The following is a 57,671-nucleotide window of genomic DNA, read 5'->3' on the forward strand; positions in this document are numbered from 1 at the left end:
CACGACCGAGATGTACCTGCGCACCATCCTCGAGCTCGAGGAGGAGGGGGTGCCGCCGCTGCGCGCCCGGATCGCCGAACGGCTGCGGCAGAGCGGCCCGACCGTCAGCCAGACCGTCGCCCGGATGGAGCGCGACGGCCTGCTCACGGTCGAGGGCGACCGGCACCTGGCGCTCACCGCACAGGGCCGGGCCACCGCGGTCTCGGTGATGCGCAAGCACCGGCTGGCCGAGCTGCTGCTGGTCAACGTGATCGGGATGCCCTACGAGGAGGCCCACGACGAGGCCTGCCGGTGGGAGCACGTGATGAGCGACGCGGTCGAGAAGCGGGTCTACGACCTGCTCAACCGGCCCACCCGCTCGCCCTACGGCAACCCCATCCCGGGGCTGGAGGAGCTGGGCTCCCCCGAGCCGCAGGCCACCGAGCCGGCCGAGGGTGAGCGCAACCTGGCGTTCCCCGGCCTGACCGGGCCGGTGGTGGTGCGGCGGATCTGCGAGAGCGTGCAGACCAACGCCGACGTGCTGCGCCAGCTGCACGCCGCCGGCGTCGACCCGGGCGCCACGGTGACCGTGGCGCAGGAACGCGACGGGGTCTCCATCGACCGCGACGGCGGCCGGATCCGGCTGCCCCGCGAGGTCGCCTCGCGGGTCTTCGTCGCGGCCGGCTGACGGGCCCACTCCCCGGCCGTTGCCGGCGGGTGCGCCCTGGGCCGCCGGGCTTCGCCCGCCCGTGGCGGCGGCACCGCCGTCGGTCACAGGGCCCGGGTGTCGACCTTTTTGGCAAGCGCGACCAGCCCGTCGACGAGGTCGTCGACCGCACCCCGGTCGGTGCCCCTCGGGCTGGTCCAGCGCAGGGTGGCCAGCCGCCCCCCGCCGGCCAGCCAGCCCACCTCCGCCACCGGGCCGTGACCGTCGGCGGCGGCGCTGGTCCGCCGGTACGCCTTCTGGCCGAGCCCGGAGACCTTGGCCGCCTTCTCCGGCACCACATCCTCGGTGAACGTGGCCGCGTCGATCGACGTCTTGCTGACGGTGAGCGTCAACTCGGGCAGGCTCGCCGTTCCGGAACGCACCACGCAGGTGTGACTGTCGCCGCGCGCACTGGCCGCCGCCACGTCGAAGCGGACCTGCGCGTGCTCCTCGATCACCGCGAAGTCGAGCAGCCGGCACGCCCCGCCGGACGAGGCCGCCGGCACGTCGATCGAGATCGGCGCCGGGGGCGGCACCGCCACCGGTTCCGCCTCGGCGGCGCAGCCCGCCACCAGCAGCACGGCCACGCCGGCGACCACGCTCCGCCCGTGCACGATTACTCCTCCGATGTCCGACCCGACGTGCCCGCCGGACACCGTACGGGCTCGCCCGTCCGGGCGGAAGCCCTCAATCGTCCAGGTACGGGCAGTGCCGGCAGCCGCGGCCGCAGCAGGTGCCACGGCGGGCCAGGAAACCGGCGCTGAGCACGAAGAGACCGGTGGCCGGGTCGAGGTAGCCGGCCTCACCGGCGGCCAGCGCGGCGGCGTGCGCGGCGAGGATCCGGTCCCGGTCGGGGTGCTCGGGCGGCAACCGGGACGGGTGCGGCTCGGTCAGCGGCCGGGCCGCCAACGGTCGTCGCTCTCCGGTCACCGGGGCAGTCTAGAGACGCCGTCAGCCGTGCCGGGCCAGGGCGGCGGCGATGGTGTCCCGGCCCGCACCCGCCGCGAGCAGCAGCCGGAGCAGCACCTTCGCCTTGTACGGGTCGAGCAGCCCGCCGTCCAGCAGCCCGCGCCGCCGCAGGTCGGTCTCCGAACCGACCGCCCCGTAGGTGTTCCGGAGCACCGAACCGGCCCCGGAGCGCGAGGTGAGCACCACCGGGATCCGCTCGGCCAGGGCGCCGAGCGCCGGGGCGAGCGTGGCGGGGACGTGCCCGACGCCGAAGCCCGCGACGACCAGCCCGTGGTGGGTGCCGGCGACACCGTCGAGGAGCAGCCCGTCGTCGTCCAGGGCCACCGTGTGCAGGGCGACCCGGGTGGCGTCCAGCCGGGCCGGGTCGACCGGTGGCAGCGGCGCCGGCCGCTCCGGTCGGACCAGCAGGCGTACCCGCCCCTCGATCACGTGCCCGAGCGGGCCGGTGTTCGGCGAGGCGAAGGTGGCCGTGCTGGTGCTGTGCGTCTTGCGTACCCAGCGGGCGGCGTGCACCTCGTCGTTGACGGCGACCAGCACGCCCAGGCCCCGGGCCGCCGGCGCGGCCGCCACCCGGGCCGCGGCCAGCAGGTTCGCTGGCCCGTCCGGGCCGGCCAGGGTCGGGTTGCGCATGGCGCCGGTGAAGACCAGCGGCGCGTCGTGCGGCCAGACCAGGTCGGCCAGGAACGCCGTCTCCTCCAGCGTGTCGGTGCCCTGGGTGACCACCACGCCGGTGGCGCCGGCGGTCACCGCTCGGCCGGCGGCGTCGACCACGTCGAGCAGCTGGCGGTACGTCAGGTGGGCGCTGGGCACCGCGAGGGCGTCCCGCACGTCCAGCGGCGGGTCGAGGTCGGCGAGCCCGGGCACGGCGGCGGTGAGATCCGCTCCGGTCAGCCGGGCGACCACCCCGGGCCGGCCGGGGTCCACCCCGCCCATCGCGATCGTGCCGCCGAGGGTGAACAGGGCGATGGACACGTGCGGACCTCCCGTCAGCGCCGCGGCTCTGCGGCCCACCGACCGTACCGGCCCGGCCGGAAATGGCTGGCACGGGCCGGGGCGGGCGGGCAGGCTGGCGCGATGCCCGACAGCGAGGACAGCACGTGACGCAGCAACTGGTGCCGCCTGCCGAGGCGGCCACCGCCGCACCGCTCTGGCGCAGCCGGGACTTCGGTCTGCTGTGGGGCGGCCAGACGGTCGCCGAACTCGGCACCCGGATCTCCGGCGTGGCGGTGCCGCTGCTCGCCGCGGGCACTCTCGGCGCCAGCGTCTTCCAGGTCTCCCTGCTGACCTTCCTCGCCTGGCTGCCGTACCTGCTCTTCTCGCTGCCGGCGGGGATCCTCGCCGACCGGGTCGACCAGCGCCGGCTGATGATCGCCTGCGACCTGGGCCGGGCGGCGCTGCTGCTATCGGTGCCGGTGGTCGCCCTGGTCGGGCAGCTCACCCTGGCCTTCCTGTACGCCGTGGTCGGCCTCTCCGGCGTGCTCACCGTGTTCTTCACGGTGGCGTACAAGAGCCTGCTGCCGCAGCTGGTGCCGGCCGAGCAGTTGCTGGACGGCAACGCGAAGCTCACCATCAGCCAGGACTCCGCCGAACTGGTCGGCCCGACGATCGGCGGCGTCCTGGTCGGGCTGGTCGGCGCCGCGAAGACCTTCCTGGCCACCGGCTCGACCTTCCTGCTCAGCGCGGTGACGCTGCTGCTGGTCCGGCACCGCCCCGCGGCCCGTCCGCCGGGCGAGCGGCGTCCGCTGCGCGCGGAACTCACCGGCGGCCTCGGCTTCATCCGCCGCCAGCGGATCCTGGTGGCGATCCTGGCCTGCACCACCACGTCGAACTTCTTCGTGATGGCGTCCGGCTCCATCGAGGTGGTCTTCATGCTGCGAGAGCTGCACGCCTCGCCGACGCTGGTCGGGCTGGTCTTCTCGGTCAGCGCGGTGGGCGGGCTGGTGGTCGGCGCGCTCGCCGCCCGGCTGACCGCCTGGCTCGGGTCCGCCCGGGTGATCTGGGTGGCGATGGCGGCCCCCGGCCCGCTCTACCTGCTCATGCCGCTCGCGCAGCCGGGCTGGGGGGTGCTGCTCTACGGGGTGGGCCTGGCCGCGTTCTCCGCCAACGCGGTGCTGTTCAACGTGGCGGCGATGACCTACCGGCAGCGGATCACCCCGCCCGAGCTGCTCGGCCGGGTCAACGCGGCGTTCCTCTGGATCTGCTTTCGGGGTAATCCCGCTCGGCGCGCTGGTCGGCGGCACCCTGGGCAGCCAGCTCGGGCTGCGGCCGGCGCTGTGGATCTGCGTCCTCGGCACCTGGAGCGCGTCGCTGTTCGTGGTCTGCTCGCCGCTGCGCCGGATGCGCGACGTGCCGGCGGCTGTCGCACCGGTCGGGAATGCTGTGAGCTGACCGGCAGCCGATCGCGAAGGAGCACCGACGATGCGGAAGATCATCGTGCACATGAGCGTGTCGCTGGACGGGTTCTTCGAGGGCCCGGACGGCGACCTCAGCTGGCACATGGTCGACGACGAGCTGCACCGCCACTTCAACGCCGAACTGCGCACCATGGGCGCGTTCCTCGACGGGCGGCGGACCTACGAGCTGATGGCCGCGTTCTGGCCGACCGCCGACCAGGATCCGGCGAGCAGCGAGCCGATGAAGGAGTTCGCCGGCATCTGGCGCGACATCCCGAAAATCGTCTACTCGCGCACGCTGGAGCGCGCCGAGTGGAACACCACGGTGGTCCGGGAGGTCGTCCCGGAGGAGGTGCGACGGCTCCAGGCCGAGCCGGGCGGCGACCTGACGCTCGGCGGGGCGGACCTCATCGCCACCTTCCTGCGGCACGACCTGATCGACGAGTGGCGGATCTACGTCCACCCGGTCATCCTCGGCGGGGGCCGGCAGCTCTTCCCGGCCTCGGGCGACCGGCGCCCGTTGCGGCTGGTCGGCACCCGCACCTTCGGCAACGGCGTGGTGCTGCTCTGCCACGAGCGGGCACGGGACTGAGCCGCCGGTCGGATCGTCGCGCGCCCCTTCCCCCGGTCAGACGCCGGGGCCGCCGGTCTCGGTGAGGACCCGGGTGAGCAGGTCGACGAACGGGCCGGGACGCTCGAACAGCGACCGGTGCCCGACGCCGTCGAGCACCACCCGCTCCTTGCGGGGCGCCTGGAGCTGGGCGTACCACTCCTCGAGCAGGGCGAGCCGGCCGGGCACCTCGTGGGCGCCGTCGACCAGCCAGACCGGCACCTGGAGCTGGCGCACGTCCCGACGCAGGTCGACGCCCTGCACCTTCGGGTAGAGCACGTCCCAGCCGTCGAACATCCCGCTGAGCGCGTGCGCCTGCTCCAGCAGGGTGTACTCCGGCACGTCGAGGTTCTCCACGGTCCCGCCGCGACCCTCGCCGGCACCGGTGCGGTCGTAATCGAAGGCGCCCACCTCGTTGGCGAGCAGCGGCTCGTAGTCGTACATGCCGGCGTACGGCGGCGGGCCGAGGTCGGTCAGCCGCTTCGCCAGGTCGGCGCGCCCGGTGCGGCGGGCCCAGGCCAGCGTGTCGTCGTACTGGCTGCGGTCGGCGGCGCGCAGGTCGACCGCCTGGCCGACCCCGACGTACGCCTGGAACAGCTCGGGGCGGCGCTGCACGGCGGTGACCCCGACCAGCGAGCCGCCGGAGTGTGCCATCAGGTAGACCTTGCCCTTGCCGAAGCGCAGCCGCAGGTGCTCGGTGACGGCGAGCGCGTCGGCCACCTCGCTCTCCAGCGTGAGCGACGACGAGGGCGCGAAGGCGCCCCACGACTTCGCCCCGCCCCGCCGGTCCAGGGTGGCCACCACGAACCGCTGTTCCAGGCCGGCGAGGTGCCGGCGCACCGACCCGATCTCCGAGCTGCCTGGCGCCCCGGGCAGGAAGAGCAGGACCGGCGCGGCAGGGTTGGCGCCGCGCAGCATCAACCCGAGGGTCCGCTCGCCGGTGTCCACGGTGGTCAGCTCGGCGATGCCACCGTCGATCCGGTCTGTCCGGGCCGGCACCGCGACGGCCGCCGCGACCAGCAGGAGCAGCACGGACAGCAGGCCGGCGGCGCCCCGCCCCAGCCACGTCCAGACCGGCCGCCGGGCGGCGGCGGGCCGCGCGCGTCGCGCGAAGCCGGCCCCGTACGCCGCGCCGACCAGCAGCGGCAGCACGGTCAGCAGGCCGTGCAGGCCCCGACCGAGGAGCAGGGCGGCGAGCCCGAAGCCGCTGGCGTGCGGGGCGTCCACGGTGAGCCCGCGCAGGTCGAGGCGGACCAGCTCCACCGCCACCGCGAAGAGCACCGGCGCGCCGAGCATCGCCCAGCGCGACCGGCTCAGCCAGCCGGCCGCCAACCCCACCGCGAGGCTGACGACGATCGACGTCAGGGCTTCCGCGTTCGTGCCCGGCCCGCGGGGTGTCCACCAGCCGACCGCCAGCCCCCACACCACCGGGAGCAGGACCGCGCCGGCCAGGCGCGGGCTGGGACGCGGGATCGAGGGCTTCGGCATGGCACCTCACCGGAGTCGTCGGGCCCTCAGCGTAGTGAAGATCGATCTCACCCGCTGCCCCATCCGGGTCACGGACGGCAACGCTCCACCCTGGATCCGATCACCCGAACCAGGTCATCACCTGCCCGTGCGAGCGGGTCCAGGCGAGCGGCTTCCGATCGAGCGACAGCACGTTGTACAGCGCCTCGTCCGGCGGCTCCGGCAACGCGTCGTAGGGCAGCACGTCCGGGGCCTCGTTCGCGATCCAGTGGCCGGGCAGCCCGCGTACCACCTCGGCGAAGGCCGCCCGGCGCGGCGCCGGCACCTGGTAGAGCACGGAGGTGTGGAAGACCACCAGTGTCGCGCCGGCCGGCGCCCGCGCGGCCAGTGCGGGCAGGTCGTCCACCAGGTCGCCGCGGGCGAGCAGCGGCGGGTCGGCCGCCGCGACGGCCGCGGCGGCCCGCAGCCGGGCGCGGCGATGCGTCTGCTCCGGCCAGATGAGGGCGTCGAGCCAGGCGACGTCGGCCGAATCGGTCACCCGCAGCGGGTTCAGATCCAGGCCGCCCCGCCACACCACCTCGGGTAGCCGGTCCGGCGGCACCGTGCCGGTGAGCGCGCAGTCGAGGACCGGATCGCCCGTGCCGAGCCGGTGGTCGCCATAGCGGTAGGCGTACCGGTCGGGGTAGAGGCAGAGCCCGGCGGAGGCACCGACCTCCAGCAGCGCGAGCGGCTGCGGCAGCGCGGCAAGCACCGGCAGCAGGACGGCGCACCGCCCGGGCTCGTTCGTCTGGACGGCCCGGGTGCGCAGCTCCGCCTCGATCGCCGGCCAGTTCGCCAGCGTGAAGTCGCGGAACGCGGCCGGGTCGTCGACCGGTCCGCCGAGCAGCCGGACGACGCCGAAGAGCAGGTTCGGCTGCCGCTTGCCGGGCGGGAGCGTGTCGACGAGGGCGAGCAGCTCGTCGTCCCGGGAGACGGCGAGGGACAGGCGCTCGTACGTGGGCGAGACGCCGCGCGCCTCGCGGGTGCCGAACTCGACGTAGCTCTCGGCGATCGTCATCTCCCGATGATCGCGCGCCTTTGACCGGACGGACAGCCGGCACCAGATGCGGGATGTGGGGCTGTCCCGTGACGCTGATGCCGCCACATTCCGCATCCTGCGGACAGCGATGAGCCCCGGGCGTGGGAACGCCCGGGGCTCATCACGGTCGTACGTCAGCTGCAGCCGCTGGTGGAGCCGCAGCCCTCGCAGACGTAGCAGCTACCGGCGGGGCGCATCTTCGTACCGCAGGTGAAGCAAAGCGGCGCGTCGGCGGCCTTGCCGATCACGGCCTCCAGCAGTTCGGTGCTGGAACCCACCGACGGCGCCGGCTTGGCGGCGGCGACCTCGGCGGTCTCCTTGGCCGGCTGGGCGACCGGGCCGGTCTTCGGCTCCTCCGGCCTGGTCTCGACCGGGGCGGAGGCGGCCATCGCGGTGAGGTCCGCACCGTTCGCCTCCGCCTCCGCCTCGGCCCGCAGCTGGGCGGCCCGCTCCTTGGCGGTGAAGATGCCCAGCTCCGCGCGTCGCTCGTACGGCAGGAAGTCCAGCGCCAGCCGACGGAAGATGTAGTCCATCACCGAGGCGGCCATCCGCACGTCCGGGTCGTCGGTCATGCCGGCCGGCTCGAAGCGCATGTTGGTGAACTTGCTGACGTACGTCTCCAGCGGCACGCCGTACTGAAGACCGATGGAGATGGCCACCGAGAAGGCGTCCATCACGCCGGCGAGGGTCGAGCCCTGCTTCGACATCTTGAGGAAGACCTCGCCGAGGCCGTCGTCCGGGTAGGACGACGCGGTGAGGTAGCCCTCGGCGCCGCCGACGGAGAAGCTGACCGTCTCCGACGGGCGCTTCTTCGGCAGCCGCTTGCGCACCGGGCGGTACTCGACGACCTTCTCGACCACCTTCTCGACCTCGGCGGGGGCGACCTCGGTGGCCTTGTTGGACTTGGCCACCGAGAGCGGCTGGCCGACCTTGCAGTTGTCCCGGTAGATCGCCAGCGCCTTGAGGCCGAGCTTCCAGCCCTCGAAGTAGATCTTCTCGACGTCCTCGACGGTGGCCGCCTCCGGCATGTTGACCGTCTTGGAGATGGCGCCGGAGACGAACGGCTGGATGGCCGCCATCATCCGCACGTGACCCATCGGGGCGATCGTCCGCTCACCCATGGCGCAGTCGAAGACCGCGTAGTGCTCCGGCTTGAGGCCGGGGGCGTCCACCACGTGGCCGTGGTCGGCGATGTGCTCGACGATCGCCTCGACCTGCTCCTCGGGGTAGCCGAGGCTGCGCAGGGCGCGCGGCACGGTCTGGTTGACGATCTGCATCGAGCCGCCGCCGACCAGCTTCTTGAACTTGACCAGCGCCAGGTCCGGCTCCACACCGGTGGTGTCGCAGTCCATCATGAAGCCGATGGTGCCGGTCGGCGCGAGCACACTCGCCTGCGAGTTGCGCCAGCCGTTCTTGTCGCCGACCTTGTTGCCCAGGGTCCACTGCTTCGTGGCCTCCCGCTGGATCGCGGTGGCCACGGTACCGGCCGGCTTGATCTCGTCGTTGGCCGCGGCGTGCTTGCGCATGACCCGCTTGTGCGGCTCGGCGTTGCGGGCGTAGCCGTCGTACGGGCCGACGACGCCGGCCAGCTCCGCCGAGCGGCGGTAGGCGGTGCCGGTCATCAGCGAGGTGATCGCGGCGGCGACCGAGCGGCCCTGGTCCGAGTCGTACGGCAGGCCGGAGGCCATCAGCAGGGCGCCGAGGTTGGCGTAGCCGATGCCGAGCTGCCGGTAGGCGCGGCTGGTCTCGCCGATCTTCTCGGTGGGGAAGTCGGCGAAGCAGATCGAGATGTCCATCGCGGTGATGACCAGCTCGACCGACTTGACGAACTTCTCCACCTCGAAGCCGCCGTCGGCGCGGAGGAACTTCATCAGGTTGAGTGAGGCCAGGTTGCACGAGGAGTTGTCCAGGTGCAGGTACTCCGAGCACGGGTTCGACGCGGTGATCCGCCCGGTCTCCGGGCAGGTGTGCCAGTCGTTGATGGTGTCGTCGTACTGCAGGCCGGGGTCGGCGCACTCCCAGGCGGCCTGGGAGATGGTGCGGAACAGCTTCTTGGCGTCGATGGTGTTGATCACCGAGCCGTCCAGCCGGCCGCGCAGGTCGAAGCTGCCGCCGTTCTCCACCGCGGCCATGAACTCGTCGGAGACCCGGACCGAGTTGTTGGCGTTCTGGTACTGCACGCTGACGATGTCGGCGCCGCCGAGGTCCATGTCGAACCCGGCGTCGCGCAGCGCGCGGATCTTGTCCTCCTCGCGCGCCTTGGTGACCACGAACTCCTCGATGTCCGGGTGGTCCACGTCGAGGATGACCATCTTGGCGGCGCGCCGGGTGGCGCCGCCGGACTTGATGGTGCCGGCGGAGGCGTCGGCGCCGCGCATGAAGCTCACCGGGCCGGAGGCGGTGCCGCCGGAGGAGAGCAGCTCCTTGGAGGAGCGGATCCGGGAGAGGTTCACCCCGGAGCCGGAGCCGCCCTTGAAGATCAGCCCCTCCTCCTTGTACCAGTCGAGGATCGAGTCCATCGAGTCGTCGACTGCCAGGATGAAGCAGGCGCTGACCTGCTGCGGCGACGGCGTGCCGACGTTGAACCAGACCGGCGAGTTGAAGCTGAACACCTGGTGCAGCAGCATCCAGGTCAGCTCGTGGGCGAACACCTCGGCGTCGGCCGGGCTGGCGAAGTAGCCGTACTCCTCACCGGCGGTGCGGTAGGTGGTCACCACCCGGTCGATCAGCTGCTTGAGCGACCACTCGCGCTCCGGGGTCCCCACCGCGCCCCGGAAGTACTTGGTGGTCACGATGTTGGCCGCGTTGACGCTCCAGCTCTCCGGGAACTCCACCCCGCGCTGCTCGAAGTTGATCGAGCCGTCCCGCCAGTTCGTCATGACGACGTCCCGGCGCTCCCAGGTGACCTCGTCGTACGGGTGGACCCCCTCCGTCGTCCAGACCCGCTCGACCTTCAGTCCCGTGCCCGCCTTGCTTCGTGAACGGCTCGTTGTCACGCCGTCGCCCCCCTCGTCTGCGCGGTCACCCACCGCGCGTCCAATCTCTTTGAAAACTGTGAAGAATCAGCTGGTACGGCCGGCGGCCTCGACCGCGTCGGCCCCGCCGCTCTCCCGGGCGCGGGCCGCGGCCCGCAACGTCTCGATCTCGCGCTCGAAGTCGGCGAGCGAGTCGAAGGACCGGTAGACGCTGGCGAACCGGAGGTAGGCGATCTCGTCCAGGTCCCGCAGCGGGCCCAGGATGGCCAGCCCCACCTCGTGGCTGGGGATCTCGGCGGCCCCCTTGGCCCGGACGGTCTCCTCGACCCGCTGCGCCAGCAGCGCGAGCGAGTCGTCGTCGACCGGCCGGCCCTGGCACGCCTTGCGCACCCCGCCGATGATCTTCGTGCGACTGAACGGCTCGGTCACCCCGCTGCGCTTGACGACCGCGAGGACCGCCTCCTCCACCGTGGTGAACCGCTTGCCGCACTCCGGGCAGGACCGCCGCCGGCGGATCAACTGACCGTCGTCGGCCTCCCGCGAGTCGACCACCCGGGAGTCGGCGTGCCGGCAGTACGGACAGCGCATCGCCCGACCTCCTTCGTCGATCGCGGGTCACCGGCGCACTCCGGGCACGCCGGACCACGGCGGAGCCATCGTCCGATGGCCGTCGCCGTGCCGACGGTACGGGAGTGCGGTCGGTAGTTGAACCCAACCTATAGGCAACTTACGCCCGTGTGACTACTACATCTAGGGGTCGACCGTATGCCGCCGAGGAACGGAGGTCAAGTTGAGCGGCGTGTCCGGCGCGTCACCGGCAAACCGCACAGAACCACCTTCCCGAGGCCCACCGGAAGCCCAACCGAGCGGGGCCGGCGGCGGTTACCGCCCGGCCGGACGGTACCGCACCGACGATCCGGCAGGATCGAACACCCGTTCGACCCGACGTACCATTTATCAGAACGGGCGTACGAGCGTCCGGCTTTTCCGCGCCGACACGCCGAGGCGAGGTCGTACAGATGTTTGAAAATGACCGATCTCACCTATACGGTCAGGAACAACCGGTCGCGGCATCCGCCGTACCGGCCGGCACAGAGACACCGCACGCACCACGAGCCGCCAAGGCACCCAGCGCCGACCAGGGAGGACGGACGTGACCGAGGACCGGGCCAGCCGGCCCAAGAGCCCGCAACAGATCACCGAGGCGGGCCCGCCGGCCACCCGACGCCGGGCCGCCACGCGCGCTCGGGCCGCCGGGCAGCCCGCCGTGCGCCCGGTCGCCCCGGTGGTCAGCGCATTCCCCGACCCGACGACGGTCGACCTGACCGCGCGGCAGCGCCGCATCCTGGAGTTCATCCGCACCTGGGTGGACCGGCACGGCTACCCGCCCAGCGTGCGCGAGATCGGCGAGGCGGTCGGCCTGGTCTCCCCGTCCAGCGTCGCCTACCAGCTCAAGGAGCTGGAGAAGAAGGGCTTCCTGCGCCGCGACCCGAACCGTCCGCGCGCGGTGGACGTCCGGGCACCCGGCGACGCCGTCGACGACGAGCTGACCCGCTCGCAGCGTCCCACCCCGGCGTACGTGCCGATGCTGGGCCGGATCGCCGCCGGTGGGCCGATCCTGGCCGAGCAGGCGGTGGAGGACGTCTTCCCGCTCCCCCGCGAGTTGGTGGGTGAGGGCGAGGTCTTCATGCTCCAGGTCAAGGGCGACTCGATGCTCGACGCGGCGATCTGCGACGGCGACTGGGTGGTCGTGCGGCAGCAGCCGAACGCCGAATCCGGTGACATCGTCGCGGCCATGCTCGACGGCGAGGCGACCGTCAAGACCTACCGGCGGCGCGACGGCCACGTCTGGCTGATGCCGCAGAACCCGGCCTTCGACCCGATCCCGGGCGACGACGCGACCATCATGGGCCGGGTCGTCGCGGTGCTGCGCCGGATCTGACCCGCGTCCCTCCGGGTGGCCGCCGACCAGCGGTCACCCGGGACGGGTGTCAGTACCGGTCGCCCCGGTAGCTCCGGCCGGGCGCCTGGCCGTACGACCCACGGCCGTCGTCGAAGCCGCCGTCCCGGCGACGCCCCGCTCGCGGCCCCCGGGGATCCGGGTCCGGCCCGCCACGGCGCGGCGGCTCGGCCCGGCCGCCGCCGTACACGCCACCACCGGCGGGCTGACCGCCGTACACGCCGCCACCGGCCGGGCGGCCACCGTTGGGGCGGCCGCCGCCGTAGACGCCGCCACCGCCGTCGGCCGGGCGGCCACCGCCGTAGACGCCACCGCCACCGCCACCGCCGGCCGGACGGCCACCGCCGTAGACGCCGCCACCGGCCGGCGCACCGCCCCGGCCACCGCCGTAGACCCCGCCATCGGCCGCTCCCCCGTAGCCGCCGCCGCGCGGGGCGTCGGGCTCGGGGAAACCGTCGTCCGGCCGGACCCGCCGGTCGTCGAGGAGGTCGTCGTCGGAGTCCCGGCCGTCCGCGTCGTCACCGGGTCGCCCGGCGGAGCGCCGCCGGGCCCGGAGGATGCCGACGATGCCGGCGCCGACCAGCAGCGCGCCGACCGCGCCCACCGCCGCGATGAGGTAGGTGATGTCCTGCAGCGAGAGCGCGTCGAACCAGGACTGCCCAGCCTTCTTCTGCTCGCCGCCGCCCTCGCCGGACACCGGCTTCGCGCCCTCGGTGGAGGGGGTGTAGGCGAGGATCTCGAGCGGCTCGCCCTCCTCCATCTGTCCGCCGTCGGAGACGGTGAGGAAGGTCTTGCCGTCCGGGGTGTAGGCGATCGCCTCGCCGAACGGGTCGGCCAGCGCGGTCACCTTGGGCGTGCCCTTGGTCAGCGCGGCCAGCACGTCACCGTTCTGCACGTCGTACTCGAAGGCGTCGGCGTACGTGCGCAGCACCACCCGGGTGCCGTCCGGCGATCGGGCGGCGCCGGTGATCGCGACCCGGCCGAAGACACTCATCCGGTTGTCGGTGTCGGTCTTCGGCAGGGCGATCTCGCCGACCTTCTCCATCGGCACCGGCTCGGTGTCGCCGTTCTTCTTGAGCGCCGCCGTCGGACGGAAGATCTGCGCCTTGCCGTTCGGCACCTTCGTGATGATCAACGGTCTGCCGTCGCCCCCGATCAGCAGCGCCTCGGCGTCGTGCGGCTTCTTCTCCGGATAGGTGAGTCGGTGCAGCACCGGCTGCTTGGCACCGGTCACCGGCATCGTCCAGACCGCCACCCGCTCGCGGCGCACCTCGGCGGTGACGTTGTCGCCGGTGTCGGCGATCCAGAGCGTCTTGGCGTTCGGCGAGAGCGCCAGGTCCTCGGTGTCGAACGGGCCGCCACCCGAGTAACCGACAACCTTGGCGACCTTGCACTTGCTGTCGAGGAAGAAGATCCGCTTGCGGCTCTCGACATCGGTGCCATCGTTGATCACGATGTAGCCGCTCCGGGTGGCCACCAGGCCGGACAGCTCGCGCAGCCGCTCGTCGGCGATGGTGCACCGCTTCTTGCCCGGGGCGGCGGACGGCAGCGAGGCGGCGGCGGGCGCCGCCAGGGCGACTCCGCCGGACGCCACGGTGACCCCGAGCAGACCGAGGGCAACCATGATCGACGAGACAGCGCGGCGCATGGGGCCAAGTGTCGCATGCCCCACGTTTCCGCCGGGTGACGCCGGGACGCCTCACCGGGCCCCGGCGACCACCTGGTCCTCCGCCGCCCGGAACGGCGCCAGCTCGGCGGCGAGGCTCTCGCCCACCCGGACGTGCAGCAACGTGCCCTCCGGCAGGTGCGCGGTGCTGAGCACCTCACCCTGCCGGTGCACCCGGGCGACCAGGTCGCCCCGGTCGTACGGGAGCACCGCCCGGACCTCCACCGCGGGGCGGGGCAGTCGCGCCTCGACCGCCTCGCGCAGCCCGTCGATGCCGCGCCCGTTGTGCGCGGAGACGAAGATCGCCTCCGGCCAGAGCCGCTTCAACCGCAGCAGCGTCTCCTCGTCGGCCGCGTCGGTCTTGTTGACCACCAGCAGCTCCGGCAGCCGGTCGGCGCCCACCTCGGCGAGCACCTCGCGGACGGCCCGGACCTGCTCCTCCGGATCCGGGTGGGTGCCGTCGACCACGTGCACCACCAGATCGGCGTCGGCGACCTCCTCCAGCGTCGAGCGGAACGCCTCGACGATCTGGTGCGGCAGGTGCCGGACGAAGCCCACGGTGTCGGAGAAGGTGTAGAGCCGCCCGTCGGCGGCGGTGGCCCGGCGGGTGGTCGGGTCGAGGGTGGCGAAGAGCGCGTTCTCGACCAGCACGCCCGCCCCGGTCAGCCGGTTGAGCAGGCTCGACTTGCCGGCGTTGGTGTAGCCGGCGATGGCCACCGCGGGGACGGCGTTGCGGGCCCGACGGGCCCGCTTGGTCTGGCGTACCGTCTTCATGCCCTTGATCTCCCGGCGCAGCCGGGCGATCCGGTGCCGGATCCGCCGCCGGTCGGTCTCGAGCTTGGTCTCACCCGGACCGCGCAGGCCCACGCCGCCGCCGGCCCCGCCGCCGCGGCCGCTACCACCGGTCTGCCGGGACAGCGTCTCGCCCCAACCGCGCAGGCGGGGCAGCAGGTATTCCAGCTGGGCCAGCTCGACCTGAGCCTTACCTTCCTTGCTCTTGGCGTGCTGGGCGAAGATGTCGAGGATCAGCGCCGTCCGGTCGACCACCTTGACCTTGGTGCGCTGCTCCAGGTTGCGCAGCTGGGACGGGGACAGCTCACCGTCGCAGATCACCGTGTCGGCGCCGCTGGCCAGGACCATCGAGCCGAGGTCGTCGACCTTGCCGCGACCGATGTAGGTGGCCGGGTCGGGCCGGTTGCGCCGCTGGATCAGCCCCTCGAGCACCTGCGAACCGGCGGTCTCGGCCAGCGCGGCCAGCTCGGCGAGGGAGTTCTCGGCGTCACTCTGCGTACCCTCGGTCCAGACGCCGACCAGGACGACCCGCTCCAGCCGGAGCTGGCGGTATTCGACCTCGGTGATGTCGGTGAGCTCGGTGGAGAGGCCGGGGACCCGCCGCAGCGCCTGCCGCTCCGACAGCTCGAACTCACCGGTGGTGGCGTCGAGCTCGTCGTCGTCGAGGGGAACGTAGGTCTCCTGCTCTCGCAAACTGATCTCCTGTCCGTTCTGTCAGGTACCGAGCAATCCTGACATGTGGCAACGCCGGACGCACCTGGTATATGCCCGGGTGCGGCCCCGCGTACCCGCCGGTGTGTGCGGCCCGGCCGCAGCGTGCGCTACCTGGCAGTAGCCGGGGGCGAGTGCCAGCCGACCTCGGTGGGCGGGTAGAAATGCGGGGCGACACCCGTTCAGTGCTGACGGAGGGACACCCGTGGCCATCACCCGACTTCCGAGTGCGGGGTTCTCGATCACGATCCGGATCGCCGTGCCGGCCGACGCCTCGTCGATCGGCCGGTTGACGACCTCCGTCGGGGAGGCCGGGGCCATCGTCACCGCGCTGGACGTCGTCGACTCCGACCCGACCCACGTGATCGTCGACCTCACCTGTGACACCGCCGACGCCAGCCACGCCGACCAGGTGGTCGAGGCGCTGACCGCGCTCGACGGCGTGGACGTGCGCAAGGTGTCCGACCGCACCTTCCTGCTGCACCTGGGCGGCAAGATCGAGGTGAGCTCGAAGGTCGCGCTGCGGAACCGCGACGAGCTGTCCCGGGCGTACACGCCCGGGGTGGCCCGGGTCTGCATGGCGATCGCCGAGAACCCGGCCGACGCCCGCCGGCTGACCATCAAGCGGAACACCGTGGCCGTGGTCAGCGACGGCTCCGCGGTGCTGGGCCTGGGCAACCTCGGCCCGGCCGCGTCGCTGCCGGTGATGGAGGGCAAGGCCGCGCTCTTCAAGCGCTTCGGCGGGGTGGACGCCTGGCCGGTGGTGCTGGACACCCAGGACACCGACGAGATCGTGCAGATCGTCAAGGCCATCGCGCCGGCGTACGGCGGGATCAATCTGGAGGACATCGCCGCGCCGCGCTGCTTCGAGATCGAGGCCCGGCTGCGCGAGGCGCTGGACATCCCGGTCTTCCACGACGACCAGCACGGCACCGCGATCTGCGTGCTGGCCGCGCTGACCAACGCGCTGCGGGTGGTGGGCAAGCAGCTCTCGGACGTCCGGGTGGTGGTCTCCGGGGCAGGCGCGGCGGGCACCGCGATCATGAAGCTGCTGCTGCGCCAGGGCGTGGGCGACATCATCGCGTACGACCGGCAGGGCGCCCTGCACCGCGGCCTGGCCGGGCTCAACCCCGCCTGGCAGTGGCTGGCCGAGCACACCAACAAGGAGAACTACGCCGGGGACCTGCCCGGGGCGATCCGTGGCGCGGACGTCTTCATCGGGGTGAGCGCGCCCAACCTGCTCACCGGCGAGGACATCGCCGCCATGGCCAAGGACGCGATCGTCTTCGCGCTGGCCAACCCGGACCCGGAGGTGGACCCCCGGGAGGCGCGCAAGCACGCCGCCGTGGTCGCCACCGGCCGCTCCGACCAGCCGAACCAGATCAACAACGTGCTCGCCTTCCCCGGCGTCTTCCGCGGCATGCTCGACGCGCACGCCGAGGAGTTCACCGAGGAGATGGCGCTCGCCGCCGCCCAGGCGATCGCCGACGTGGTCGGCGAGGACAAGATCAACCCGACGGTGATCGTGCCGAGCGTCTTCGACTCGCGGGTCGCCCCGGCGGTGGCCGCGGCCGTCCGCGCCGCCGCGCAGAACCCGGCGCCCGCCCCGGCCGCCGACCCCGGCCCCGCCGACCTCCCCGAGATCGCCGCCGAAGCCTCCGCCACCCCCTGACGGCGGCGGGGTCCGCCGACGCCCGCCCGCCTGGAGCCGGCGTGCCGCGGCGCTGGCACCGCCGGCGCGACGGTCAGGGGTACCAGGTTGCGGATCCGTTGCTCTGCGTCAACCCACGCAACAGCGCGACGTCCGGTAATCGGACAGGCGGTACTGCGTCCGTTGAAGCAGAGCAAAGGGCGTGGTGGGGCGTCCGTCAGGGCAGGGTGACCGGGACACGCACCGGCTCGGCCGGCCGTCAGGCGGACATGGTCAAAGCGGTGGGCGCGATCTCGCCGGTGGCGACGAGGACGGCCGGGCCGGCGAGCCAGCAGGAGTCCTCGGTGACGGTGACCGAGAGGCGGCCGCCGAGGACGTCCACCGTCACCACGCCGGTGTCCCGGCCGGCGTCGCGCAGGGCCACCGCGGCCACCGCGCAGGCGCCGGTGCCGCAGGAGAGCGTCTCGGCGGAACCGCGCTCGTACACCCGCATCAGCACGTGCCCGTCGGCGCCGTCGACCGGGTCGCCGGGGGCGGTGAACTCCACATTCGCGCCGTTCGGGAAGGCCGCCGGGTCGACCTCGGGCGCCCGGGTGAGGTCCAGCCCGGCCAGGTCCAGCCCGGCCGGCAGCGCACAGACCAGGTGCGGGTTGCCCACGTCCACCGAGGTGCCGGGCAGGGTCAGCCCGCCCAGCGTGGCGGCCGACCCGTCGTACAGCCGGGGGCGGCGCATCTCGACGGCGACGGTGTCCCCGGTCACCCGCGCCCGTACGACGCCGGCCCGGGTGGCCACCGGCAGCGTCCCGTCGGCCGGGTCGGCCAGCCCGGCGGCGACCAGGAACCGGACGAACACCCGTGCCCCGTTGCCGCACATCTCGGCGAACGACCCGTCGGCGTTCCAGTAGTCCATGAACCACTCGGCGTCGCCGGCCTGGCCCGCGGCCTCGGGGTGCTTGGCGGACCGGACCACCCGCAGCACGCCGTCCGCGCCGAGCCCGCGCCGGCGGTCGCAGAGCGCGGCGACCAGCCCCGGTGTCAGCTCCAGCCGCCCGTCCGGGTCGGGCAGGATCACGAAGTCGTTGCCGGTGCCGTGCCCCTTGGTGAACTCCACGCCCCCATCATCGCGCAACGGCGGGGACCAGCCGCAGGGCCTCGGCGACCAGGTCCGGCGCGGCCGCGTCCAGCCAGTGGATCCGCGGGTCGCGGCGGAACCAGGAGCGCTGCCGGCGGACGAAGCGCCGGGTGGCCCGGATCGTCTCGTCGTGCGCCTCGGTCTCGGTCAGCTCACCGGCCAGGAAGCGCAGCACCTGCTGGTAGCCGAGCGCCCGGCCGGCCGTCCGCCCCTCGGGCAGGCCACGGCCGACCAGTTCCCGGGTCTCGGCGACCAGGCCGTCCGCCCACATCCGGTCCACCCGTAGGGCGATCCGCTCGTCCAACAGCGCGGTGTCCAGGTCGACGCCGAGCTGCACGGACGGGTAGTACGGGGTCGGCTCGGGCAGCGCGGCGGTGAACGACGCCCCGGTCAACTCGATGACCTCCAGCGCCCGGACGATCCGCCGGCCGTTGCCGGGCAGGATGCCCGCCGCCGCGGCCGGGTCGGCGGCGCGCAGCCGCGCGTACAGCGGGGCGGGCCCGACCTCGGCCAGCTCACGCTCGAGCCGCTCCCGCACCGCCGGGTCGGTGCCGGGGAACTCGAACCGCTCCAGCACCGCCCGGACGTAGAGCCCGGAGCCGCCGACCAGCAGCGGCACCCGGCCCCGGGCCAGGATGTCGTCCACCGCCGTCCGGGCCAGCCGCTGGTACTCGGCGACGCTGGCCGGCTCGGTGACCTCCCAGATGTCCAGCAGGTGGTGCGGCACGCCCTCGCGTTCGGCGGCGGTGAGCTTGGCGGTGCCGATGTCCATGCCCCGGTAGAGCTGCATGGAGTCGGCGTTGACCACCTCGCCGTCCAGGGCGTGCGCGAGCGCGATGCTCAGCGCCGACTTGCCGGCCGCGGTCGGCCCGACCACGGCGACCACGGTCCCGGCCGGCGGCCGCCCACCGTCCGTCGAGGCGGTCACGGCCGCTCCCAGGTGGCGACGAGGTAGGCCACGCCGTAGGGGGCGGCGTCGTGGTGCAGCTCGCCGCGCCACGCGCCGCCCGTGGCGCGGGCCGCCCCGGCGAGCACCTGCCAGGGCGCCCGCCCGGCGACCTTCAGCTCCGCCGACAGCCCTGGGTCCAGGCCGAGCAGGGCCTCGGCGTCCGCGCCGGCCAGCGCCCGGGCGACCCCCTCGTCGTACGGTTCGGCGCGCGGGTCGTGGTAGCCGGGCGACTTCTCCCCCCGGCAGGCCGACCCGTCCCCCATCACCAGCAGCGCCACCCGAGGGCGGTACTCGTCGACCTGCCGGGCGAGCTCGGCCACCTCGTCGGCGGACGCGTCCGGTGCCACCTGGGCGCCGACCACCCGCGCGCGGACCCGGTGGCGGCCGAGCAGCCACGCGCCGACGGTCACGCTCAACGGCAGCACCGCCAGCTCGTCGGGGAGCGCCGGGACCAGCGGGACGGTGAGGTCCACACCGAACGGGCGCAGCGTCCCGACGGCCGGTGGGATGATCCAGCCCGTCTCCGGGCCGGAGCCCAGCACCACGACACAGTCCGGCCCGGCGGCGAGCAGCCGGGCCACGGCGGCGTCGCAGGCGGCCCGGAGGTCGTCCAGCTCACCGGCGGCGGCACCGGCCACCTCGGGCAGCAGCAGGGGCGGATGCGGGCAGACGGCGGCGGCGACCAGTGGCACGGGTCCACGGTAGCGGGACGCGTCGGTGCGTCCCCGCGCCGATCCGGTCATTCGACGGCTAGGACACCGTATGGTCACGGTCGGCGATAGGCGCTCGACGCGGACGGGGGCGGACCTGTGACAATGCCGGGAGAAACTTTGCTGCGCCGTGGCGGCGATCGAGGGGCTGCTCCCCGACGCCGGGAGAACGAGGATGGGCACATGAGCGACTGGACTGCCTTCGGACGGGTGGACGCGGACGGCACCGTGTACGTCAAGACCGCCGAGGGCGAGCGGGTGGTCGGTTCCTGGCAGGCGGGAGCACCGGAGGAGGGGCTGGCCCACTTCGCCCGGCGCTTCGCCGACCTGGTGACGGAGGTGGACCTCACCGAGGCCCGGCTCAACTCGGGTGCGGCGGACGCCGGCCACTCGCTGACCACGATCCGCCGGCTGCGCGCCTCGTTGGCCGAGGCGCACGTGGTCGGTGACATCGACGCGCTCGCCGCGCGGCTCGACAAGCTCGCCGCCGTCGCCGAGGAGAAGGCCGGAGAGGCCCGGGCGGCCCGCGACGCCGCCCGCACCGAGGCGCTCGCCCGCAAGACGGCCCTGGTCGAGGAGGCGGAGAAGATCGCCGCCGAGTCGACCGGCTGGAAGACCGCCGGGGACCGGCTCAAGGAGATCCTCGACGAGTGGAAGACCATCCGCGGGGTCGACAAGAAGACCGACGGCGAGCTGTGGAAGCGGTTCGCCGCCGCCCGCGACGGCTTCACCCGCCGGCGCGGCGCGCACTTCGCCTCCCTCGACGCCCAGCGCAAGCAGGCGCAGTCGGTCAAGGAGGAACTGGTCACCGAGGCCGAGAAGCTGAAGGACTCGACCGACTGGGCGGCCACCGCCAACCAGCTCAAGGAGCTGATGAACCAGTGGAAGGCCGCGCCGCGCGCCTCGAAGGAGGCCGAGCAGCGGCTCTGGGAACGGTTCCGGGCGGCGCAGGACGAGTTCTTCACCCGACGCAGCGAGGTCTTCTCGGCGCGGGACAACGAGCAACGGGTCAACCTGGAGCGCAAGCAGGCCCTGCTCGCCGAGGCCGAGGCACTGGACGTCGAGGGCGACCCGAAGGGCGCCCAGGCCAAGCTGCGGGAGATCCAGGCCCAGTGGCACGAGGCCGGTCGGGTGCCCCGGGAGGCGGCCGCCGGGCTGGAGCGCCGGCTGCGCGCGATCGACGAGAAGGTCCGCGAGGTGATGGACTCGGCGTGGCGGCGGACCACCAAGGAGGACAACCCGCTGCTGGCCCAGATGCGGTCGCAGGTCGCCGAGGCCGAGGAGCGGCTGGCCCGCGCCCAGGCCGCCGGCGACGCCAAGCGGATCCGCGAGGCCGAGCAGGCGCTGGCCTCCAAGCGGCAGTTCCTCCAGCTCGCCGAGCAGTCCAGCTGACCTGATCCACCCGGAGCCCCCGGTCCCCCACGGGACCGGGGCTTCCGCGCATCCCACGGCGGGCCCGGGAGCAACGGCGACGGCCGGGATCTCGTCGGAGGTCCCGGCCGTAGCGCGGCGCGGTCAGTGCGCGGCGCAGCCCGTCGCCGGCGCGGGGGCCGCGGCCGGCGCGCCGATCGTGGGCAGCCCGAGCAGCACCCCGGGCGTACGCGGGGAGCGCCCCGCCTCGGCCGCGTCGCCGGCCCGGGTACGCCGGTGCGACAGCGGCTCGCCGTCGGCGTTGAGGTGGTGCGGGGCGGCGTAGGTGACGGCGGTGTGCACGATGTCACCGGGGCGGATCCGCCCGGCGAGGGAACCGGCGTCGAAGTGCACGAGCCGGCCGTCGCGGGCCCGGCCGGACATCCGCCCGGTGCGCTCGTCCTTGCGCCCCTCGCCGACGGCGACCAGCACCTCGACGGTCTCCCCCACCAGGCGCTTGTTCTCCGCCCAGGTGATCTCCTCGACGCAGGCGATCAGCCGCTCGTAGCGCTCCTGGACGACCTGCTTGGGAAGCTGGCCCGCCATGGTCGCGGCGGGGGTGCCGGGGCGCTTGGAGTACTGGAAGGTGAACGCCGAGGAGAACCGGGCCTCGCGGACCACGTCGAGGGTGCGTTCGAAGTCGGCGTCGGTCTCCCCGGGGAAGCCGACGATGATGTCGGTGGTGATCGCGGCGTCCGGCATCGCCGCCCGTACCTTCTCGATGATGCCGAGGTAGCGCTCGACCCGGTACGAACGGCGCATGGCACGCAGCACGGCGTCGGAGCCGGACTGCAACGGCATGTGCAGCGAGTGGCAGACGTTCGGCGTCTCGGCCATCGCGGCGATCACGTCGTCGGTGAAGTCCTTCGGGTGCGGGCTGGTGAACCGGACCCGCTCCAGGCCCTCGATGTCGCCGCAGGCGCGCAGCAGCTTGCCGAACGCGAACCGGTCGCCGAACTCGACGCCGTAGGAGTTGACGTTCTGCCCGAGCAGGGTCACCTCCAGCACGCCCTCGTCCACCAGCGCGCGCACCTCGGAGAGGACGTCGCCGGGGCGGCGGTCCTTCTCCTTGCCGCGCAGGGAGGGCACGATGCAGAACGTGCAGGTGTTGTTGCAGCCCACCGAGATCGACACCCAGCCGGCGTACGTCGACTCGCGGCGGGTGGGCAGCGTGGACGGGAAGACGTCGAGGGACTCCAGGATCTCCACCTCGGCGGCGGCGTTGTGCCGGGCCCGCTCCAGCAGCACCGGCAGCGAGCCGATGTTGTGCGTGCCGAAGACCACGTCCACCCAGGGCGCCTTGCGGACGATGTCGCCGCGGTCCTTCTGGGCCAGGCAGCCGCCGACGGCGATCTGCATCCCGGGGTGCCGGTCCTTCACGGGGCGCAGATGACCGAGGTTGCCGTAGAGCCGGTTGTCGGCGTTCTCCCGCACCGCGCAGGTGTTGAAGACCACCACGTCCGGGTGCTCGTCGGCCTCGGCGGCGCGCACGTAGCCCGCCTGCTCCAGCAGCCCGGAAATGCGCTCGGAGTCGTGCACGTTCATCTGGCAGCCGTAGGTGCGCACCTGGTAGGTGCGCGAGCTGCTCGCCGCTGCGGTAGTCATGACCCGGACAGCGTATCCGGGTCGACCGGACCGAACCGAACGAGGAGGAGCCGTGTGCCGGAGCATCAAGACCCTGCGTGAGCCGTACGTCGCCGAGGTGACCCCGGCGGACGTCGACGCCGCGGCGTTGCAGTACGTCCGGAAGATCTCCGGGTTCCGCAAGCCCGCCGCGCACAACGCCGCCGCCTTCGACGCGGCGGTGGCCGCCGTGGCCGCGGCCACCCGGACCCTGCTGGACCAGTTGGAGGTCCGGGGCGGGCGGTCCGCCGGGCCGGCGAGCTGACCGGCGGGCGATCCGCCGGCCCGGTCTGCCCGGCGTCGGCGATGCGCCCACCGGTTGGGCGGCCGGCGGTCAGGCGGCGGCGAGCGCGGGCAGCACCGAGTCGGGCGCCCACCGCGAGCGGTGGCACTGGGACCAGCCCCGGCAGCGCGGGTTGGCCTCGGTGCAGAGCCGCTGGTCGCTGAGCACCTCGCCGTCGTCGGTCTCCCGGACGGTGAGGTGCACCGGCCGGATCGTGCCGTCGGGCGCGACGAGCAGGTGTCGGCTCGCGTCGAGGGTGTCGTCGCGCAGCAGGCAGTTGCGGTCCAGCAGCCGCGCCAGGGCGGCGACGCTGGCGTGCTCGGGGAGCCGCTCCGGGACCCCGTAGCAGTCCACGATCGTGCCGAACTCCCCCGGCGCCTGCCAGACGTCGCAGATCACCGCGTACGTCGGCAGCCGGGTCGGGTCCGCCACCGCCAGGGGCATCACCACCCGGCCGAGCGCCTCGGCCAGTGCCGGGTAGACCTGCACCGGCGCCGCCTGGTCGATTCTCCAGTTCCACAGCTCGGTCATGCCGCCTCCTCGCTGTGCTCGTCCCACCGGCCTCCGGATCGGGCCTTACTGATGATGGTGGGGTGCATTTGACCTCAGCCGGGGGCAAGTTACCGGTCTGTGACCATTCCGGGCAAAATTTACTGGGGCCGCATTGCTCCGAGTAGCGGGAAGATGACAGTTTATCGGGTATGGTGCCGCGTTCCGCGCAGCGCCCGCCGTGGTTTTCCGACAACTGTCGTACGGCCGACTCAGCGGACGACCACCAGGTGCTCGCCGCGCGGTCGCAGTTCGCCCACCACCGTGCCGCCGGGGAGTTCGCCGGCGACCAGCAGGCCGCCGGAGGTCTGCGCGTCGGCCAGCAGCAGCCGGTCGTCCTCGGCGACCCGGCCGAAGTCCGTCCACGGGGTCACCCAGTCCAGGTTGCGCCGGCTGCCGCCGCTGACGTACCCGTCGCGCACCGCCTCCCGGGCGCCGGCCAGGTAGGGCACCCGGGCCGCGTCCAGGGCGACCGTGAGCCCGCTGGCCCGGGCCAGCTTGGACGCGTGGCCGAGCAGCCCGAAGCCGGTCACGTCGGTGCCGCAGCGGATGCCCGCGGCCACCGCCGCCCGGGCCGCGTCCCGGTTCAGGGTGGTCATCGCCGCGACCGCCGCCGGGAAGTGCTCCCCGGTGTTCTTGTGCCGGGTGTTGAGCACCCCGACGCCGAGCGGCTTGGTCAGCGACAGCGGCAGGCCGGCCCGGCCGGCGTCCAGCGTGATCAGCTCCTCCGGCCGGACCACCCCGGTGACGGCCAGCCCGTACTTCGGGCCGTCGTCGTCCACGCTGTGCCCGCCGGCCAGGTGGCAGCCGGCCTCGCGGGCCACGTCCTGGCCACCGCGCAGCACCTCCCGGGCCAGCTCCAGCGGCAGCACGTCGCGCGGCCAGCAGAGCAGGTTCAGCGCCACCAGCGGGGTGCCGCCCATCGCGTACACGTCGGAGAGGGCGTTGGTGGCGGCGATCCGCCCCCAGTCGTACGCGTCGTCGACCACCGGGGTGAAGAAGTCGGCGGTGGTGACCAGGCCGGTGCTCGCGTCCAGCCGGACCACCGCGGCGTCGTCGCCGTGGTCCAGGCCGACCAGCAGCTCGGTGCTGCCGGTCGCCGGACCGAGCCCGGCGACCATCGCCTCCAGCTCACCCGGCGGGATCTTGCAGGCGCAGCCGCCGCCGCGGGCGTACCGGGTCAGCCGTACCGGTTCGGTCATCCCCCCATGATCTCCGCAACGCGCCCGAGTCGCTACCGAGGCGCACCAGGCGGTGGTCGAATTCGGACTTCGTGCCCTGATCACGAAGGGTGTTACCGCTCCGTGACCAACTGAGTTGCGTTCCGCCACATCCCCCCGCCTACAGTTGCCCAACCGGGGGTCATCCGACCCCGCTGGGGCGACGACAGGGACGGTGGACGAACGTGACGACGGGCGAACCGCTCATCGTGCTGGACTCGGTCAACAAGTGGTTCGGGCCGCTGCACGTGCTGGACGACGTCTCACTCTCGGTCGGCAAGGGCGAGGTGGTCGTGGTGATCGGCCCGTCCGGCTCCGGCAAGTCGACGCTGTGCCGCACGATCAACCGGCTGGAACCGATCAACTCCGGCACCATCACCTTCGACGGGCAGCCGCTGCCGGCCGAGGGCAAGGCGCTGGCCAAGCTGCGCAGCGAGGTCGGCATGGTCTTCCAGTCGTTCAACCTCTTCGCGCACAAGACCATCCTGGAGAACGTCACCCTCGGGCCGATCAAGGTGCGCAAGGAGAAGCCCGCGGCGGCCCGCGAGCGCGCCCTCGCCCTGCTCGACCGGGTCGGCATCGCCAACCAGGCCGACAAGTTCCCGGCCCAGCTCTCCGGCGGCCAGCAGCAGCGGGCCGCGATCGCCCGCGCGCTGGCCATGCAGCCCAAGGCGATGCTCTTCGACGAGCCCACCAGCGCGCTCGACCCGGAGATGGTCGGTGAGGTGCTGGAGGTGATGACCTCGCTGGCCCGCGACGGCATGACCATGGTCGTGGTCACCCACGAGATGGGCTTCGCCCGGCACGCCGCCAACCGGGTCATCTTCATGGCCGACGGCCAGCTGGTCGAGGACGCTCCGCCGGCCGAGTTCTTCGCCAACCCGCGCAGCGAGCGGGCCAAGGACTTCCTCTCCAAGATCCTCACGCACTAGGCGTCCGTACCTGGAGCGCGCCGTCCCCCGGCGGCTTCGTCGAAGAAGGAGAAGAGTATGCGTATGAAGCGCGTAGCGGCGCTCGCCGCGGCCGCCACCCTGGCGCTCGGCATGGCCGCCTGCGGTGGCGACGACGGCGGCGAGGGCACCGGCGCCGGCAGCAAGTCGTTCGCCGCCGGCACCACGATGGAGCGGCTGAACAAGGCCCAGGCCATCAAGATCGGCACCAAGTTCGACCAGCCGGGCTTCGGCCTCAAGGGCCTGTCGGGCAAGCCGGAGGGCTTCGACGTCGAGGTCGCGAAGATCATCGCCAAGGAGCTGGGCATCCCCGAGGACAAGATCGAGTGGGTGGAGACCCCCTCGAAGGTCCGCGAGGACGTGATCGTCAACGGCAACGTCGACCTCGTCGCGGCGACCTACACGATCAACGACAAGCGCAAGGAGCGGATCGCCTTCGCCGGGCCGTACTACGAGGCCGGCCAGAACATCCTGGTGAAGAAGGACGACACCACGATCACCGGGCCGGACTCCTTCAAGGACGGCACCAAGAAGGTCTGCTCGGTCACCGGCTCGACCCCGGCCGAGAACATCAAGCAGTACGTCAAGGACGTCGCCACCCAGCTGGTGCTCTTCGACACCTACGACAAGTGCAAGGACGCCCTCAAGGGCGGCCAGGTGGACGCGGTGACCACGGACAACGTGATCCTGCTCGGCTACATCGCCAAGGACGAGGCGTCGTTCAAGCTGGCCGGTGACAACTTCACCAAGGAGCCGTACGGCATCGGGGTGAAGAAGGAGGACACCGAGTTCCGCAACTTCGTCAACGACACGCTGGAGAAGGCGTTCGCCGACGGCAGCTGGAAGAAGGCCTGGGACGACACCGCCGGCAAGTTCGGTGCCGAGCTGGGCGCCGCGCCGACCGTCAACCGTTACTGATTCCTGCTGATCTGGAGGGTGGGGAGGACGACCGACCCGTGAGTGTGCTCATCGACCGGTTCGACGTTTTCGCGGGGGGCTTCTGGCTCACCCTCCAGATCTGCGTACTCGCCGCGATCGGCGCCCTGATCCTGGGCGCCGTCGTGGCGGTACTGCGGATCTCGCCCGTGCCGCCGCTGCGCGCGGTCGGCACGGCGTACGTGAACGTGTTCCGCAACATGCCGTTGACGGTGGTGATGTTCTTCGCCGCCTTCGGCCTGCCGGCGCTCGGCTCCAACGCGGACTTCCTCCGCATCCCCGGGTCGGACGCGCTCTTCAGCCGGCTCGACACCGACCTGCCCTACTTCCGCTTCGCGCTGATCGCCCTGGTCCTCTACACCGCGGCGTTCGTCTGCGAGGCGCTGCGCTCCGGGGTGAACGCCGTTCCCGCCGGCCAGGCGGAGGCGGCCCGGTCGCTGGGCCTCACCTTCGCCCAGAACCTGCGGTACGTGGTGCTGCCGCAGTCCTGGAAGGCCTCGATCGTGCCGCTCGGCTCGGTGATCATCGCGATGATCAAGAACTCGGCGCTGATCGGCTTCTTCGGCGTCGTCGGTGACCTCTCGGCGACCGCCGACCAGCTCACCTCGGCCGAGGGCTACGCCTTCGTGCCGGTCGCCATCGGCATCTCGATCGGATACCTGATCATGACCGTCCCCCTCGGCGCTCTCCTCGACCGGATCGAGAAGCGGCAGGCGGTGGCCCGATGAGCGCGCAGAACAGCGTCCTCTACGACGTTCCCGGTCCACGGCAGCGCCGGATCACCCTGGTCAGCAGCGTGGTGGCCACCGTCCTGCTGCTGATCGCCGCGTACTTCCTGATCTACCGTCCGCTGGCCGACAAGGGCCAGTTCTCGATGGAGCTGTGGGGCCCGCTGGTCGACCCCGGCCACGAGAACTTCGGCCTGGTCTGGGAGCGGATCGGCATCGGCTTCAAGAACACGCTGACCGCCGCGGCGCTGGCCATCATCTCGTCGCTGCTGGTCGGCACCCTGCTGGCGATGCTGCGGATCCAGCTCAAGAGCCTGACCCGGCGCCGCTTCACCGGGCTGGCCACCCCGGTGTCCTACCTGCTGCGCGGGCTGAGCGCGCTGCTCTCCGCGCTCACCCGGGTCTGCGTCGAGGTCTTCCGCGGCCTGCCCGTGGTCATCACGATCTTCTTCGTGGCCCGCGGCTTCCCCGAGTTCGGCGTCACCTTCGACACGCTGTGGTACCTCGTCATCGGCCTGACCATCTACAACTCGGTGGTCATCGCGGAGATCCTCCGCTCCGGCATGGAGGGCCTGCCCGGCGGGCAGGCCGAGGCGGCCGCGGCGATCGGTCTCGCCCCGTGGCAGACCACCCGGATGATCCTGCTCCCGCAGGCATTCCGGATCATGCTGCCGGCGCTGATCAGCCAGCTCGTGGTGGTGCTCAAGGACACCTCGCTCGGCTTCATCATCAGCTACGAGGAGACCCTGAACATCGGCAAGCAGATCATCGGCGCGCTGGACAACCCGATCCAGGTCTACGTCGTGATCGGCCTGATGTTCATCCTGGTCAACTACTCGCTCTCCAAGCTGGCCCAGTACATGCAGCACCGCCTCGCCCGGGGCCGGAAGACCGCCGGCACCCGCACCGGCGCCACCGGGACGGAGCTGGAGACCGAAGCGGTGCCCGGCACCACCACCTGACGTCAGGAAACGACAAGGGCCGGCCCGGTCCGGGCCGGCCCTTCGCGTTCGACGGTTCAGCGGGCGATCTCGGTGACCCGGGACTCACGGACCACGGTGACCCGGATCTGACCCGGGTAGGTCAGCTCCTCCTCGATCTGCTTGGCCACGTCCCGGGCCAGCACGGCGGCGCCGATGTCGTCCACGTCCTCCGGCTTGACCATCACCCGGATCTCCCGGCCGGCCTGCATGGCGAAGACCTTCTCCACGCCGAGCTTGCCGGCCGCGATCTCCTCGATCCGCTCCAGCCGCTTGACGTACGCCTCCAGGCTCTCCCGCCGGGCGCCCGGCCGGCCGCCGGAGCAGGCGTCGGAGGCCTGGGTGAGCACGGCCTCGATGGTCTGCGGCGGCACCTCGTTGTGGTGCGCCTCGATGGCGTGCACGACGTCCTCGCTCTCGCCGTACTTGCGGGCCAGGTCCGCGCCGATGATCGCGTGGCTGCCCTCCACCTCGTGGGTGAGCGCCTTGCCGATGTCGTGCAGGAACGCGCAGCGCTTGATGGTGGGCACGTCCAGGCGCAGCTCGGCGGCCATCATGCCGGCGATGTGCGCGGTCTCCACCAGGTGCTTGAGCACGTTCTGCCCGTACGACGTCCGGTAGCGCAGCCGGCCGAGCAGGGTGACCAGCTCCGGGTGGATCTCGGTGATGCCCACTTCGACCAGCGCGTCCTCGGCGGCCCGCTGGCAGAGCTCCTCCACCTCGTGCCGGGCCAGGTCGTAGACCTCCTCGATCCGGTGCGGGTGGATCCGCCCGTCCAGCACGAGCTTCTCCAGGGTCAGCCGGCCGACCTCCCGGCGCACCGGGTCGAAGCAGGAGAGGAGCACCGCCTCGGGGGTGTCGTCGATGATCAGGTTGACCCCGGTGACCGACTCGAAGGCCCGGATGTTGCGGCCCTCCCGGCCGATGATCCGCCCCTTCATCTCGTCGCCGGGCAGGTGCAGCACGCTGACCACACTCTCCGCGGTCTGCTCGCTGGCCACCCGCTGGATGGCGTCGACCACGATGTGCCGGGCCCGCTGCTCGGCCGTGCTGCGCGCGTCCGCCTCGATGTCCCGGACCAGCAGCGCCGCCTCCCGCTTGGCCTGCGACTCGATGGCCTCGATCAGCTCGGCCCGGGCCGCGTCGGCGGTGAGCCCGGCGACCCGTTCCAGCTCGCGCCGCCGCTGCTCCTCGGCCTCGGCCAGCTCCGCCTCCCGCCGGGTCAGCGCGGCCTCCCGGGCGGCCAGCGCGGCGGTGGCGACGGTCAGCTGCCGCTCCCGCTCGGCGAGCCGCTCGACCTCCTCGGTGTGCAGCCGCTCCCGCTCGTCCATCCGGGCCGCCCGGCGCTCCACCTCGGCCGCCTGCTCCCGGGTGGTGGCGGCGAGCACCGCCACCTCGCGCTCGCCGCTGCGCCGGGCCGCCGCCCGCAGTTGCTCGGCGTCCGCCTCGGCCTGCTTGTGCGCCCGCTCCAGCACGGTGTCCGCCTCGGCCCGGGCGTCGTCGAGCACCCGGCGGGCCTCGGCCCGGGCCGCCTTCGCCTCCGCCTTCGCCGCGGCCGCCTCGGCCCGCGCCGCCGCGGCGGCGGACTTCGCCACGTCGATGGTGCTGTTCGCCTCGTCGGCGGCGCTGCGCAGCGCGGCCAGGGACTGCTCCTGCCGGTCCTTCTCGGCGATGAAGGCCGGGTCCTCGGGGGCCGGTACGGCCTGGAACCGGCGCAGCGTCCGAACTCCCAGCAGCACGGCGCCGACCACCACCAGGGTGAGGACCAGCACCGCCAGGAGGAGCACGACGTCGAACCCGCTCATGCCGGCACTCCGCTTCGCCGCGTGTCGCCATGAGGCACGGTCGCGCTGCCCCGATGATTCGCTCGCTGACGCTCGCTCATGCCGGGACCTCTTGGGGACCGCCGGTGAACCTGTGCCACCCCGCCATGGCCGCCTCCCCTGAACGTCGGCGCCGCAGTGACCGTGCCGGTGGGCACACTCCTGCGGCTCTGGACGCCCGACCGGAGCGGCTGGCCGTGGGTAGCTCTCTCCGCCGGCGGTGCCCGAGGCATCGTCGGCGGCCGGGTGCAGTTGTCGCGTCAGCTCCGGAACGGCCTGTCCGGACCTGCGGTGGTATGGCCGGTACTGCTGGCCAAAGTGATGCGGTTCTGTTACGCGATCTATGTTGTGCGCTTAGCCTGCGCTGGTCGGGCAATGTGAGCCTGTATGGCGAGGCTAGGTCGCCGGGGGCGGTCTGGTCAAGAACTCATGATCAAACCCCCCGAACGGAGAGAAGTTGTCGCGTCACCGAGCGCTGACCCGGACGCGGACACCAGCGGACAAAGGCGGCACGGCCGCCCCGACGCAGGCCGGGTCGCGCCTGCTCAGCGGCCCGGCACGCCCCGGCGCGGCGGCAACGCCACCGCCCGGGCCGGGACGGCTGTCGTTTTCCTGATCGTTCCGGCACCCGCAGCGCCCCCGGCTTGATCGACACCAGATCGGCGACATGGGGGAATCCACGCGGTCGGGATACCGCCTTGTCGCCGGCCCGGTGTGGATCAGGCCGGGGCCGGCGACCGGGGCCGGCCGCGGGTCGCGGCGCCCGTCACTCGGCCGCCCGGCTGTCGCGGTCGATCTCGCCCTCGGCGTCGGCCAGGGCTTCGGCATCGATCTGCTCGGCGAACTCGGCCGCCTCGGCGCTCTGCGCGGCGAGGGCGTCCTTCACCGCCCGGATGGCCACGCCGGGCGGGTAGCCCTTGCGGGCCAGCATGCCGACCAGCCGGCGGAACACCGCGTCGGGCTCGCCCCGGGCGGAGCGCAGCTTCCGGTCGACCAGCGCCCGGGCGGTCTCCGCTTCGGTCTCCTCGTCCAGCTCGCCGAGCGCCTCGCTCGCGACGTCGCCGTCGACCCCGCGCTGGCGCAGCTCGTTGGCCAGCGCCCGGCGGGCCAGCCCGCGGCCGGTGTGCCGGCTGGTGACCCAGGCCCGGGCGAAGGCGGCGTCGTCGATGATGCCGACCTCGTCGTAGCGGTCGAGCACCTCGGCCGAGACCTCGTCGGAGATGCCCCGCTTGGCGAGCGCGCCGGCCAGCTCGGCCCGGGTACGGGGCCGGACGGCGAGCTGACGCAGGCAGATCTCCCGGGCCACCTCGGCCTCGTCGCGCGGCGGAGCCGCCTCGGTGTCGGTCTCCTCGGCGCGGCCGCGACGACCGTGCCGGGGCCGAGGCGTCGTGGTGCCGTCACCCGCGCGGGGCGGGCTGGCATCCCAGCCCCGCCCCGTGCGGGCGCGTCGTCCTGCCACGACTCAGGTCAGAAGTCGACCGGCGGCAGCTCCGGGCCACCGGCGGCGTCGCCCGCGCCGACCCCGACGCCGAGCTTCTCCAGGATCTTCTTCTCGATCTCGGCGGCCACGTCCGGGTTCTCCTTGAGGAACTCGCGGGCCTTCTCCTTGCCCTGGCCGAGCTGGTCGCCGTCGTAGGTGTACCAGGCGCCGGACTTGCGGATGATCGCCTGCTCGACGCCGACGTCGATCAGCGAACCCTCGCGGGAGATGCCCTTGCCGTACATGATGTCGAACTCGGCCTGCTTGAACGGCGCGGCGACCTTGTTCTTCACCACCTTGACCCGGGTGCGGTTACCGACCACGTCGGTGCCGTCCTTGAGGCTCTCGATGCGGCGTACGTCGAGCCGGACCGAGGCGTAGAACTTCAGCGCCCGACCACCGGTGGTGGTCTCCGGGCTGCCGAACATCACGCCGATCTTCTCGCGGAGCTGGTTGATGAAGATCGCCGTGGTGCCGGTGTTGTTGAGCACACCGGTGATCTTGCGCAGCGCCTGGCTCATCAGCCGGGCCTGCAGACCCACGTGGCTGTCACCCATCTCGCCCTCGATCTCGGCGCGCGGCACCAGCGCGGCCACCGAGTCGATCACGATGATGTCGATCGCGCCGGAGCGGACCAGCATGTCGGCGATCTCCAGCGCCTGCTCGCCGGTGTCCGGCTGGGAGACCAGCAGGGCGTCGGTGTCGACGCCGAGGGCCTTCGCGTACTCCGGGTCGAGCGCGTGCTCGGCGTCGACGAAGGCGGCGATGCCGCCGGCCCGCTGGGCGTTGGCCACCGCGTGCAGGGCGACCGTGGTCTTACCGCTGGACTCGGGACCGTAGATTTCGACGACCCGGCCGCGGGGCAGACCGCCCACGCCGAGCGCCACGTCGAGCGCGATCGAGCCGGTCGGGATCACCGAGGTCTGGATGACCGGCCGCTCCCCCAGCCGCATCACCGAACCCTTGCCGAACTGCTTGTCGATCTGAGCGAGAGCAAGGTCGAGTGCCTTCTCCCGGTCGGGCCCTGCGGCCATGTTTGCCACCCCTGCCTTCGCCGGCGTCTTTCCTGAGCTTCGCGTCACGCGGGACACGCTAGGCGCTGGGTCCGACAGAAAACCAGCCGACGGGCCGCGAGCTGTGGACGAGCACCCCGCTGTGGACAATAGCCGAACAGGTGTACGAGTCGGCAAGCGACACGCGGAAGCGGCGAAGGGCTGCTCAGCGTAGTCGCGCGGGGACCCGGTCGGGATAGGCGGCGACGACCGCCCGCCACACCACGTGCGTCTCCTCACCCGACGCGAGCGCCTGCTCGATGGTCCGCCCGCCGAGCTGGGGCAGCACCTGGTCGGAGGCGATGCTGGCCGCGTAGCCCGGCCCGAACGCCTCCTCCAGCCGCGCCCAGAAGTCGGTCAGCCGCAACGTGATCAGTCCTCCTCGTCCGGTGCGCCCGCCGGCACCGCCCGCAACGCTAGCGCCACCAGGGGCACCACGGCGATCGCCGCCAGCAGGGTGAGCACCGGATAACCGGCGGCCCGCATGACAAACCCGCTGACCGCGGCGGCCCCGGCGCCGGCCAGCCCCATCGTCAGGTCGGAGAACCCCTGCACGCTCGGGCGGACGGCCGCCGGCACCGACTCCGACAGCAGCGTGGAGCCGGCCACCATGGTGGCGGACCAGCCCAGTCCGAGCAGGACCAGGCCGATCGAGAGCCGGGGCGTGTGGTGCCCGGCGGTGCCGGCGACCGCGCAGGCGGCGAGCAGCAGCCCGACGCCGGTGAGGATCACCGCCCGCCGGCCGAGCCGGTCGGTGAGCCAGCCGACCAGCGGGGAGAGGGCGTACATGCCGGCGATGTGCAGGCTCAGCACGATGCCGACCACCCGCAGCACGTCGGCGTCGCCGTGCGACTCGCCGAGCCGTACCGGGGTCATCGACATCACCGCCACCATCACCACGTGGCCCACCGCCACCGCCGCGATGCCGAGCCGGGCGGCCGGCCGGCCGCGTACCACCTGCCAGGCCGCCCGCATCCCGGCGCCGCGCCGGGCGGTCCGGGCCGGCGCGGCGACGGCCTCCGCCGGCGGGGTGACGTCCGGCGCGGGCGCGGCGACCGGGGCGTCGGCCGCCGCCAGCCGGCGCGCGGTGAGCAGCGGGTCGGGCCGCAGCAGCGCCAGGAGTACGCCGGCGGCGAGCACGAACGCGGCGGCGCTGAACGCGAACGGGCCGGCCAGCGGCGGCAGGCCCCAGCCGCTGGTGGTGCGGTCGGCGAGCGCGGCGAAGTTCGGCGCCGCCACCGCGCCGATGGTGGTGGCCCAGACGATCAGCGAGAGCTGGCGACCCCGGCGGGCCGGTTCGGCGAGGTCCACCGCGGCGTAGCGGGCTTGGAGGTTGGCCGCGGTGCCCCCGCCGAAGAAGAGCATGCCGAGGAAGAGCAGCGGCACGGAGCGGGTGACCGTGGCGAGCACCACCAGCACGGCGCCGACCGCCCCGGCCAGGTAGGCGACGGCCAGTCCCGGCCGGCGTCCGTGCCCGTTCATGATCCGGGTAACCGGGACCGCCAGCAGCGCCCCGCCGACCACGGCGGCGCTCTGCGCCAGGCCGGCCACCGCGGTGCCGGCCACCCGGGCCGCGAGCAGCGCCCCCACCGCGATGCCGATGGTGACGCCGATCCCGCCGATGATCTGGGTGCCGAAGAGCAGCCGCAGGGTCCGCCGCTGGATCGGCGCGACGTCGGGGGCGGCGACCGGCGCGGTCAGGTCCGTGGTCATCGGCGGCTCCTGGTGCGGGTAAGGGGTGCGGGCGCTGCCCATCCTTGCGCAGCCACCCCGGCCGGCGGCACCCGGTTTCGCTACAGGCCGAGCCCGCGGCCGATGATCTCCTTCATGATCTCGGTGGTGCCGCCGTAGATGGTCTGCACCCGCCCGTCCAGCCACGCCTTCGCCACCGGGTACTCGAGCATGTAGCCGTAGCCGCCGTGCAGCTGCACACAGCGGTCGGCGACCCGGTTCTGCAGCTCGGTGGTCCACCACTTGGCCTTGGCCGCGTCGGTCACCGAGAGCCGCCCGGCGTTGTACTCGGCGACGCAGTGGTTGACGAAGGTGCGCGCGATGGTCACCTCGGTGTCCAGCTCGGCCAGGAGGAAGCGGTTGTGCTGGAAGGCGCCGATCGGCCGGCCGAACGCCTGCCGGGAGCGGGCGTAGTCGAGGGTGACGGCGAGCAGCTTCTCGGCGGCGGCCACCGCGGCGACCGCGATGCTCAGCCGCTCCCGGGGCAGGTTGCCCATCAGGTGGTAGAAGCCGTGGTTCTCGGTGCCGATCAGGTTCTCCGCCGGCACCCGGCAGTCGTCGAAGAAGAGCTCGGCGGTGTCGTTGGCCTTCAACCCGACCTTGGCCAGCCGCCGGCCCCGGGTGAAGCCGGGGGTGCCGGTCTCCACCGCGATCAGGCTCACCCCGTGCGCGCCCTGGTCCGCCGTCCGGGCGACCACCACCACCAGGTCGGCCAGCTCGCCGTTGGTGATGAAGGTCTTCTGGCCGTTGAGCACGAGCGTGTCGCCGTCGCGTACCGCGCTGGTGCGGACGCCGGCCAGGTCGGAGCCGGCGCCGGGCTCGCTCATCGCGATCGCGGTGACCAGGTCGCCGGAGCAGAACCCGGGCAGCCAGCGCTTGCGCTGGTCGTCCGTGGTCAGCTCGGTGAGGTACGGGGCCACCACGTCGTTGTGCAGGCCGAAGCCGAGCCCGGAGCAGCCGGCGGCGACGATCTCCTCCACCAGCACCGCGTTGAACCGGAAGTCCCGCTGGCCGCCGCCGCCGTACTCCGGGTCGACGTCCATGCCGAGCAGCCCGGCTGCCCCGGCCTTGCGCCACACCTCGCGGTCGACGATCCCGGCGGCCTCCCAGCGCTCGTGGTGCGGCACCGCCTCGCGGGCCAGGAACTCGCGGCACAGGTCGCGGAACTCGTCGTGGTCGCGCTCGTAGAGATGCTGCTCCATGGCGGCAAGTGTGGCACCGCCCACCCGCGCTGAACAGTGCCGGCGGACGTCCCGGGGGTCGAGGCGAGCGACCGGTCGTCAGCCGGCCAGCGCGCGGGCGGCGACGGTGAGGTCGGCGACCAGCCCGTCGTACGCCTTGTCTTGGTCGTCGGCGCGCAGCACGGCGGACGGGTGGATGGTGGCCAGCAGCCGGGCCTGCGGCGCGTCGGCGACCTTCCCCTCGGCGTCCACCGGCACCCGCTGGAAGTCCTCGGGGTGCTGGGCGGAGGCCGGCCAGGGCAGCAGTTCGCCGCGCTGGCGGGTGACCCGGAACGTCGGGCCGAGCAGCGCCTTGGCGGCGGTGGCGCCCAGCACCACCACGATCTCCGGGTGCAGCCGGGCGAACTCGGCGACCAGCCAGGGTCGGCAGGCCGTGATGTGCACCCGGTCCGGGGACTGGTGGATGCGGCGCTTGCCGCGCAGTTCGAAGCGGAAGTGCTTGACGGCGTTGGTCAGGTAGATGTGCCCCGGGTCCAGCCCGGAGTCGTCGACCGCCTTGCGGAGCAGCCGGCCGGCGGGGCCGACGAACGGCAGTCCCTTCTGGTCCTCCATGTCGCCGGGCTGCTCGCCCACGAAGACCACCCGGGCGCTCTCGTCGCCCCGGCCGAAGACCGTCTGCGAGGCGTCCCGGTAGAGCTCGCAGCCACGGCAGCCGGCGGCCGCGGCGCGGAGCGCGTCGATGGTGTCCGCCTCCGGCGGGATGAACCGCTGGGCCCCGGGGGCGCTCTCGGTCTGCTCGGCCATGCCGACTGTTATATACCCGTTCGGCGGACTCTGCCCGACGCGCCACCGTCGGGCCCGGCGCCGTCAGTAGCCGCCACCGCCGCCGTCACCGCCACCGGACGCCATCGCGATGATCACGATGATGATCACGATCACCGCCACCGCGACGGCGATCCAGACCCCCCTCTTCGACCCCGTAGCCATGGTCGCTCACCTCCGGCGCCGCGCTTACCCCCTGGCGGGCGACTCACGCCCGTGCGCCGGCGGGGTGCCGCCGGGCACCGACCGTCGCCGCACCGCACCGGCCCGCGGTCGCACGGGAACCGGGGCGGCACCGGGCCACCCCGGGCGGCGAGGACGCGCCGGTCAGGCGGTGAAGCCGGCGGCCGGGGCCGGGCGGACCGCGCGGGCCAGCGCGTCGGCGAGCGGCTCGACGTCGCCGTCGGCGAGCCGGCTGACGGTGATCCGCAGGGCGGGCGGGGCGGCGATCCGGTAGAGGGTACCGGGCGAGACCGACCAGCCGGCGTCGCGCAGCGCGGTCAGCGCGCTGGTCTCGTCCTCGACCGGCAGCCAGACGTTGATGCCGGTGCGGCCGTGCGCGGTGAGGCCGTGCCCGGCCAGCGCGGCGAGCAGCGCGCCACGGCGCCGCTCGTAGCTGCCGGCCGCCCGGTCGACCAGGTCGGCCACCGCCGGGTCGCGCCAGAGCGCCAGCACCAGCCGTTGCAGCACGGTGGAGACCCAGCCGGCACCGACCCGGGCCCGGCCGGCCACCCGGGCCACCGTCGTCTCGTCGCCGACCAGCACGGCCAGCCGCAGGTCGGGCCCGAACGGCTTGCTCACCGACCGGACGAAGGCCCACGTCGGGGTCGCCCCGGCGAGCGGGTGCAGCGGTACGCGGGCCAGCTCGGCGGCGTGGTCGTCCTCGATCAGCAGCAGGTCGGGCCGGCCGGCGAGCAGGTCGCGCAGCTGGGCCGCCCGGTGCGCGGAGACCGCCGCGCCGGTCGGGTTCTGCGCCCGGCTGGTCACCACGAGCGCCCGGGCACCGGCGGCGAGCGCCGACCGGACCCCCGCGACCAGCGGGCCGTCGTCGTCGACCGGCACCCCGATCGGGCGCAGCCCGAGGGCGGCCACCAGGTCGAGCAGGTTCGCCCAGCCCGGGTCCTCGACCGCCACCGCGTCACCGGGGCGCAGGTGCGCCCCGAGCAGCCGCTCGATGCCGTCGAGCGCGCCGCCGGTGATGGTCAGCTGGTCGGCCGGTACGCCGTCGGCGGCCAGCCGCGCGCGGGCCGCCTCGACCAGCTCGGGGAGCACCCCGGCACCCGAGTAGCTCACCGGCGCGCCGGGCGCCGCGGCGAGGGTGGCCAACTGCGGGCCGAGCGGCGGCAGCAGCGCCGGATCGGGCTCCCCGGTGGACAGGTCGCGCAGGCCGGGCACCGGCGGCGGGCGCAGCGCCGAGCGGCGGGCCGCCACCGGCGGGCGGGGCCGGACCCGGGTGCCGTGCCGGCCGGCGGTGACGACCAGTCCGCGCTGGCGCAGGTCCTGGTAGGCCCGGGCGACGGTGGCCGGGCTGACCGTCAGCTCGGCGGCGAGCGCCCGGACCGGCGGCAGCGCCGCCCCCGGCGGCAGATCGGCGGCCCGGATGCCGGACTCGATGCTGGCCGAAATCTCGACGGCCGTCGTACCGGTGACCTGATAGCGTGCTGACACAAATCCAAGATTGTACTAGAACAAAGGCGGGAGCATGTACCCTCCGACCCCCCGAACCACCGCCAGCCGCTCCCGGGACCGGATGAGCTACGACCGCGCCGCCGCGCACGCCGTGCTGGACGAGGCGTACCACTGCGCGCTCGGGTTCACCGTCGACGGCGAGCCGCGGGTGCTGCCCACCCTGCACGTCCGCGTCGGCGACACCCTCTACCTGCACGGCTCCACCGGCAGCCGGCCACTGCTCGCCGCCCGGGGCGACGGGCTGCCGGTCTGCGTCGCGGTCACCCTGCTCGACGCCCTGGTCTACGGCCGCTCCCAGTTCCACCACAGCGCGAACTACCGCTCGGTCGTCGCGCACGGCACCGCCCGCCTGGTCACCGACGAGCGGGAGAAGGCCGAGGTGCTCACCGCCCTGGTGGAGAAGGTCGGCGCCGGGCGCAGCGCGGACAGCCGCCCGCCGAGCCGGCGGGAGCTGGCCGAGACCGCCATGCTGGCCCTGCCGCTGCGCGAGGTCTCGGTGCGGGCCCGCGCCGGCGGCGTCCGCGACGACGAGGCCGACCTCGACCTGCCGCACTGGGCCGGGGTGGTGCCGCTGCGGCTCACCGCCGGCGTACCCGAGCCGGACGCCGGTGTCACCGCCCCGGTCCCGGCGTACCTGCGGCCGGAGCGCTCGCCCTGGCTCGACCCGGCGGTGCTGCGCGGCGAGCACGTCGTGCTGGAACCGCTCGACCTCGCGCACGCCGACGAACTGCACGCCGCGACCGCCGATCCGGAGGTCTGGCGGCACCTGAGCAGCCCGCTGCCCACCGACCCGGCCGGCACCGCCGAGGTGGTCGCCGCCGCGCTGGCCGCGCACCGGCGGGGCGAGCGGGTGCCGTGGGTGCAGCGCTGCGCGGTCACCGGCGCGGTGGTCGGCACCACCTCCTTCTACGAGGTGGACCCGGAGCGCCGCTCGGTGGCGATCGGGCACACCTTCCTGGGCCGGCCCTGGTGGCGGACCGGGATCAACACCGAGGCGAAGCTGCTGCTGCTCACCCGCGCCTTCGAGGAGCTGGGCGCGGTACGGGTGGTCTGGCACACCGACATCCGCAACGAGCGCTCGCAGCGGGCGATCGAGCGGCTCGGCGCGTCCCGCGAGGGGGTGCTGCGGAGGCACCGGATCCGTCCGGACGGCTCGTGGCGGGACACCGTGCAGTATTCGATGACCGTCGACGAGTGGCCGAACGCACAGGTCACGCTCCGGGAAAGGCTTCGCCGGACGGTGCCGGTGGCGTGATGATGTCGGGCGTGCTGGGCATCACCGACCTCTGGACGTACGTGTTGGGCACCGTGGCGATCATCCTGTTGCCCGGGCCCAACTCACTCTTCGTGCTCTCCACCGCCGCGCAGCGGGGCGTGGCGGCCGGCTACCGCGCGGCCGGCGGGGTGTTCGTCGGCGACGGGGTGCTGATGTTCCTCTCCGCCGCCGGGGTGGCGTCGCTGCTCCAGGCGTACCCGCCGCTGTTCCTGGTGGTCAAGTACGCCGGCGCGGCGTACCTCGGCTATGTGGGGTTGACCATGCTGCGCGGCGCCTGGCGGCGCTGGCGGGACCGCAACGACCCGAGCACGCCGCGGCTGATCGACGCCGCGGAGCCGGCGGCGATGCGCAGCCCGTTCCGCAAGGCACTGGTGATCAGCCTGCTCAACCCGAAGGCGATCCTCTTCTTCATCTCCTTCTTCATCCAGTTCGTCGACCCCGGGTACGCCTGGCCGGCGCTGTCGTTCCTGCTGCTCGGGCTGATCGCCCAGATCACCAGCGCGCTCTACCTGACCGCGCTGATCTTCGCCGGCACCTTCCTGGCCGCCCAGTTCCGCCGGCGCCGGCGGCTTGCCGCCGGCGCCACCACCGGCGTGGCCGCCCTCTTCCTCACCTTCAGCCTCAAGCTCGCCACCGCCACCGTCTGACCCCGAGCGGGGAGTGGAGCAGGGGCGGGGTCAGGTGCCGTCGCCGCTGCCGCCGCCGATGCCGGCACCGCCGGCGGTGCCGCCGAGGCCGAAGCCGGGGTGCAGCGGCTCGTCGGGTGGGCGGCTGACGTGCGCCGACTCGGTGATGTTCGCGGACCAGTCGGCGTGCGCCGCCGCGGCCGCGTGCCGGTTGATCGCGTGCCGCAGCCACCCGTCCACCGTCGCCACCCAGTCCCGCCGCTCCGCGCCGACGTGCCAGACCCGGAACCGGCTGATGCTCTGGTGGGTGATCCCGGCCAGGGCCAGCCGGCGGTCCAGCCAGAGGAGCACCTCCAGACCGGCCGAGTTGGCCACGAAGATCAGCTCCAGCTCGGTGAGCGGCCCCGCGTAGAGCGGCGCCACCCAGTAGCCCAACCGCTGGTGCAGCGGCAGCGCCTGCTCCACCCCCGGCAGCCGGCCGTCGAGCAGGCCGGCCTGGCGCAGCCGGAAGCCCAGCGTGTCCAGCGCGGCCAGGATGTGCGCCTGGGTGGGCAGCGGATGCACGAAGACTGGCACCATCGCGCCCTGGTCCAGCTGCGGCTCGATCGCCACCTCGGTCCGCAGCCCCATCCGCAGGCTGAGCAGCGGGACCCCGCCGAAGATGGTCACCGGCGTCTCCCAGGGCATCGGGAACGTGAACGGCATGGTCCGGGCCCGCCCGGCCCGCACCACGAAGGCGCCGCAGACCGCCGCCTGGTGGAACTGCACCAGGCGGCGGGGCGCCTCCGGGTCGTCCGGCTCGACGGTGGTGACCAGGCCGAGCCGGATGTGCCGCACCGGCACGTCGAACCGGCCGGCGGTGACCGTGATCCGGCCGGGCAGCCGCAGCCCGGGACGGGTGCTCGGGTTGGCCAGGACGGTCTGCACGGTCAGCCCGGTCCAGCCGGACTCCGGCGACACCCCCGTCAACCGCACCGCGCTCCCCCGTCCCGGCGGACCGGGCGCGGGGCCGCCGCCCCCGCCCGGGCGGGACCGCCCCGCCGCCGGAGCCGGCTTACCCGGCCGGCGTCACCGCAACCGCCGCCCGCGCGGCACCGGGTCGGTCTCGTCGTCGAACTCGCCGATGACCTCCTCCAGCAGGTCCTCCAGCGCGACGAAGCCGATCGGCCGGGCCGGGCCGCCGCCGTTGCGGACCAGCGCGAGCTGGGACTGCCGAGCCCGCATCGCGGCCACCGCCTCGGTGACCGTGGCCGTCGCCGGCAGGGTGAACGCGGCGGTCATCAGGTCCCCCGCGGTGACCGGCCGGCCGGTGGTGGTGGCCCGCACCGCCTCCCGTACGTGCACCAGGCCGCAGACGTCGCCGGCGGCGTCCAGCACCGCCAGGCGGGAGCGGCCGCTGTCCCGGCTGACCTGCTCGATCCGGCCGGCGGCGTCGCCGCGGCGCACCGTCACCATCCGGTGGAACGGTTCCATCACCTGCGCCACGGTGGTGCCCTGCAGCTCCAGCATGCTGGTCAGCAACTGGTGCTGCTCGGCGCCGAGCAGGCCGTGCTCGCGGGACTGCTCCAGCAGGATGCGCAGCTCGTCCGGGCCGTGCACCTGGGCGAGCTGGTCCTGGGGATTCACCCGGAACAGCCGCAGGATCGCGTTGGCCACGGCGTTCAGCGCGGAGAGCACCGGCCGGGAGACCCGGGCGAAGGCCCGGAACGGCAGCGCCAGCAGCATCGCCGAGCGCTCCGCGTCGGTGATCGCCCAGGACTTCGGGGCCATCTCACCGATCACCAGGTGCAGGAAGGTGACCACGCTCAGCGCGAAGATCAGCGCGATCGCGTGGCTCGCCGCGTCGGGCAGGCCGACCGCGTGCAGCAGCGGGCTGAGCAGGTGCTCGATCGCCGGCTCGGCGAGCGCGCCGAGGCCCAGCGTGCACAGGGTGATGCCCAGCTGGGCGCCGGCCAGCATCAGCGACAGCTCGCGCACCCCGTCCAGGGCGGCCCGGGCCGCCCGGCCACCGGTGGCGGCCGCCTGCTCCAGCCGGTACCGCTTGCTCGCCACCAGGGCGAACTCGGCGGCCACGAAGAACCCGTTCAGCGCCAGCAGCAGCACCGAGCTGAACAGCGCCACCCCGGGGCTCACGCGGACACCTCCCGACGCTCACCCGGCTCGGCCAGCCGAAGCCGGACCGAGTCGGCCACGTGCCGGTCGACCGCGAGCACCTCGACCAGGGCGCGCGGCTCCACCGCGCCGTCCTCGCCGTCGGCGGGCAGGGTGATCTCCAGCCGGTCGCCGACCTCGGGCACCCGGCCCAGCTCGCGCATCACCAGGCCGGAGAGGGTGTCGTACTCGGGGGCCTCGGGCAGCGCGATGCCGGTGCTGTCGGCCACCTCGTCGATGCGCCAGCGGGCCGGCACCACCCAGGAGCCGTCGTCCTGGCGGGCCGGGGCGCGCTCCGGCGGGTCGTCCTCGTCGCGGATCGGCCCGACCAGCTCCTCGGCGATGTCCTCCAGCGTGATCACGCCGGCGAAGCCGCCGTACTCGTCGACCACGCAGGCCATCTGCCGGTGGCCGGAGCGCAGCCGGTCCAGCACCGTGGGCAGCGGCAGGGTCTCCGGCACCAGCAGCGGGGGGCCGGCCACCGCTCCGACCGGGGTGCTCGCGCGCCGGGCCGGGGGCACCCCGAGCACGTCGGCGATCCCGACCACGCCGACCAGGTCGTCGACGCCCTCGGCGCCGCGGACCGGGAACCGGGAGTGGCCGGTGTCGAGCAGCTCGACCACCCGGCTGACCGGCTCGTGCGCGCGTACGGTGTGCACGTCGACCCGCGGCACCATGGCCTCGCCGGCGGTCAGCTCGCGGAAGTCGAGACCCCGGTCCAGCAGGGTGGACATCTCCGCGTCGAGGCGCCCCTCCTCCCGGGACTCGGCGATGATCTGCTCCAGGTCCTCCGGGGTGGCCCCGCTGGGCAGCTCCTCGATCGGCTCGATGCCGACCCGGCGGAGCAGGCGGACCGCGGAGCGGTCGAAGAGGGTGACCACCGGCCCGGCGATCCTGAGGTACATCAGAGTGGACCGGCTCAGCGCCCGGGCGATGGGCACGGCCCGGGCGATGGCCAGGTTCTTCGGCGCCAGCTCGCCCAGGACCATCTGCACCACCGTGGCGATGACCAGGGCCAGCGCCACGGAGAGCGGCAGGCTCACGGCGCGGGAGACGCCGGCCAGGCCGAGCAGCTCGGCCAGCCCGGCGCCGAGGAACGGCTCGGCGACGTAACCGACCAGCAGCGCGGTGACCGTGATGCCGAGCTGGGCGCCGGAGAGCATGAAGGAGAGCCGGCCGGTGACCTCCAGGGCCCGGGCGGCGGCCTGGTCGCCGTTGTCGGCGAGCTGCTTGAGCTTGCCCCGGTCCACGGCGACGTAACCGAACTCCTGGGCCACGAAGTAACCGGTGGCGGCGGTGAGCACGATGATGAGAAGGAGACCGACGACGATCAACACGGGCCGCTCAGGGCTCCCGGGGACGTCGGGGTCGTCAGCTGCCGGGCGCGACCCGGCTGGCTACTGCTGCCCTCCTGGGCAGAGGAGTCGATCATGCCGCCATTTTATCCGCGTCGGCTGGACGTCCGCTGAAGGTGTGCGGAAGGGCCCCCGCTCGTCCGTTTCGGGTCCCGGGGGCCCTTCGCCCGGTTCAGCTCTGGGTGACCGTCATGTCGTCCACGGCCGCCTCGACGAGGCTGGCGCCGCTGGCGTCCGCGGCCTCGACCAGGATGCGGACCGTCTGGCCGCGCAGCGCCGAGACGTCGGCGCTGGCGCTCTGCCAGGACGCCGCCCGGTTGCTCGCCGCCCCGGTGGCGGTCAGCGCGGTGACGGTGCTGGCGCCGACCACGCGCACCCGGAGGTAGTCGGCGCTGCTGGCGTTGTTCAGGTGGGCGAGGTACCAGGAGAACGAGAGGGTGAGCGTGCCGGTGGCCGGCAGCGTGATCGCCGGCGAGCGGATGCTGCTCACCCCGCCGTCGAGGTCGTACGCGCCGGCGCTGCTGCCCGCGGCCGCCCCGGTGACCAGGTCGTAGCTGCCGCTGACCGCGGTGCCCAGCTGGGTGGTCACGCCCGAACTGGTGGTGGTGGCGGGGTCGCCGCGCTCCCACTGGCCCAGGGTGGCGGTGTCGGTGCCGGACGGGTTGGCCGTCCAGCCGGTCGCCGTCTCGAAGGTGTCGCTCCAGACCGTGCTGCCCGGCGGCGTCCCGGCCCCGGCCAGCGTCCACACCGTGTACGCGATCGCGTCGGCGTTGCGGTCCAGCGCGGTGTCGTTGATGTTGCCGGTGGTGTCGCAGGAGCGGTGGTAGCAGGGGTCGAACGCCTGACCGGCGGTGCCGCCCCAGAGCGACGCCTGGGCGCTCGACTTGATCCCCTCGGCGCCGGTGAAGGTGCCGCCGGCCGGGATGCCGACGCCGATGAACGGCCCGTAGTCGCTGCGGCCGTCGAAGTCGGTGCCCCGGGTCGGCACCCCGATCGAGGTGAAGTACGCCTGGATGGTCTGCTCGATCTGGGCGGAGCCGGCCGGGCCGGGGCCGGAGCCCACGCCGTCGGAGTTGTCGCCGTCGTAGACGAAGTAGCCCGCGTTGGGTGAGCCGACCATGTCGAAGTTCAGGTACTGCGCGATCCTGGCGCGCTCGGCCGTCGGCAGGCTGTTCACGTAGTGCCGGGACCCGCGCAGGCCCAGTTCCTCCGCGCCCCACCAGGCGAACCGCAGGTGCTTGGCGGGGGTGAACCCGCTGCGGGCCACCGCGAGCGCCACTTCGAGGATGGCCGCCGAGCCGGAGCCGTTGTCGTTGATGCCCGGCCCGGCGGTGACGCTGTCCAGGTGGGCCCCGGTCATCACCACGGCGTTCGGGTCGCCGCCGGGCCAGTCGGCGATCAGGTTGTAGCCGGTGGCGCCGTTGTAGCTGAACGACTGCACCGTGGTCGTGAACCCGACCGCGTCGAGCTGGCCCTTCACGTAGTTGACCGAGGCCAGGTAGCCGGGCCGGCCGTGCGCCCGGTTGCCGCCGTTGGCGGTGGCGATGGACTGGAACTGGGTGAGGTGGGCCTTCAGGTTGGCCAGCGGGATGTCCGGGGCGGCGGCGAGCGTGGCCGGCACGTCGGTGGGCGCCGGGGCCGTCGGCGCGGCGGCCGCCGCGGTGGCGGTCAGCGCGGTCGCGGCCGCGACGGCCAACCCGGCCAGCCAGGCGGGACGGGGGGTACGGGAGCTCATGGGTCCTCCGGGGTGGGGTGGTCCGGTCCCGCCGGGTGGGCGGCGACCGGGTGGCGGCCATTGATCGATGGCCATCACTGCGAAGCGTGCAGTGGGAGCCGGACCCCGGCAAGACGCAAGACGCAGAATCGCCGCAGTCCCGGAATTGGGACGCGGTGGGACGGATCACGCGGGCGGCGGCGCGAGGGCGCGGGGACGGACCACCCGGACGGCGGAGCCCGGCGGGTGCCGCGCCCGGTCAGCGGTCGGCGAGTTCGTCGACCTCGAGCAGGCTCGGGTCGACCCGACCGGTGCGGTGCGCGGCGCGGCCGATCATCTGCGCGGCGACCGGGGCGGTGGTCATCTGGAAGATCCCGACCAGCGCCACCATGCCGAGGTCCTCCGGGTCGCGCAGCCGCAGCGCCAGCCCGACGAGCAGCAGCAACACCCCGAGCGTCTGCGGCTTGGTGGCCGCGTGCATCCGGTCCAGCACGGTCGGGAAGCGCAGCAGGCCGATCCCGGCGGCCAGGCTGAGCAGCGCGCCGGCCACCAGGCAGCCGGCGCCCACCCAGTCGGCGAGGGTGGCGAGCATCAGGACTCCTCCCGGACGGCGAAGCGGACCAGCGACACCGCGCCCACGAAGCCGAGCAGCGAGAGCACCACCAGCACCGGCAGGGTGGTGGCGTGCCGGTTGACCGCCGCCTCGGCGCCGACCGCGCCGACCATGGTGGCCAGCAGCATGTCGGCCGCGATCACCCGGTCCAGCAGGGACGGGCCCCGGTACAGCCGGACCAGCGCGAGCAGTGCGGTCACCGAGAACAGCAGGGTGAGGACGGCGGCGAGGATCGTGGTCACGGTCGGTCTCCCTCCGGTACGGAGTCGGTCTGCACCCGGCGCAGCTCCGCGGCCGAGCCGACGGCCCGGACGAGCCGCCGTTCGACGGCGAGGATCCGCTCCCGGCTGTCGGTCAGGTCCTGCGGGCCGCGGACGTCGAGCACGTGCACGTAGAGGGTTCCGGTGTCCCGGTCCACCTCCACGATCAGCGTCCCGGGCACCAGCGAGATCACCTCGGCGGTGAGGGCCAGGTTCAGGTCGGTACGCACCCGCAGCCGCACCGCGATGATCCCGGACCGGGGCCGGTAGCCGGGCTGCACGGCGATCCGGGCGACGTGCACGCTGGCCCTGACCAGCTCGCCGGCGAAGCGGACCACGAACAGCACCAGCGGCCCGGGCCGCAGCCGGCCGGCGAAGGCCACCGGCGGCAGCGGGAAGAAGACCAGCACCGCCCCGCCGACCAGCAGCCCGCCCAGCAGGTTGCCCCAGGAGAAGTCGCCCCAGAGCAGCATCCAGATCAGCACCAGCCAGCCGTACGTGATCAGCTGGTCCCGCCAGCGGACGACCCGGCCGCGCGCCTCCTGGTCGGCGCGGACCGGCTCCGCGCTCACGGCGCCCCCTCCGGCAGCACGGCCCGCACGTACGGCGTGCGTTGCCGCAGGTCCGCGGCCGCGTCGGCGGTGACGGCGAAGAGCGGGCCGGCCACCGCGGTCATCGCCAGGCCGAGGGCGACCAGGGCGACCGTGGCCCCCACCATCAGGCGGGGCAGCCGGACGGCCGGTTCCTCGGTGGCCAGCCGGGGCGCCCGCCAGAAGGCGATGTTCCACACCCGGGAGGCCACGTAGAGGGTGAGCAGGCTGGTCAGCGCGCCGGCCGCCACCAGCGCGGCGGGCAGCGGACCGCCGGCCGCCACCCCGGCCTGGAACAGGCTGAGCTTGCCGAGGAAGCCGGAGAACGGCGGGACGCCGGCCAGGTTCATCGCCGGCACGAAGAAGATCACCGCGAGCAGCGGGGCGAGCCGCGCCAGGCCCCCGATGCGGCGCAGGTCGGTGCTCCCGGCCCGGAGCTGGACCAGGCCGACCACCAGGAAGAGCGTGGTCTGGATGGTGATGTGGTGCAGCACGTAGAAGATCGCACCGGTGAGGCCGGCGACGGTGCCCAGCGCCACCCCGAAGATCATGTAACCGATGTGGCTGACCAGGGTGAACGAGAAGAGCCGCTTCAGATCGGACTGGGCCACCGCGCCCAGGATCCCGACGATCATGGTCAGCCCCGCCACCACCAGCAGCAGCCGGCCCGCGTCGCCGCCCGGGAAGAGCAGCGTCTCGACCCGGATGATCGCGTACACGCCGACCTTGGTGAGCAGGCCGGCGAAGACCGCGGTGACCGGCGCGGGCGCGGTCGGGTAGCTGTCCGGCAGCCACGCCGACAGCGGGAAGACCGCCGCCTTGATCCCGAAGGCGAGCAGCAGCGTCAGCTCCAGCATCAGCCGTACGCCCGCCGGCAGGTCGTCCAGCCGGTGGGCGAGCTGGGCCAGGTTGACGGTGCCGGTCGCCGCGTACACCAGGCCGACCGCGGTCAGGAACACCATCGAGGACAGGATGCTGACCACCACGTACGTCGAGCCGGTGCGGATCCGCGCCTCGGTGCTGCCGAGGGTGATCAGGACGAAGCTCGCGGCGAGCAGGATCTCGAAGCCGACGAAGAGGTTGAACAGGTCCCCGGCCAGGAACGCGTTCGTCACGCCGGCGGTCAGCACCAGGTAGGTGGGGTGGAAGATGGTCACCGGCGTGGTCTCGCCCAGGTCGCTCTGGCCCTGGCCGATGGAGTAGAGCAGCACGCAGAGGGTCACCGCCGAGGAGACCACCAGCACCAGCCCCGCCAACTGGTCGGCGATCAGCACGATGCCCACCGGTGCCGGCCAGGCCCCGATCTGCGTCACCACCGGCCCGTGCCGGTACGCCTGCACCAGCAGCGCCACGGCCACCGCCAGGGTGACGGTCAGGCAGGCCACGCTGATCACCCGTTGCAGGCCGGGCCACCCGGCCAGCATCAGGGTCAGCGCCGCGCCCAGCAGCGGCACCACCACCGGCAGCGGCACCAGCCAGCTCACCGTGCGCCCCGCCCCGGCCGGGGCACCGCGGACCCGGTCATCGCCCGCCGTCCGGTTCCGGCGGCCGGCGCGGCGGCTCGGGGTCGACCTGCTCGGGGTCTCCGTTCGGACCCTCGCCGCCGAGGTCGGCCGGGACCACCTCGTCGCGCTCGGCCCGCCGCCGGATCTGCCGGTCCTCCAGGTCGTCCGGCACCTCGTCGTCGCCGGTCAGGTACCAGCTCCGGTAGCTGACCGCCAGCAGGAACGCGGTGAACCCGAAGGTGATGACGATGGCGGTGAGCACCAGGCCCTGCACCAGGGCGTCGCTCATCGCGTCGTTCGGGGCGGCGCCCACCAACGGCGGCGCACCCGGCCGGCCGCCGAGCAGGATGAGCAGGTTGACCCCGTTGCCGAGCATGATGACGCCGAGCAGGATCCGGGTCAGGCTGCGCTCCAGCAGCAGGGCCACCCCGCAGGCGACGAGCACGCCGATGGCGAGCACCAGCGCCAGGGTGGGCCCCGCCCCGGTGCCCGTCACGGCCGCTTCCCCTCGCGCTCGACGGCCAGCCCGGCCCCGGAGCGGCCGGTTGCCTCGATGTGCCGGTCCACCTCGGCGCCGAGGCTGCGCAGGATGTCCAGCACCAGCCCGACCACCACCAGATAGACACCGATGTCGAAGAAGAGCGAGGTGACCAGGTAGAACTCGCCGATCACCGGCAGCGACAGGTCGATCCGCGCGCTCTGCAGCACCGATCCGCCGGCCGCCAGGGCGATCACCCCGCTGCCCACCGAGACGGCCAGCCCGGCGCCGAGCACCGTGCCCGCGCCGACCGGGGCGGCCTCGGCCAGCTCGTACCGGCCGCCGGCCAGGTACCGCACGACCAGCGCCAGGCTCGCCACCAGGCCGCCGGCGAAGCCGCCGCCCGGCGCGTTGTGCCCGGAGAAGAGCAGGAACAGGGAGAAGATCACCACGGTGTGGAAGATCAGCCGGGTGACCACCTCCAGCACCAGCGACCGGCGCCGCTCCTGGAGGCTGGCGCCGCCGCGTAGCCAGACCGGCCGGTCCGGGCGGGTCGGCCGGCCCGACGGCTCCGGCCGCCGCGGCCGCGGCCCGGTACGGGACCGCTCGAAGATCAGGCTGGCCACCCCGGTCGCCGCCACCACCAGCACCGACAGTTCGCCCATCGTGTCCCAGGCCCGGATGTCGACCAGGGTCACGTTGACCACGTTGCGGCCGAAGCCCTCGCCGACCGCCAGTTCCGGGAAGGCCGTCCCGACGGCGGGTGCCTGGCGGGCGTTCGCGGCCACCAGGGCCAGCCCCGCGGTCACCACGCCCACCGCCACCCCGATCGCCCGGCGGGCCAGGCGGCTGCGCCGCAACGGCCGGGCCGAGAACATCTGCGGCAGCCGCCGCAGCACCAGCACGAAGATCGCGATGGTGGCGGTCTCCACGAGGAACTGGGTCAGCGCCAGGTCCGGCGCGCCGTAGAGCACGAAGAGCATCGCGGTGCCGTAGCCGGTGGTGCCGACCAGCAGCATCGCGGTCAACCGACGGCGGGCGTTGACCGCGAGCACGGCCGCCACGCTGATCACCAGGAGCACGACGGCCTGCAGCGGGGTGTTCCACAGCGCGATCCGCTCCTGCCACGGCCGGGCGAGCAGCATCGCCCCGCCGGGCACCAGGGTCAGCGCGACCAGGATGGTGCCGAGGTACTGCGGCAGCGAGCCGCGCTGGGTGGCACCGGTGACGTCGTCGGCGAACCGGTCGAAGCGGCCGATCACCCACTCGTAGCCCTCGTTGCCGTTCACCGGCGCGCGCAGCCGGGCCAGCACCGGGGCGAGCGGCCCGCGCAGCGCGAAGAGCAGCGCGCCGCCGGCCACCGCCAGCGCGGAGAAGCCGAGCGCGGGGGTCAGGCCGTGCCAGAGCGCCAGGTGCCCGCCGACGGCGCCGAAGAGTTCGGCGTACGGGAGGAACAGGCCGTCCAGCACGCCCGCGGCCGGACCGGCGACCAGCCCTGCGCCGGCCAGCAGGGCGGGCGGGACCAGCAACGACGGCGCGGCCCGCCCGACGTCGGTCGCCGGCACCCCCGGCCGGGTGGCGAACGCGCCCCAGACGAACCGGGCGCTGTACGCGACGGTGAGCGCGGTGCCGGCGACCAGCGCGGCGAGGGCGAGCGGCCGGTCGGTGAACGCGGCGAGCACCGCCTCCTTGGCGACGAACCCGACCAGCGGCGGCAGCCCGGCCATCGACGCCGCGGCGAGCACCGCCACGGTCGCCAGCAGCGGAGCGTTGCGGCCCAGCCCGGACAACTCGGCCAGGTCCCGGGTGCCGGTCCGATGGTCGATGATGCCGACGACGAGGAAGAGCGCCGCCTTGAACAGCGCGTGCGCGAGCAGCATCGCGGCGGCGGCCAGTGCCGCGTCCGGGGTGCCCGCCCCGGTAACCGCCACCAGCAGCCCGAGCTGGCTGACCGTCCCGTACGCCAGCAGCAGCTTCAGGTCGGTCTGCCGCAGCGCCGCCCAGCCGCCCACGACCAGGGTGGCCAGGCCGGCGACCAGCACCACGGGGCGCCACGGGGCGGCGGCGGCGAGCACCGGCGCGAGCAGCCCGATCAGGTAGACGCCGGCCTTCACCATCGCCGCCGCGTGCAGGTACGCGCTGACCGGCGTGGGCGCCGCCATGGCCACCGGCAGCCAGGTGTTGAACGGCAGCACCGCCGACTTGGCCAGCGCCCCGACGAGGATCAGCACCACCGCCGTGCCCAGGTACGCCCCGCCGGGCAGCGACCCGGCGGCGATCGCCGACCAGCGGTAGCTGCCGGCGTGCTCGCCGAGCATGACGAACCCGATCAGCATGGCCAGCCCGCCGAGGGTGGTCACGGTCAACGCCTGGGCGGCCGCCCAGCGGCTGGAGCGCCGCTCGGTGCTGTGCCCGATCAGCAGGTACGAGAAGACCGTGGTGAGTTCCCAGCAGGTGTAGAGCAGCAGCAGGTCGTCGGCGAGGACCAGGCCGAGCATGGCCCCGGCGAAGGCCACCAGGACCGCGGCGAACCGGGCCAGCCCCAGCGAGCCCGGCGCGAAGTAGCGGGCGCTGTAGATCAGCACCAGGGCGCCGATCCCGCCCACCAGCAGGGTCATCAGCCAGGAGAGGGTGGTCAGCCGCAGCGCCAGCTCCAGCCCGAGCTGGTCGAGCCAGGGGTACGTCTCGACCACCGCACCACCGTCGCGCACCGCGGGCGTCCGGACCAGGGCCCAGCCGCACGCGGCGGCCGGCGCCAGCGCGAGGGGGTAACAGGCACGCGGTCCCCACCACCGGACGAGCAGCGGCGCGACGAGGGCCGCCACGAGGTGGAGGATCAGCAGTACGAGCACCCGCACTCCAGGTCGAGGTGGCAGCGGCACCGGCTGAGGCGGGACGGCGCCTACGAGCGATCAGACGCCAGATCGCCGCCCGACGGGCGGTTTTACCGGAATTCACCCGCCGGGCCCCACGCCGTGCCCCTGTGGGGCCTCTCGTGATCGTCTGCTGGCGGGCAGGTCACCGAGGGACCGCCGGACCTGCCGAGCGACAGAAGATCAAGCGGCGGCCGGCGACAGCGCCGGGTGCGCGCGGGGGTGGTGGGTCACGGCGGCGGCCGGCGTCGGGTGTCAGTGGAGGGCGACGTCGGCGGCGGGCACGGCGGGCTCCCGGACCGGCCGGTCCCAGCGGGCCTCCACCAGCAGGTCGGGGCGGCCGAGCTGGCGCACCACCCGGTTCACCACCCGCTGGGCGGCGGTGAGCGACCGGACCGAGAGCAGCCGGCCCCGGCTCTCCCGGCGAAGCACGAAGAAGTGCACCGCGGCGCGAACCTGGCCGCGGTCGGCGGCGCTGGCCTGGGCGGTGGAGACCACCAGCTCGCGCAGGCACTCGGCGAGGCGCTCGGCCAGCTCCAGCTCGGGGCCGGTCAGGCCGGCCCGGACGGCGGCGAGATGACTGTCGACCTTGCGGATGAGCACGTCGGTGCCGGGCTCGAAGCTCCGCTGCTCGACCGCCATCCGACCCCTCCGCCCGCCGCGCGTTGCGTGTGAAGTTACTTTATGTTGCGCTGCGCTAGCAAGCAGTTAAGTAAGACTTACCGCGTTCAACGTCGCATCCGTCGCGTATGAGCCGGACCAGGACAGATTCCCTGCCCGGCGCGGGCGGCATGTCACACCTGCGGGGCAGGATGGGTGCGTGGCAAAGGTGCGAGGCGGCGACGGTCCGGCGGAGCAACCGGGCGAGCGGCCGGGCGGGGCCGACGCGACCCGGGCGCTCGCCGGCTTCGGCCCGGCCACCCGGGAGTGGTTCACCGCCGCCTTCGCCGCCCCCACCGCGGCGCAGACCGGCGCCTGGCGATCGATCGCCGCCGGGCGCAACGCCCTGGTGGTGGCGCCCACCGGCTCCGGCAAGACGCTCGCCGCGTTCCTCTGGTCGCTGGACCGGCTGGCCCGCGAGCCGGCCCCGGCCGAGCCCCGGCACCGCTGCCGAGTGCTCTACGTCAGTCCGCTCAAGGCGCTCGCAGTCGACGTCGAGCGCAACCTGCGCACTCCCCTCACCGGCATCCGGCAGGCCGCGACCCGGCTCGGCGTCGCCCCACCCGAGATCACCGTCGGGATGCGCACCGGCGACACCCCCACCGACGAGCGCCGCGCCTTCGCCCGCACCCCGCCGGACATCCTCATCACCACGCCCGAGTCGCTGTTCCTGCTGCTCACCTCCGCCGCCCGCGATTCGCTGCGCGGGGTCGAGACGGTCATCGTCGACGAGGTGCACGCGGTGGCCGGCACGAAGCGCGGCGCCCACCTGGCGCTCTCCCTCGAGCGCCTCGACGAGCTGCTGCCCGCCCCGGCCCAGCGGATCGGCCTCAGCGCCACCGTCCGGCCGATCGACGCCTGTGCCCGGTTCCTCGGCGGGGCCCGGCCGGTCGACGTGGTCACCCCGCCCACCGCCAAGACGATCGAGGTCACCGTCGAGGTCCCGGTGGAGGACATGACCCGCCTCGACGAGCAGGAGCAGCCGCCCGAGGACGACCTCGGCGGGCCGGGGCCGCGCCGCGCGTCGATCTGGCCGGCCGTGGAGGAACGGGTCCTCGCGCTGATCCGGGCGCACCGGTCGACCATCGTCTTCACCAACTCGCGCCGCTCCGCCGAGCGGCTCTGCGCCCGGCTCAACGAACTCGCCGTCGAGGAGACAGCCGGCGCGCCGACCGCCGGCGACGGCAGGCCGGGCGGCAGCGGCGGCGGATCGGGCGGCCCCGGCGGCGGACACGGCGGGCGGCTGCCCGCGGAGCTGATGGCCCAGGCCGGCGCGGTGGCTGGCGCCCCACCGGTGATCGCCCGCGCCCACCACGGCAGCGTCTCCCGCGAGGAGCGCAAGCAGATCGAGGAGGCGCTCAAGTCCGGGCAGCTGCCCGCCGTGGTGGCCACCTCCAGCCTGGAGCTCGGCATCGACATGGGCGCCGTCGACCTAGTGGTGCAGATCGAGGCGCCGCCGAGTGTGGCCGCCGGGCTGCAGCGGGTCGGCCGGGCCGGCCACCAGGTGGGCGCGGTCTCCCGCGGCGTGGTCTTCCCGAAGCACCGGGGCGACCTGCTCTCCTGCACCGTGGTCGCCGAGCGGATGGCCGGCGGCGCGATCGAGGAGCTGCACTACCCGCGCAACCCGCTGGACGTGCTGGCCCAGCAGATCGTCGCGATGGTGGCGCTGGAGCCGTGGCGGGTCGGCGACCTGGCGGTCGTGGTCCGCCGGGCCGCTCCCTTCGCCGAGCTGCCCGACTCGGCACTGCACGCGGTGCTCGACATGCTCTCCGGCCGCTACCCGTCCACCGCGTTCGCCGAGCTGCGGCCCCGGCTGGTCTGGGACCGCGCCACCGACCTGCTCACCGGCCGGCCCGGCGCCCAGCGGCTCGCGGTGACCAGCGGCGGCACCATCCCCGACCGCGGCCTCTTCGGGGTCTTCCTGGCCGGCGCCGAGCGCGCCGCCCGGGTCGGCGAGCTGGACGAGGAGATGGTCTACGAGTCCCGGGTGGGCGACGTCTTCCTGCTCGGCTCCTCATCGTGGCGGATCGAGGAGATCACCCCCGACCGGGTGCTGGTCTCGCCGGCCCCCGGGCAGGCGGCGAAGATGCCGTTCTGGAAGGGCGACCAGCTGGGCCGGCCGGTGGAGCTGGGCCGGGCGATCGGCGCCCGGGTGCGCAGCCTGCTGCGCCAGGACGACGAGACGGCGGTCGCCGCGTTGCGCGCCGGCGGGCTGGACGACTGGGCCGCCGGCAACCTGATGGCCTACCTGCGCGAGCAGCGGGCCGCCACCCGCGCCCTGCCGGACGACCGTACCGTCGTGGTGGAACGGTTCCGCGACGAGCTGGGCGACTGGCGGCTGGCCGTGCACAGCGTGCTCGGCGCCCGGGTCAACGGGCCCTGGGCGCTGGCCATCGGGCGCCGGCTGGCCGAGCGCTACGGGGTGGACGCGCAGGTGATGCCCGCCGACGACGGCATCGTCGTCCGGCTGCCGGACACCGCCGACGAGCCGCCCGGCGCCGACGTGGTGGTCTTCGACCCGGACGAGATCGCCCAGCTGGTCGAGGAGTCGGTCGGCACCTCCGCGCTCTTCGCCGCCCGGTTCCGGGAGTGCGCGGCGCGTTCCTTGCTGCTGCCCCGCCGTGATCCGCGCCGCCGCCAGCCGCTGTGGCAGCAGCGCCAGCGGGCCGCCCAACTGCTCGACGTCGCCCGCGAGTACGCCGAGTTCCCGGTCACCCTGGAGGCCGCTCGGGAGTGCCTGCAGGACGTCTTCGACCAGCCGGCGCTGGCCGAGCTGATGCGCGACCTGACCGCCCGGAAGGTGCGGCTGGTCGAGGTGGAGACGGCGCAGCCATCGCCGTTCGCCCGGTCGCTGCTCTTCGGCTACGTCGGCGCCTTCCTCTACGAGGGCGACGCCCCGCTGGCCGAGCGCCGGGCCGCCGCGCTGGCCCTGGATTCCGCCCTGCTCGGCGAGCTGCTCGGCCGGGTCGACCTGCGCGAACTGCTCGACCCGGCGGTGCTGGCCGAGACCGAGCGGCAGCTGCGCTGGCTGACCGAGCAGCGCCGCGCGCGCGACCCGGAGGACGTGGTCGAGCTGCTCCGCCTGGTCGGCGACCTGACCACCGACGAGCTGGCCGAGCGCGGCGCGCCGGTCGACTGGCTCACCGAGCTGGCGGCGGCCCGGCGGGTGCTGCGGGTCCGCATCGCCGGCCAGGAGCGGTGGGTCGGCGTCGAGGACGCCGGCCGGCTGCGCGACGCGCTCGGCGTGGCGCTGCCGGTCGGGGTGGCCGAGGCGTACCTCGAACCGGTCGCCGACCCGCTGGGCGACCTGGTCGCCCGCTACGCCCGTACCCACGGCCCGTTCGCCACCGCCAGTTGCGCGGCCCGGTTCGGGCTCGGGGTGTTCGTGGTGGAGCAGGCGCTGCGCCGGCTGGGCGCCACCGGCCGGGTGGTCTCCGGCGAGTTCGCCCCGGACACCGTCGGCACCCAGTGGTGCGACGCGGAGGTGCTGCGCCTGCTGCGCCGCCGGTCGCTCGCGGCGCTGCGCCGGGAGATCGAGCCGGTGCCGCCCCGGGCGCTGGCCGCGTTCCTGCCCCGCTGGCAGCAGGTGGGTTCGTCGGCGCGCGGGGTGGAGGCGCTGGCTGCCGCGATCGAGCAGTTGCAGGGGGCGGCGGTCCCGGCCTCGGCGCTCGAGCGGCTGGTGCTGCCCGGACGGGTCGCCGACTACTCCCCCGCCCAGCTCGACGAGCTCTGCGCCAGCGGCGAGGTGCTCTGGGCCGGCTCGGGAGCGATCTCCGGCGGGGACGGCTGGGTCACCCTGGCGTACGCGGACGCCGCGCCGCTGCTGCTCCCACCGCCGGACGAGGCGCTCACCCGTACCCCGCTGCACGACGCCGTGCTGGACGCGCTCGGCGACGGGCAGGCGCTGTTCTTCCGTTCGCTGGCCGACCGGGTCGGCTCGACCGACGACGCCGCGCTGGCCGCCGCCATCTGGGACCTGGTCTGGGCCGGTCACCTCACCAACGACACGCTGGCCCCGCTGCGCGCGGCGCTCGGCGGCGGCGGCGCGCACCGGTCCCGGCCGACCGCGCCGCGCACCCGCTACCGGCGCCCCGGCCGGGTGGCGCTGCCGACCCGCGGCGGCCCACCCACCGTCGCCGGCCGCTGGTCCCGGCTGCCCGACCGCGACACCGACCCGACCCGCCGGGCGGCGGCGCTGGCCGACGTGCTGCTCGAGCGGCACGGGGTGGTCACCCGGGGCGCGGTGGTGGCCGAACAGGTGGCGGGCGGTTTCGCCGCCGTCTACCCGGTGCTCTCCGCGCTCGAGGAGCGCGGCGCCGCCCGGCGGGGCTACTTCGTGGAGGGGCTGGGCGCGGCGCAGTTCGCGGTGCCCGGCGCGGTGGACCGGATCCGGGCGCTGGCCGAGCCGGCCGGCGGCGGGCGCGGCCGCGGCGGGGGGCCGACGCTGGTGCTCGCCGCCACCGACCCGGCCAACCCGTACGGCGCGGCGCTGCCCTGGCCGGAGCGGGCGGTCGACTCGGGCGACGGGGCGGCGCCGGCCACCGGGCACCGGGCGGGCCGCAAGGCGGGCGCGCTGGTGGTGCTGGTCGGCGGCGACCTGGTGCTCTACGTGGAGCGGGGCGGGCGGACCATCCTCTCCTTCACCGACGACGCCGACGCGCTCGCCGCGGCCGGCAAGGCGCTCGCCGACGCGGTGCACTCCGGAGCGCTGGGCGCGATGTCGGTGGAGCGGGCCGACGGCGAGGCGGTGCACTCCTCGCCGCTGCGCGATGCGCTCACCGCGGCCGGCTTCCGCACCACCCCGCGCGGGCTGCGCCTGCGCGGCTGACCGACCGGCCAGCCACCCGGGTTCGCGCCCGTCCGCGAGCACGACGCGGGCCAGGACGGCGCCACCCGGGCAGCACCGTCGCGGCGCGGGCCGGTCAGCGAACCGGGCCGGAGGCCGGCGCGGGCCGGTCAGCGCAGGGTGGTGAGCACCCGCTCGTATCTGGCGCGGTCGGCGGCGGGAGTCTTCGCCTCCAGGTAGTTGAGCACCACGGCGCCGCGCCGGAACGACTGGCCGCCCCAGGTCTCCGCGATGTCGCCGGCGCTGGTCTCGTCCGGGAAGACGTAGACCGTCACCCCGTCGGTCCCCACGATCTCCGAGCAGCCCAGCCCGAGACCGTCCGGCCCGCAGTCGACGGAGCGGTCCCGCGGGTTGGCCGCCTTCAGCCCGGCGGCCTGGAAGGCGGCGACGACCTGCCGGGCACCGGGCGCCCCCGCCGGCCGGGCGGGAAGCACCACCGGCGACGGGCTGGCCGGGCGGCGTTCGGTGGACCCGGTGGGGCTCGGCCCCACCGGCGCCGCGCCGCCCGGCGGGACGGTC

The 57,671-nt window shown here is 73.9% G+C and carries 48 protein-coding genes and 1 pseudogene (2 of these 49 running past the window's edge); 14 read left to right on the forward strand and 35 right to left on the reverse strand.

Translation table 11 applies throughout. The features are described from left to right. Positions 1-667: the 3' portion of a metal-dependent transcriptional regulator gene (locus ACVCAH_RS08470; RefSeq protein ID WP_447135487.1), read on the forward strand. Its footprint begins 23 nt before the window's first position; only the last 667 of its 690 coding nucleotides appear in the window; its start codon lies off the left edge, out of view; it ends in the stop codon at positions 665-667. Between the two features lie 83 nt (positions 668-750). Here ACVCAH_RS08470 and ACVCAH_RS08475 read toward each other — a convergent pair whose 3' ends face one another. The 3 genes from ACVCAH_RS08475 to ACVCAH_RS08485 form a co-directional block, all read right to left on the reverse strand. After that, positions 751-1,299, reverse strand: coding sequence for a hypothetical protein (locus tag ACVCAH_RS08475; RefSeq protein ID WP_447135488.1), 549 nt, complete (start codon positions 1,297-1,299; stop codon positions 751-753). Positions 1,300-1,372: 73 nt separating this feature from the next. Next, positions 1,373-1,615: a DUF5522 domain-containing protein gene (locus ACVCAH_RS08480; RefSeq protein WP_447135489.1), complete on the reverse strand. Its 243-nt coding sequence runs from the start codon at positions 1,613-1,615 to the stop codon at positions 1,373-1,375. 21 nt (positions 1,616-1,636) lie between these two features. Next, on the reverse strand, positions 1,637-2,644 hold the full coding sequence (locus tag ACVCAH_RS08485; RefSeq protein ID WP_447135613.1) for an asparaginase: 1,008 nt from the start codon (positions 2,642-2,644) through the stop codon (positions 1,637-1,639). A gap of 44 nt (positions 2,645-2,688) precedes the next feature. Here ACVCAH_RS08485 and ACVCAH_RS08490 point away from each other — a divergent pair. Both ACVCAH_RS08490 and ACVCAH_RS08495 read left to right on the forward strand, forming a co-directional pair. Next, positions 2,689-3,786: pseudogene (locus ACVCAH_RS08490) on the forward strand (MFS transporter); the annotation flags it as partial. Between the two features lie 286 nt (positions 3,787-4,072). Further along, on the forward strand, positions 4,073-4,639 hold the full coding sequence (locus tag ACVCAH_RS08495) for a dihydrofolate reductase family protein (protein WP_447135490.1): 567 nt from the start codon (positions 4,073-4,075) through the stop codon (positions 4,637-4,639). A gap of 36 nt (positions 4,640-4,675) precedes the next feature. Here the strand turns inward: ACVCAH_RS08495 and ACVCAH_RS08500 are convergent, their stop codons facing one another. The 4 genes from ACVCAH_RS08500 to nrdR form a co-directional block, all read right to left on the reverse strand. Further along, positions 4,676-6,145: an alpha/beta fold hydrolase gene (locus ACVCAH_RS08500; RefSeq protein ID WP_447135491.1), complete on the reverse strand. Its 1,470-nt coding sequence runs from the start codon at positions 6,143-6,145 to the stop codon at positions 4,676-4,678. Positions 6,146-6,245: 100 nt separating this feature from the next. Beyond that, positions 6,246-7,181 carry a DUF2332 domain-containing protein gene (locus ACVCAH_RS08505; RefSeq protein ID WP_447135492.1) on the reverse strand — a complete coding sequence of 312 codons (936 nt, stop codon included), beginning with the start codon at positions 7,179-7,181 and terminating at the stop codon, positions 6,246-6,248. Positions 7,182-7,336: 155 nt separating this feature from the next. After that, positions 7,337-10,231, reverse strand: a complete 2,895-nt coding sequence (locus ACVCAH_RS08510; RefSeq protein WP_447135493.1) for a vitamin B12-dependent ribonucleotide reductase — start codon at positions 10,229-10,231, stop codon at positions 7,337-7,339. A 33-nt stretch (positions 10,232-10,264) separates the two neighbouring features. Then, a complete protein-coding gene (nrdR, locus tag ACVCAH_RS08515; protein WP_447135494.1) occupies positions 10,265-10,765 on the reverse strand; it encodes a transcriptional regulator NrdR in 501 nt (166 codons plus the stop codon). Between the two features lie 565 nt (positions 10,766-11,330). Between nrdR and lexA the strand changes: the two genes are divergently transcribed. Continuing rightward, complete coding sequence (gene lexA, locus ACVCAH_RS08520; RefSeq protein WP_447135495.1) at positions 11,331-12,119, forward strand: transcriptional repressor LexA; 789 nt, start codon at positions 11,331-11,333, stop codon at positions 12,117-12,119. A gap of 49 nt (positions 12,120-12,168) precedes the next feature. On the opposite strand, the gene ACVCAH_RS08525 is transcribed toward lexA, so the two are convergent. Together ACVCAH_RS08525 and hflX are read right to left on the reverse strand one after the other, a co-directional pair. Further along, on the reverse strand, positions 12,169-13,785 hold the full coding sequence (locus ACVCAH_RS08525) for a hypothetical protein (RefSeq protein ID WP_447135496.1): 1,617 nt from the start codon (positions 13,783-13,785) through the stop codon (positions 12,169-12,171). 51 nt (positions 13,786-13,836) lie between these two features. After that, entirely contained in the window at positions 13,837-15,288 is a 1,452-nt protein-coding gene (gene hflX, locus ACVCAH_RS08530; RefSeq protein ID WP_447135497.1) for a GTPase HflX, read from the reverse strand. 223 nt (positions 15,289-15,511) lie between these two features. Here hflX and ACVCAH_RS08535 point away from each other — a divergent pair, with 223 nt between their 5' ends. Further along, positions 15,512-16,978, forward strand: coding sequence for a malic enzyme-like NAD(P)-binding protein (locus tag ACVCAH_RS08535; protein ID WP_447135498.1), 1,467 nt, complete (start codon positions 15,512-15,514; stop codon positions 16,976-16,978). A gap of 238 nt (positions 16,979-17,216) precedes the next feature. Here the strand turns inward: ACVCAH_RS08535 and dapF are convergent, their stop codons facing one another. Genes dapF through ACVCAH_RS08550 form a run of 3 tightly spaced genes read right to left on the reverse strand, consistent with a single transcriptional unit; the run spans position 17,217 to position 19,781 of the window. Further along, complete coding sequence (gene dapF, locus ACVCAH_RS08540; RefSeq protein WP_447135499.1) at positions 17,217-18,068, reverse strand: diaminopimelate epimerase; 852 nt, start codon at positions 18,066-18,068, stop codon at positions 17,217-17,219. A gap of 7 nt (positions 18,069-18,075) precedes the next feature. Next, positions 18,076-19,017: a tRNA (adenosine(37)-N6)-dimethylallyltransferase MiaA gene (gene miaA, locus ACVCAH_RS08545; RefSeq protein ID WP_447135500.1), complete on the reverse strand. Its 942-nt coding sequence runs from the start codon at positions 19,015-19,017 to the stop codon at positions 18,076-18,078. After that, on the reverse strand, positions 19,014-19,781 hold the full coding sequence (locus ACVCAH_RS08550) for a class III extradiol dioxygenase subunit B-like domain-containing protein (RefSeq protein WP_447135501.1): 768 nt from the start codon (positions 19,779-19,781) through the stop codon (positions 19,014-19,016). The genes miaA and ACVCAH_RS08550 overlap by 4 nt, the downstream gene beginning before the upstream one ends. Positions 19,782-19,931: 150 nt before the next feature. On the opposite strand from ACVCAH_RS08550, the gene ACVCAH_RS08555 reads away from it, so the two are divergent. Further along, positions 19,932-21,140, forward strand: coding sequence for a DUF349 domain-containing protein (locus tag ACVCAH_RS08555; protein WP_447135502.1), 1,209 nt, complete (start codon positions 19,932-19,934; stop codon positions 21,138-21,140). Between the two features lie 123 nt (positions 21,141-21,263). Here ACVCAH_RS08555 and miaB read toward each other — a convergent pair whose 3' ends face one another. Next, a complete protein-coding gene (miaB, locus tag ACVCAH_RS08560; protein ID WP_447135503.1) occupies positions 21,264-22,763 on the reverse strand; it encodes a tRNA (N6-isopentenyl adenosine(37)-C2)-methylthiotransferase MiaB in 1,500 nt (499 codons plus the stop codon). Between the two features lie 52 nt (positions 22,764-22,815). Here miaB and ACVCAH_RS08565 point away from each other — a divergent pair, with 52 nt between their 5' ends. Then, entirely contained in the window at positions 22,816-23,046 is a 231-nt protein-coding gene (locus ACVCAH_RS08565; protein WP_447135504.1) for a DUF2277 family protein, read from the forward strand. 69 nt (positions 23,047-23,115) lie between these two features. Here ACVCAH_RS08565 and ACVCAH_RS08570 read toward each other — a convergent pair whose 3' ends face one another. Together ACVCAH_RS08570 and selD are read right to left on the reverse strand one after the other, a co-directional pair. After that, positions 23,116-23,595, reverse strand: a complete 480-nt coding sequence (locus ACVCAH_RS08570; RefSeq protein WP_447135505.1) for a hypothetical protein — start codon at positions 23,593-23,595, stop codon at positions 23,116-23,118. A 230-nt stretch (positions 23,596-23,825) separates the two neighbouring features. Then, positions 23,826-24,815, reverse strand: a complete 990-nt coding sequence (gene selD / locus ACVCAH_RS08575) for a selenide, water dikinase SelD (protein ID WP_447135506.1) — start codon at positions 24,813-24,815, stop codon at positions 23,826-23,828. A gap of 203 nt (positions 24,816-25,018) precedes the next feature. On the opposite strand from selD, the gene ACVCAH_RS08580 reads away from it, so the two are divergent. Genes ACVCAH_RS08580 through ACVCAH_RS08595 form a run of 4 tightly spaced genes read left to right on the forward strand, consistent with a single transcriptional unit; the run spans position 25,019 to position 28,409 of the window. Continuing rightward, positions 25,019-25,765 (forward strand): amino acid ABC transporter ATP-binding protein, encoded by a 747-nt coding sequence (locus tag ACVCAH_RS08580; RefSeq protein ID WP_447135507.1) that lies wholly within the window; start codon positions 25,019-25,021, stop codon positions 25,763-25,765. Between the two features lie 57 nt (positions 25,766-25,822). Then, a complete protein-coding gene (locus ACVCAH_RS08585; protein WP_447135508.1) occupies positions 25,823-26,701 on the forward strand; it encodes a glutamate ABC transporter substrate-binding protein in 879 nt (292 codons plus the stop codon). Between the two features lie 38 nt (positions 26,702-26,739). Further along, positions 26,740-27,447, forward strand: coding sequence for an amino acid ABC transporter permease (locus ACVCAH_RS08590; protein WP_447135509.1), 708 nt, complete (start codon positions 26,740-26,742; stop codon positions 27,445-27,447). Then, complete coding sequence (locus ACVCAH_RS08595) at positions 27,444-28,409, forward strand: amino acid ABC transporter permease (RefSeq protein WP_447135510.1); 966 nt, start codon at positions 27,444-27,446, stop codon at positions 28,407-28,409. The genes ACVCAH_RS08590 and ACVCAH_RS08595 overlap by 4 nt, the downstream gene beginning before the upstream one ends. 56 nt (positions 28,410-28,465) lie before the next feature. Here the strand turns inward: ACVCAH_RS08595 and rny are convergent, their stop codons facing one another. The 8 genes from rny to ACVCAH_RS08635 all read right to left on the reverse strand — a co-directional run bounded on the left by rny (position 28,466) and on the right by ACVCAH_RS08635 (position 38,184). Then, entirely contained in the window at positions 28,466-30,232 is a 1,767-nt protein-coding gene (gene rny / locus ACVCAH_RS08600; protein WP_447135511.1) for a ribonuclease Y, read from the reverse strand. A gap of 784 nt (positions 30,233-31,016) precedes the next feature. Then, the gene (locus tag ACVCAH_RS08605) at positions 31,017-31,709 is read right to left on the reverse strand and encodes a regulatory protein RecX (protein ID WP_447135512.1); all 693 of its coding nucleotides are present in this window, start codon (positions 31,707-31,709) and stop codon (positions 31,017-31,019) included. Between the two features lie 8 nt (positions 31,710-31,717). Next, positions 31,718-32,764, reverse strand: coding sequence for a recombinase RecA (gene recA, locus ACVCAH_RS08610; protein WP_088978017.1), 1,047 nt, complete (start codon positions 32,762-32,764; stop codon positions 31,718-31,720). 184 nt (positions 32,765-32,948) lie between these two features. Next, positions 32,949-33,149 carry a DUF3046 domain-containing protein gene (locus ACVCAH_RS08615; RefSeq protein ID WP_447135513.1) on the reverse strand — a complete coding sequence of 67 codons (201 nt, stop codon included), beginning with the start codon at positions 33,147-33,149 and terminating at the stop codon, positions 32,949-32,951. A 5-nt stretch (positions 33,150-33,154) separates the two neighbouring features. Then, the gene (locus tag ACVCAH_RS08620; RefSeq protein ID WP_447135514.1) at positions 33,155-34,495 is read right to left on the reverse strand and encodes an MFS transporter; all 1,341 of its coding nucleotides are present in this window, start codon (positions 34,493-34,495) and stop codon (positions 33,155-33,157) included. Between the two features lie 80 nt (positions 34,496-34,575). Further along, positions 34,576-35,715 (reverse strand): acyl-CoA dehydrogenase family protein, encoded by a 1,140-nt coding sequence (locus tag ACVCAH_RS08625; protein ID WP_447135515.1) that lies wholly within the window; start codon positions 35,713-35,715, stop codon positions 34,576-34,578. Between the two features lie 78 nt (positions 35,716-35,793). After that, on the reverse strand, positions 35,794-36,498 hold the full coding sequence (locus ACVCAH_RS08630; RefSeq protein ID WP_447135516.1) for a UdgX family uracil-DNA binding protein: 705 nt from the start codon (positions 36,496-36,498) through the stop codon (positions 35,794-35,796). 345 nt (positions 36,499-36,843) lie between these two features. Beyond that, positions 36,844-38,184 carry an aminotransferase class I/II-fold pyridoxal phosphate-dependent enzyme gene (locus ACVCAH_RS08635; protein WP_447135517.1) on the reverse strand — a complete coding sequence of 447 codons (1,341 nt, stop codon included), beginning with the start codon at positions 38,182-38,184 and terminating at the stop codon, positions 36,844-36,846. Between the two features lie 34 nt (positions 38,185-38,218). Here ACVCAH_RS08635 and ACVCAH_RS08640 point away from each other — a divergent pair, with 34 nt between their 5' ends. Continuing rightward, entirely contained in the window at positions 38,219-39,460 is a 1,242-nt protein-coding gene (locus ACVCAH_RS08640; RefSeq protein WP_447135518.1) for a bifunctional pyridoxamine 5'-phosphate oxidase family protein/GNAT family N-acetyltransferase, read from the forward strand. Next, entirely contained in the window at positions 39,460-40,128 is a 669-nt protein-coding gene (gene leuE, locus ACVCAH_RS08645; RefSeq protein WP_447135614.1) for a leucine efflux protein LeuE, read from the forward strand. Before ACVCAH_RS08640 ends, leuE begins: the two co-directional genes overlap by 1 nt. Positions 40,129-40,158: 30 nt before the next feature. Here the strand turns inward: leuE and ACVCAH_RS08650 are convergent, their stop codons facing one another. The 11 genes from ACVCAH_RS08650 to ACVCAH_RS08700 all read right to left on the reverse strand — a co-directional run bounded on the left by ACVCAH_RS08650 (position 40,159) and on the right by ACVCAH_RS08700 (position 52,288). Then, positions 40,159-41,082 carry a sporulation protein gene (locus ACVCAH_RS08650; protein WP_447135519.1) on the reverse strand — a complete coding sequence of 308 codons (924 nt, stop codon included), beginning with the start codon at positions 41,080-41,082 and terminating at the stop codon, positions 40,159-40,161. Positions 41,083-41,175: 93 nt separating this feature from the next. Next, on the reverse strand, positions 41,176-42,240 hold the full coding sequence (locus ACVCAH_RS08655; RefSeq protein WP_447135520.1) for a hemolysin family protein: 1,065 nt from the start codon (positions 42,238-42,240) through the stop codon (positions 41,176-41,178). After that, a complete protein-coding gene (locus ACVCAH_RS08660; protein WP_447135521.1) occupies positions 42,237-43,595 on the reverse strand; it encodes a hemolysin family protein in 1,359 nt (452 codons plus the stop codon). The genes ACVCAH_RS08655 and ACVCAH_RS08660 overlap by 4 nt, the downstream gene beginning before the upstream one ends. 190 nt (positions 43,596-43,785) lie before the next feature. Continuing rightward, positions 43,786-45,348: a M28 family metallopeptidase gene (locus ACVCAH_RS08665; RefSeq protein WP_447135522.1), complete on the reverse strand. Its 1,563-nt coding sequence runs from the start codon at positions 45,346-45,348 to the stop codon at positions 43,786-43,788. A 238-nt stretch (positions 45,349-45,586) separates the two neighbouring features. After that, entirely contained in the window at positions 45,587-45,919 is a 333-nt protein-coding gene (gene mnhG / locus ACVCAH_RS08670) for a monovalent cation/H(+) antiporter subunit G (RefSeq protein WP_447135523.1), read from the reverse strand. Next, entirely contained in the window at positions 45,919-46,182 is a 264-nt protein-coding gene (locus tag ACVCAH_RS08675) for a monovalent cation/H+ antiporter complex subunit F (RefSeq protein ID WP_447135524.1), read from the reverse strand. Before ACVCAH_RS08675 ends, mnhG begins: the two co-directional genes overlap by 1 nt. Next, entirely contained in the window at positions 46,179-46,772 is a 594-nt protein-coding gene (locus ACVCAH_RS08680) for a Na+/H+ antiporter subunit E (RefSeq protein ID WP_447135525.1), read from the reverse strand. The genes ACVCAH_RS08675 and ACVCAH_RS08680 overlap by 4 nt, the downstream gene beginning before the upstream one ends. Beyond that, entirely contained in the window at positions 46,769-48,274 is a 1,506-nt protein-coding gene (locus ACVCAH_RS08685; RefSeq protein WP_447135526.1) for a Na+/H+ antiporter subunit D, read from the reverse strand. Before ACVCAH_RS08685 ends, ACVCAH_RS08680 begins: the two co-directional genes overlap by 4 nt. Positions 48,275-48,311: 37 nt before the next feature. Further along, positions 48,312-48,791: a Na(+)/H(+) antiporter subunit C gene (locus tag ACVCAH_RS08690; protein ID WP_447135527.1), complete on the reverse strand. Its 480-nt coding sequence runs from the start codon at positions 48,789-48,791 to the stop codon at positions 48,312-48,314. Further along, positions 48,788-51,625: a Na+/H+ antiporter subunit A gene (locus ACVCAH_RS08695; protein ID WP_447135528.1), complete on the reverse strand. Its 2,838-nt coding sequence runs from the start codon at positions 51,623-51,625 to the stop codon at positions 48,788-48,790. Before ACVCAH_RS08695 ends, ACVCAH_RS08690 begins: the two co-directional genes overlap by 4 nt. Before the next feature lie 276 nt (positions 51,626-51,901). Continuing rightward, positions 51,902-52,288 carry a hypothetical protein gene (locus ACVCAH_RS08700; RefSeq protein ID WP_447135529.1) on the reverse strand — a complete coding sequence of 129 codons (387 nt, stop codon included), beginning with the start codon at positions 52,286-52,288 and terminating at the stop codon, positions 51,902-51,904. 178 nt (positions 52,289-52,466) lie between these two features. Here ACVCAH_RS08700 and ACVCAH_RS08705 point away from each other — a divergent pair, with 178 nt between their 5' ends. Beyond that, positions 52,467-57,134, forward strand: coding sequence for an ATP-dependent helicase (locus tag ACVCAH_RS08705; RefSeq protein ID WP_447135530.1), 4,668 nt, complete (start codon positions 52,467-52,469; stop codon positions 57,132-57,134). 128 nt (positions 57,135-57,262) lie between these two features. Here the strand turns inward: ACVCAH_RS08705 and ACVCAH_RS08710 are convergent, their stop codons facing one another. Further along, a protein-coding gene (locus ACVCAH_RS08710; protein ID WP_447135531.1) for a hypothetical protein crosses the window boundary here: on the reverse strand, positions 57,263-57,671 show its 3' portion. It continues 188 nt past the right edge of the window; 409 of the gene's 597 nt are visible here — the last part of the coding sequence; its start codon lies beyond the right edge, outside the window; the stop codon is at positions 57,263-57,265.

Source organism: Micromonospora sp. LZ34, assembly GCF_052981855.1.

Bases quoted from the DNA above. Each gene is read 5' to 3' on its own strand.
- ACVCAH_RS08630 (WP_447135516.1), bottom strand. From the start codon at position 36,498: ATGGCCGAGCAGACCGAGAGCGCCCCCGGGGCCCAGCGGTTCATCCCG.
- nrdR (WP_447135494.1), bottom strand. From the start codon at position 10,765: ATGCGCTGTCCGTACTGCCGGCACGCCGACTCCCGGGTGGTCGACTCG.
- ACVCAH_RS08700 (WP_447135529.1), bottom strand. From the start codon at position 52,288: ATGGCGGTCGAGCAGCGGAGCTTCGAGCCCGGCACCGACGTGCTCATC.
- ACVCAH_RS08595 (WP_447135510.1), top strand. From the start codon at position 27,444: ATGAGCGCGCAGAACAGCGTCCTCTACGACGTTCCCGGTCCACGGCAG.
- recA (WP_088978017.1), bottom strand. From the start codon at position 32,764: ATGGCCGCAGGGCCCGACCGGGAGAAGGCACTCGACCTTGCTCTCGCT.
- ACVCAH_RS08505 (WP_447135492.1), bottom strand. From the start codon at position 7,181: ATGACGATCGCCGAGAGCTACGTCGAGTTCGGCACCCGCGAGGCGCGC.
- ACVCAH_RS08495 (WP_447135490.1), top strand. From the start codon at position 4,073: ATGCGGAAGATCATCGTGCACATGAGCGTGTCGCTGGACGGGTTCTTC.
- ACVCAH_RS08640 (WP_447135518.1), top strand. From the start codon at position 38,219: ATGTACCCTCCGACCCCCCGAACCACCGCCAGCCGCTCCCGGGACCGG.
- rny (WP_447135511.1), bottom strand. From the start codon at position 30,232: ATGAGCGGGTTCGACGTCGTGCTCCTCCTGGCGGTGCTGGTCCTCACC.
- ACVCAH_RS08500 (WP_447135491.1), bottom strand. From the start codon at position 6,145: ATGCCGAAGCCCTCGATCCCGCGTCCCAGCCCGCGCCTGGCCGGCGCG.
- ACVCAH_RS08550 (WP_447135501.1), bottom strand. From the start codon at position 19,781: ATGACCGGATCGGCGCGGGGACGCACCGACGCGTCCCGCTACCGTGGA.
- ACVCAH_RS08585 (WP_447135508.1), top strand. From the start codon at position 25,823: ATGCGTATGAAGCGCGTAGCGGCGCTCGCCGCGGCCGCCACCCTGGCG.
- leuE (WP_447135614.1), top strand. From the start codon at position 39,460: ATGATGTCGGGCGTGCTGGGCATCACCGACCTCTGGACGTACGTGTTG.
- ACVCAH_RS08620 (WP_447135514.1), bottom strand. From the start codon at position 34,495: ATGACCACGGACCTGACCGCGCCGGTCGCCGCCCCCGACGTCGCGCCG.
- ACVCAH_RS08570 (WP_447135505.1), bottom strand. From the start codon at position 23,595: ATGACCGAGCTGTGGAACTGGAGAATCGACCAGGCGGCGCCGGTGCAG.
- ACVCAH_RS08625 (WP_447135515.1), bottom strand. From the start codon at position 35,715: ATGGAGCAGCATCTCTACGAGCGCGACCACGACGAGTTCCGCGACCTG.
- ACVCAH_RS08665 (WP_447135522.1), bottom strand. From the start codon at position 45,348: ATGAGCTCCCGTACCCCCCGTCCCGCCTGGCTGGCCGGGTTGGCCGTC.
- miaB (WP_447135503.1), bottom strand. From the start codon at position 22,763: ATGACTACCGCAGCGGCGAGCAGCTCGCGCACCTACCAGGTGCGCACC.
- ACVCAH_RS08555 (WP_447135502.1), top strand. From the start codon at position 19,932: ATGAGCGACTGGACTGCCTTCGGACGGGTGGACGCGGACGGCACCGTG.
- ACVCAH_RS08525 (WP_447135496.1), bottom strand. From the start codon at position 13,785: ATGCGCCGCGCTGTCTCGTCGATCATGGTTGCCCTCGGTCTGCTCGGG.
- mnhG (WP_447135523.1), bottom strand. From the start codon at position 45,919: ATGCTCGCCACCCTCGCCGACTGGGTGGGCGCCGGCTGCCTGGTGGCC.
- selD (WP_447135506.1), bottom strand. From the start codon at position 24,815: ATGACCGAACCGGTACGGCTGACCCGGTACGCCCGCGGCGGCGGCTGC.